51 protein-coding genes (2 of these 51 only partly in view) are annotated in these 56,088 nt (G+C 69.6%); 27 read left to right on the top strand and 24 right to left on the bottom strand.

The genetic code is table 11. The features are described 5' to 3' along the window. The 8 genes in view from phnH to phnN are tightly spaced (at most 3 nt apart) and all read left to right on the top strand, a layout consistent with a single transcriptional unit that may run on beyond the window. Positions 1-360, top strand: partial view of a phosphonate C-P lyase system protein PhnH gene (gene phnH, locus GGQ63_RS09920; protein WP_183855206.1) — the 3' portion only. Its footprint begins 237 nt before the window's first position; only the last 360 of its 597 coding nucleotides appear in the window; the start codon falls outside the window, past its left edge; the stop codon is at positions 358-360. 3 nt (positions 361-363) lie between these two features. Next, the gene (locus tag GGQ63_RS09915; protein ID WP_183855204.1) at positions 364-1,470 is read left to right on the top strand and encodes a carbon-phosphorus lyase complex subunit; all 1,107 of its coding nucleotides are present in this window, start codon (positions 364-366) and stop codon (positions 1,468-1,470) included. Continuing rightward, entirely contained in the window at positions 1,467-2,369 is a 903-nt protein-coding gene (locus GGQ63_RS09910) for an alpha-D-ribose 1-methylphosphonate 5-phosphate C-P-lyase PhnJ (protein WP_183855202.1), read from the top strand. The genes GGQ63_RS09915 and GGQ63_RS09910 overlap by 4 nt, the downstream gene beginning before the upstream one ends. Further along, positions 2,362-2,832, top strand: coding sequence for a GNAT family N-acetyltransferase (locus GGQ63_RS09905; RefSeq protein ID WP_183855200.1), 471 nt, complete (start codon positions 2,362-2,364; stop codon positions 2,830-2,832). Before GGQ63_RS09910 ends, GGQ63_RS09905 begins: the two co-directional genes overlap by 8 nt. Continuing rightward, positions 2,829-3,605 carry a phosphonate C-P lyase system protein PhnK gene (gene phnK / locus GGQ63_RS09900; protein ID WP_183855198.1) on the top strand — a complete coding sequence of 259 codons (777 nt, stop codon included), beginning with the start codon at positions 2,829-2,831 and terminating at the stop codon, positions 3,603-3,605. The genes GGQ63_RS09905 and phnK overlap by 4 nt, the downstream gene beginning before the upstream one ends. Then, on the top strand, positions 3,602-4,324 hold the full coding sequence (gene phnL / locus GGQ63_RS09895; protein WP_183855196.1) for a phosphonate C-P lyase system protein PhnL: 723 nt from the start codon (positions 3,602-3,604) through the stop codon (positions 4,322-4,324). The genes phnK and phnL overlap by 4 nt, the downstream gene beginning before the upstream one ends. After that, a complete protein-coding gene (locus GGQ63_RS09890) occupies positions 4,321-5,493 on the top strand; it encodes an alpha-D-ribose 1-methylphosphonate 5-triphosphate diphosphatase (RefSeq protein ID WP_183855194.1) in 1,173 nt (390 codons plus the stop codon). Before phnL ends, GGQ63_RS09890 begins: the two co-directional genes overlap by 4 nt. Continuing rightward, positions 5,490-6,056, top strand: coding sequence for a phosphonate metabolism protein/1,5-bisphosphokinase (PRPP-forming) PhnN (gene phnN, locus GGQ63_RS09885; RefSeq protein WP_183855192.1), 567 nt, complete (start codon positions 5,490-5,492; stop codon positions 6,054-6,056). Before GGQ63_RS09890 ends, phnN begins: the two co-directional genes overlap by 4 nt. Before the next feature lie 7 nt (positions 6,057-6,063). On the opposite strand, the gene GGQ63_RS09880 is transcribed toward phnN, so the two are convergent. From GGQ63_RS09880 to GGQ63_RS09840, 9 genes are all read right to left on the bottom strand, one after another. Then, complete coding sequence (locus GGQ63_RS09880; RefSeq protein WP_183855190.1) at positions 6,064-7,263, bottom strand: amidohydrolase family protein; 1,200 nt, start codon at positions 7,261-7,263, stop codon at positions 6,064-6,066. A gap of 19 nt (positions 7,264-7,282) precedes the next feature. Continuing rightward, the gene (locus tag GGQ63_RS09875; RefSeq protein ID WP_343061123.1) at positions 7,283-7,846 is read right to left on the bottom strand and encodes a MarR family winged helix-turn-helix transcriptional regulator; all 564 of its coding nucleotides are present in this window, start codon (positions 7,844-7,846) and stop codon (positions 7,283-7,285) included. Further along, complete coding sequence (locus GGQ63_RS09870) at positions 7,843-8,487, bottom strand: cysteine hydrolase family protein (RefSeq protein ID WP_183855188.1); 645 nt, start codon at positions 8,485-8,487, stop codon at positions 7,843-7,845. The genes GGQ63_RS09875 and GGQ63_RS09870 overlap by 4 nt, the downstream gene beginning before the upstream one ends. 11 nt (positions 8,488-8,498) lie before the next feature. Further along, positions 8,499-9,431: a nucleoside hydrolase gene (locus GGQ63_RS09865; protein ID WP_183855186.1), complete on the bottom strand. Its 933-nt coding sequence runs from the start codon at positions 9,429-9,431 to the stop codon at positions 8,499-8,501. Positions 9,432-9,441: 10 nt separating this feature from the next. Further along, complete coding sequence (locus tag GGQ63_RS09860) at positions 9,442-10,455, bottom strand: nucleoside hydrolase (protein ID WP_183855184.1); 1,014 nt, start codon at positions 10,453-10,455, stop codon at positions 9,442-9,444. A gap of 26 nt (positions 10,456-10,481) precedes the next feature. Next, positions 10,482-11,453 (bottom strand): ABC transporter permease, encoded by a 972-nt coding sequence (locus tag GGQ63_RS09855; protein ID WP_183855182.1) that lies wholly within the window; start codon positions 11,451-11,453, stop codon positions 10,482-10,484. Beyond that, positions 11,441-12,481, bottom strand: a complete 1,041-nt coding sequence (locus GGQ63_RS09850) for an ABC transporter permease (RefSeq protein ID WP_183855180.1) — start codon at positions 12,479-12,481, stop codon at positions 11,441-11,443. Before GGQ63_RS09850 ends, GGQ63_RS09855 begins: the two co-directional genes overlap by 13 nt. Continuing rightward, positions 12,478-14,013: an ATP-binding cassette domain-containing protein gene (locus GGQ63_RS09845; protein ID WP_183855178.1), complete on the bottom strand. Its 1,536-nt coding sequence runs from the start codon at positions 14,011-14,013 to the stop codon at positions 12,478-12,480. Before GGQ63_RS09845 ends, GGQ63_RS09850 begins: the two co-directional genes overlap by 4 nt. A gap of 78 nt (positions 14,014-14,091) precedes the next feature. Beyond that, positions 14,092-15,096 (bottom strand): BMP family lipoprotein, encoded by a 1,005-nt coding sequence (locus tag GGQ63_RS09840; protein WP_183855176.1) that lies wholly within the window; start codon positions 15,094-15,096, stop codon positions 14,092-14,094. Positions 15,097-15,368: 272 nt separating this feature from the next. On the opposite strand from GGQ63_RS09840, the gene GGQ63_RS09835 reads away from it, so the two are divergent. The 7 genes from GGQ63_RS09835 (at position 15,369) to GGQ63_RS09805 (ending at position 22,300) form a co-directional block, all read left to right on the top strand. After that, positions 15,369-16,703 (top strand): ABC transporter substrate-binding protein, encoded by a 1,335-nt coding sequence (locus tag GGQ63_RS09835; RefSeq protein WP_183855174.1) that lies wholly within the window; start codon positions 15,369-15,371, stop codon positions 16,701-16,703. Between the two features lie 76 nt (positions 16,704-16,779). Then, the gene (locus GGQ63_RS09830) at positions 16,780-17,715 is read left to right on the top strand and encodes a sugar phosphate isomerase/epimerase family protein (protein WP_183855172.1); all 936 of its coding nucleotides are present in this window, start codon (positions 16,780-16,782) and stop codon (positions 17,713-17,715) included. Continuing rightward, entirely contained in the window at positions 17,712-18,659 is a 948-nt protein-coding gene (locus GGQ63_RS09825; protein WP_343061122.1) for a carbohydrate ABC transporter permease, read from the top strand. The genes GGQ63_RS09830 and GGQ63_RS09825 overlap by 4 nt, the downstream gene beginning before the upstream one ends. Beyond that, positions 18,659-19,540, top strand: coding sequence for a carbohydrate ABC transporter permease (locus GGQ63_RS09820; protein WP_183855170.1), 882 nt, complete (start codon positions 18,659-18,661; stop codon positions 19,538-19,540). Before GGQ63_RS09825 ends, GGQ63_RS09820 begins: the two co-directional genes overlap by 1 nt. A 1-nt stretch (position 19,541) precedes the next feature. Further along, positions 19,542-20,621, top strand: a complete 1,080-nt coding sequence (locus GGQ63_RS09815) for a Gfo/Idh/MocA family protein (protein WP_183855168.1) — start codon at positions 19,542-19,544, stop codon at positions 20,619-20,621. After that, complete coding sequence (locus GGQ63_RS09810; protein ID WP_183855166.1) at positions 20,618-21,457, top strand: NAD-dependent epimerase/dehydratase family protein; 840 nt, start codon at positions 20,618-20,620, stop codon at positions 21,455-21,457. The genes GGQ63_RS09815 and GGQ63_RS09810 overlap by 4 nt, the downstream gene beginning before the upstream one ends. 27 nt (positions 21,458-21,484) lie before the next feature. Then, positions 21,485-22,300 (top strand): SDR family NAD(P)-dependent oxidoreductase, encoded by an 816-nt coding sequence (locus tag GGQ63_RS09805; RefSeq protein WP_183855163.1) that lies wholly within the window; start codon positions 21,485-21,487, stop codon positions 22,298-22,300. An 81-nt stretch (positions 22,301-22,381) separates the two neighbouring features. On the opposite strand, the gene GGQ63_RS09800 is transcribed toward GGQ63_RS09805, so the two are convergent. Beyond that, positions 22,382-23,062 carry a helix-turn-helix domain-containing protein gene (locus GGQ63_RS09800; RefSeq protein ID WP_183855161.1) on the bottom strand — a complete coding sequence of 227 codons (681 nt, stop codon included), beginning with the start codon at positions 23,060-23,062 and terminating at the stop codon, positions 22,382-22,384. Positions 23,063-23,251: 189 nt separating this feature from the next. Between GGQ63_RS09800 and GGQ63_RS09795 the strand changes: the two genes are divergently transcribed. The 3 genes from GGQ63_RS09795 to GGQ63_RS09785 are packed head-to-tail and all read left to right on the top strand — an operon-like array spanning position 23,252 to position 27,634. After that, entirely contained in the window at positions 23,252-25,048 is a 1,797-nt protein-coding gene (locus tag GGQ63_RS09795) for a PHA/PHB synthase family protein (RefSeq protein ID WP_183855159.1), read from the top strand. Positions 25,049-25,055: 7 nt separating this feature from the next. Next, a complete protein-coding gene (locus GGQ63_RS09790; RefSeq protein WP_183855157.1) occupies positions 25,056-26,453 on the top strand; it encodes a bifunctional enoyl-CoA hydratase/phosphate acetyltransferase in 1,398 nt (465 codons plus the stop codon). Continuing rightward, complete coding sequence (locus GGQ63_RS09785; RefSeq protein ID WP_183855155.1) at positions 26,450-27,634, top strand: acetate/propionate family kinase; 1,185 nt, start codon at positions 26,450-26,452, stop codon at positions 27,632-27,634. Before GGQ63_RS09790 ends, GGQ63_RS09785 begins: the two co-directional genes overlap by 4 nt. A 99-nt stretch (positions 27,635-27,733) precedes the next feature. Here the strand turns inward: GGQ63_RS09785 and GGQ63_RS09780 are convergent, their stop codons facing one another. The 6 genes from GGQ63_RS09780 to GGQ63_RS09755 all read right to left on the bottom strand — a co-directional run bounded on the left by GGQ63_RS09780 (position 27,734) and on the right by GGQ63_RS09755 (position 36,926). After that, positions 27,734-28,855, bottom strand: coding sequence for an ABC transporter permease (locus GGQ63_RS09780; protein WP_183855153.1), 1,122 nt, complete (start codon positions 28,853-28,855; stop codon positions 27,734-27,736). A 3-nt stretch (positions 28,856-28,858) separates the two neighbouring features. Then, positions 28,859-31,585: a ribosome-associated ATPase/putative transporter RbbA gene (gene rbbA, locus GGQ63_RS09775; protein WP_183855151.1), complete on the bottom strand. Its 2,727-nt coding sequence runs from the start codon at positions 31,583-31,585 to the stop codon at positions 28,859-28,861. After that, positions 31,582-32,595 carry an HlyD family secretion protein gene (locus tag GGQ63_RS09770; RefSeq protein ID WP_183855436.1) on the bottom strand — a complete coding sequence of 338 codons (1,014 nt, stop codon included), beginning with the start codon at positions 32,593-32,595 and terminating at the stop codon, positions 31,582-31,584. The genes rbbA and GGQ63_RS09770 overlap by 4 nt, the downstream gene beginning before the upstream one ends. Before the next feature lie 41 nt (positions 32,596-32,636). After that, entirely contained in the window at positions 32,637-33,233 is a 597-nt protein-coding gene (locus GGQ63_RS09765) for a hypothetical protein (protein WP_183855149.1), read from the bottom strand. Between the two features lie 67 nt (positions 33,234-33,300). After that, entirely contained in the window at positions 33,301-35,841 is a 2,541-nt protein-coding gene (gene mgtA, locus GGQ63_RS09760) for a magnesium-translocating P-type ATPase (RefSeq protein WP_183855147.1), read from the bottom strand. Positions 35,842-35,996: 155 nt separating this feature from the next. Then, a complete protein-coding gene (locus GGQ63_RS09755; protein WP_183855145.1) occupies positions 35,997-36,926 on the bottom strand; it encodes a LysR family transcriptional regulator in 930 nt (309 codons plus the stop codon). Between the two features lie 172 nt (positions 36,927-37,098). Between GGQ63_RS09755 and GGQ63_RS09750 the strand changes: the two genes are divergently transcribed. Together GGQ63_RS09750 and GGQ63_RS09745 are read left to right on the top strand one after the other, a co-directional pair. Continuing rightward, a complete protein-coding gene (locus GGQ63_RS09750; protein ID WP_183855142.1) occupies positions 37,099-38,076 on the top strand; it encodes an ABC transporter substrate-binding protein in 978 nt (325 codons plus the stop codon). Between the two features lie 20 nt (positions 38,077-38,096). Beyond that, entirely contained in the window at positions 38,097-39,062 is a 966-nt protein-coding gene (locus tag GGQ63_RS09745; protein ID WP_183855434.1) for an isopenicillin N synthase family dioxygenase, read from the top strand. Between the two features lie 35 nt (positions 39,063-39,097). Here the strand turns inward: GGQ63_RS09745 and GGQ63_RS09740 are convergent, their stop codons facing one another. Then, a complete protein-coding gene (locus tag GGQ63_RS09740) occupies positions 39,098-40,003 on the bottom strand; it encodes a S1C family serine protease (protein WP_183855140.1) in 906 nt (301 codons plus the stop codon). Between the two features lie 251 nt (positions 40,004-40,254). On the opposite strand from GGQ63_RS09740, the gene GGQ63_RS09735 reads away from it, so the two are divergent. Further along, entirely contained in the window at positions 40,255-41,973 is a 1,719-nt protein-coding gene (locus GGQ63_RS09735) for a hypothetical protein (RefSeq protein ID WP_183855138.1), read from the top strand. A gap of 24 nt (positions 41,974-41,997) precedes the next feature. On the opposite strand, the gene GGQ63_RS09730 is transcribed toward GGQ63_RS09735, so the two are convergent. From GGQ63_RS09730 to GGQ63_RS09700, 7 genes are all read right to left on the bottom strand, one after another. Further along, positions 41,998-42,405: a GtrA family protein gene (locus tag GGQ63_RS09730; protein WP_183855136.1), complete on the bottom strand. Its 408-nt coding sequence runs from the start codon at positions 42,403-42,405 to the stop codon at positions 41,998-42,000. Beyond that, positions 42,405-43,715, bottom strand: coding sequence for an NAD(P)/FAD-dependent oxidoreductase (locus GGQ63_RS09725; protein ID WP_183855134.1), 1,311 nt, complete (start codon positions 43,713-43,715; stop codon positions 42,405-42,407). The genes GGQ63_RS09730 and GGQ63_RS09725 overlap by 1 nt, the downstream gene beginning before the upstream one ends. A gap of 2 nt (positions 43,716-43,717) precedes the next feature. Continuing rightward, positions 43,718-44,644 carry an NAD-dependent epimerase/dehydratase family protein gene (locus GGQ63_RS09720; protein ID WP_183855132.1) on the bottom strand — a complete coding sequence of 309 codons (927 nt, stop codon included), beginning with the start codon at positions 44,642-44,644 and terminating at the stop codon, positions 43,718-43,720. A 6-nt stretch (positions 44,645-44,650) separates the two neighbouring features. After that, a complete protein-coding gene (locus tag GGQ63_RS09715; RefSeq protein WP_183855130.1) occupies positions 44,651-45,403 on the bottom strand; it encodes an SDR family oxidoreductase in 753 nt (250 codons plus the stop codon). After that, positions 45,400-46,755 (bottom strand): FAD-binding protein, encoded by a 1,356-nt coding sequence (locus GGQ63_RS09710; protein ID WP_210308441.1) that lies wholly within the window; start codon positions 46,753-46,755, stop codon positions 45,400-45,402. Before GGQ63_RS09710 ends, GGQ63_RS09715 begins: the two co-directional genes overlap by 4 nt. Continuing rightward, entirely contained in the window at positions 46,752-48,188 is a 1,437-nt protein-coding gene (locus GGQ63_RS09705) for a UbiA family prenyltransferase (RefSeq protein WP_183855128.1), read from the bottom strand. Before GGQ63_RS09705 ends, GGQ63_RS09710 begins: the two co-directional genes overlap by 4 nt. A gap of 98 nt (positions 48,189-48,286) precedes the next feature. Continuing rightward, positions 48,287-49,330: a LacI family DNA-binding transcriptional regulator gene (locus GGQ63_RS09700; RefSeq protein WP_183855126.1), complete on the bottom strand. Its 1,044-nt coding sequence runs from the start codon at positions 49,328-49,330 to the stop codon at positions 48,287-48,289. Positions 49,331-49,569: 239 nt separating this feature from the next. Here GGQ63_RS09700 and GGQ63_RS09695 point away from each other — a divergent pair, with 239 nt between their 5' ends. The 6 genes from GGQ63_RS09695 to melA form a co-directional block, all read left to right on the top strand. Beyond that, complete coding sequence (locus tag GGQ63_RS09695) at positions 49,570-50,844, top strand: ABC transporter substrate-binding protein (RefSeq protein WP_183855124.1); 1,275 nt, start codon at positions 49,570-49,572, stop codon at positions 50,842-50,844. A 150-nt stretch (positions 50,845-50,994) separates the two neighbouring features. Next, positions 50,995-51,903, top strand: a complete 909-nt coding sequence (locus GGQ63_RS09690) for a carbohydrate ABC transporter permease (RefSeq protein WP_183855122.1) — start codon at positions 50,995-50,997, stop codon at positions 51,901-51,903. Next, a complete protein-coding gene (locus GGQ63_RS09685; RefSeq protein WP_183855120.1) occupies positions 51,900-52,715 on the top strand; it encodes a carbohydrate ABC transporter permease in 816 nt (271 codons plus the stop codon). Before GGQ63_RS09690 ends, GGQ63_RS09685 begins: the two co-directional genes overlap by 4 nt. Positions 52,716-52,724: 9 nt before the next feature. Then, positions 52,725-54,968, top strand: coding sequence for a glycoside hydrolase family 2 protein (locus GGQ63_RS09680; RefSeq protein ID WP_183855118.1), 2,244 nt, complete (start codon positions 52,725-52,727; stop codon positions 54,966-54,968). A 4-nt stretch (positions 54,969-54,972) separates the two neighbouring features. Further along, entirely contained in the window at positions 54,973-56,058 is a 1,086-nt protein-coding gene (locus tag GGQ63_RS09675; protein WP_183855116.1) for an ABC transporter ATP-binding protein, read from the top strand. 18 nt (positions 56,059-56,076) lie between these two features. Then, positions 56,077-56,088: the beginning of an alpha-glucosidase/alpha-galactosidase gene (gene melA / locus GGQ63_RS09670; RefSeq protein ID WP_183855114.1), read on the top strand. Its footprint extends 1,338 nt past the window's final position; only the first 12 of its 1,350 coding nucleotides appear in the window; it begins with the start codon at positions 56,077-56,079; its stop codon lies beyond the right edge, outside the window.

Raw genomic sequence — 56,088 nt, 5'->3', positions numbered from 1 at the left:
CGCTTCCACACCGGCGCGAAGATCGTCGGGAGGCCGGACGAGGCGGCCTTCGCGCTCGTTTCGAATCCGCTCGCCTGCCCTTATCTCGACCGCTTCGCGCAAGGGCTCGACGCCTATCCCGACCGCTCGACCACCGTCGTTCTGGCGCTCGCGACGCTCGACGCCGGCTCGGCCTTGCGCTTCCGCGGCCCCGGCATCGACGGCGTGGCCGGGCTCGATGCGGCACCCCTGCCGCGCGCCTTCGCCGCCGAGCTCGATTCGAACCATGCGCTCTTCCCGCGCGGCGTCGATCTCGTTCTCCTCGCCCCCGGCCGCCTCGCGGCGCTGCCGCGGAGCGCACGCCGGATCGAAGGAGCCTGAGCGATGTATGTGGCCGTCAAGGGCGGCGAGCAGGCGATCGACAATGCGCACCGCCTGCTCGCCGCGAAGCGCCGCGGCGACCCCGCTCTGCCCGATCTCGACGTCGCGCAGATCGACGGGCAGCTCGCCCTCGCCGTCGCCCGCGTCATGGCCGAAGGCTCGCTCTACGACCGCAGCCTCGCCGCGCTCGCCATCAAGCAGGCACGGGGCGATCTGATCGAAGCGATTTTTCTCGTCCGCGCCTTCCGCACCACCCTGCCCCGCTTCGGCGCCTGCGAGCCGGTCGACACGGGCGCGATGGCGGTCGAGCGCCGCGTCTCGGCGACCTTCAAGGACCTGCCGGGCGGCCAGGTGCTCGGGCCGACCTTCGACTACACGCACCGCCTGATCGATTTCGCGCTCGCCGCCGGCTTCGCGCCGCCCCCGCCCGCGGAGGCCGAGCCGGAGGCGGACGGCGCCATGCCGCGTGTTACCGACCTGCTCGGCGAGGAAGACCTGATCGAGCGCGAGACGGCGGACGACCGGCCGCCGGCCGATCTGACGCGCGAGCCGCTCTCCTTCCCGGCCGAGCGCGACATCCGTCTGCAGAATCTCGCCCGCGGCGACGAAGGATTCCTGCTCGGCCTCGGCTATTCGACGCAGCGCGGCTTCGGCCGCACCCATCCCTTCGTCGGCGAGGTGCGCTTCGGCGCGGTCGAGCTCGACTTCGTGCCGGAGGAGCTCGGCTTCCCGGTGCCGCTCGGCACGATCGAGGTGACCGAGTGCCAGATGGTCAACCAGTTCGCCGGCTCGGCCGAGCGGCCGCCGCAATTCACCCGCGGCTACGGGCTCGTTTTCGGCCAGAGCGAGCGGAAGGCGATGTCGATGGCGCTGGTCGACCGGGCGCTCAGGGCGCGCGAATTCGGCGAGGACGTCGTCGCCCCGGCGCAGGACGAGGAGTTCGTCTTGAGCCATTCCGACAATGTCCAGGCGACCGGCTTCGTCGAGCATCTGAAGCTGCCGCACTATGTCGACTTCCAGGCCGAACTCGAGCTCGTCCGCCGGCTGCGCGCCGAACACGCCGCGCGCGAAGCCGATGGCCGGCCCCACTATGAGGAGGCCGCCGAATGACCCCCGTGCAGGATGGCTACAACTTCGCCTATCTCGACGAGCAGACGAAGCGCATGATCCGCCGGGCGATCCTGAAGGCGATCGCCATTCCCGGCTATCAGGTGCCCTTCGCCAGCCGCGAGATGCCGATGCCCTATGGCTGGGGCACCGGCGGCGTGCAGGTGACGGCCTCGATCCTCGGCCCGGACGACGTGCTCAAGGTCATCGACCAGGGTTCCGACGACACCACCAATGCGGTCTCGATCCGCAAGTTCTTCAAGAAGACCGCCGGCGTCGCGACGACGACCCATACGGCCGAGGCGACCATCGTCCAGACCCGCCACCGCATCCCGGAGGAGCCGCTCGGCGCCGGGCAGGTGCTCGTCTATCAGGTGCCGATCCCCGAGCCGCTCCGCTTCCTCGAGCCGCGCGAGACCGAGACCCGCACGCTGCACGCGCTCGCCGAATACGGGCTGATGCACGTCAAGCTCTATGAGGACATCGCCCGCCACGGCCATGTCGCGACCACCTATGCCTATCCTGTGGAGGTCGCCGGCCGTTATGTGATGGACCCCTCGCCGACGCCGAAATTCGACAATCCGAAGATGCACATGTCGGCGGCCCTGCAGCTCTTCGGCGCCGGCCGCGAGCAGCGCATCTATGCCGTGCCCCCCTATACCCCCGTGAAGAGCCTCGATTTCGAGGACCATCCCTTCCGCATCCAGACCTTCAAGGACCCTTGCGCGCTCTGCGCCGCGGAGGGTGTCTATCTCGACGAGGTCGTGCTCGACGATCGCGGCGGCCGGATGATGGTCTGCTCCGACACCGATTTCTGCGAGACGCGGCGCGCCGCCGGCCATCGCGGCGCGATGCTCGGCACGGCGCCGGCCGAGATCGCCGGGGAGGCATCGCATGGCTGATCTCGCCGTCCGTCTCGCCCGCAAGGCCGACCTGCCCGCCGTGCTCGCGCTCTATGCGCAGCCGGACTTCAACGACGGCCGCGTCGTTTCGCTCGAGGAGGCCGAGGCGATCCTCGCCCGCTTCGCCGCCTATCCCGATTACGGCCTCTATGTCGCCGAGGCGGAGGGCACGGTCGTCGGCACCTTCTGCCTGCTCGTCCTCGACAACATCGCTCACTGGGGGACGCCAGCCGGGCTCGTCGAGAGCGTCGTGGTCTCCACGGCACACCAGGGGCGAGGCGTCGGACGCGCGATGATGCGCGCCGCCTTCCGCATCGCGGAGCAGAAGGGCTGCTACAAGGTGGCGCTGTCTTCCGGTCTCCGCGCGACGAGGGCGCACGGGTTCTACGAGGGCCTCGGCTTCGAGCGCTATGGCTACAGCTTCCGGCTCGATCCCCCCTTCGACAAGGAGGTCGCGGCATGACCGACACCCCGCTGATCGAGGCGAAGGGCCTCACCCGGCATTATGGCAGCCGGATCGGCTGCACCGACGTCTCCTTCGACCTCTTCGAGGGCGAGGTGCTGGCGATCGTCGGCGAATCGGGCTCCGGCAAGTCGACGCTCCTGAAGCTGCTCGCCAACGAGATCGAGCCGACCCGCGGCACGGTGCTCTATCGGCTGCGCGACGGCGCGGTGCGCGATCTCGCCCGGCTTTCCGAGCCGGAGCGGCGGTTGCTCGCCCGCACCGACTGGGGCTTCGTCCGCCAGGACGCGCGGGACGGGCTGCGCATGGGCGTCTCGGCCGGCGCCAATGTCGGCGAGCGGCTGATGGCGCTCGGCGGCCGCCATTACGGCCGCATCCGCGGCACGGCGGCCGATTGGCTCGGCAGGGTCGAGATCGACGGCGGCCGCATCGACGACACGCCGAAGACGTTTTCGGGCGGCATGCGGCAGCGGCTGCAGATCGCCCGCAACCTCGTCACCCATCCGCGCCTCGTCTTCATGGACGAGCCGACCTCGGGCCTCGACGTCTCGGTTCAGGCGCGCCTGCTCGATCTCATCCGCGGCCTCGTCGCCGATCTCGGCCTCGCCGTCGTGATCGTCACGCACGATCTCGCCGTCGCCCGCCTCCTGTCGCACCGTATCATGGTGATGAAGGACGGCCGTGTCGTCGAGGCGGGCCTGACCGACCAGGTGCTCGACGATCCGGCCGACGCCTATACCCAGCTCCTCGTCTCCTCGGTGCTCGCCGCATGACCAAGAGCCTCATCACCCCGCGTCCGGCGACCCAAAGCCTCGTCCTCGAGAATCTCGGCAAGAGCTTCACGCTGCATCTGCGCGGCGGCACCCGCATCGACGCGGTGGCGGGAATCTCCTTCGCCGCCCAGCCCGGCGACTGCATCGTGCTCGGCGGCCCCTCCGGCGCCGGCAAGTCGTCGATCCTGAAGATGATCTATGGCAATTACCGCGCCGATCGCGGCCGCATCCTGGTCGCCCATGAGGGCGCAATGGTCGACGTCGCGGCCGCCGACCCGCGCACCGTGCTCGGGCTGCGGGCGCGCACGCTCGGCTATGTGAGCCAGTTCCTGCGCGTCATCCCGCGCGTCTCGGCGCTCGACATCGTCGCTGCGGCGGCGGAGGGCGACCGTGCCGAGGCGCGCGACACCGCCGCCCGCCATCTTGCGCTCCTCAATGTGCCGGAACGGCTGTGGTCGCTGCCGCCCGCCACCTTCTCCGGCGGCGAGCAGCAGCGCGTCAACATCGCCCGCGGTCTCGTCGCCGACCGGCCGATCCTGCTGCTCGACGAGCCGACCGCCTCGCTCGATGCTGCCAATCGCGACATCGTCGTCCGGCTGATCGAAGAAAAGAAGCGCGCCGGCGTGACTATGGTCGGCATCTTCCACGACGCCGACGTCCGCGACGCCGTCGCCACCCGCATTCTCGACATCACCCCGCTCGACAGGATCGCCGCATGAGCGCCGCCCTCGCCCAAGCGCCATCGCCCGAGGCGACCGTGCTCGCCCATGCCCGCCTCGTTCTCGCCGACCGGGTGATCGAGGACGGCTGGCTCGCCATCGAGGACGGCCGCATCGCCGAGATCGGCGAAGGCCGGCCGCCGGAAGCCGGCCGCGACCTCGGCGGCGACTTCCTGATCCCCGGCCTCGTCGAACTGCACACGGATCATCTCGAGACGCATTACGTGCCGCGCCCGAAGGTGCAATGGCACGCGCTCGGCGCGGTGCTCGCCTATGACGCGCAGATCGCCGCTTCGGGGATCACCACCGTGTTCGATTCGCTGCGTGTGGGGGCGGAGAGCGATTCCGCCGCGGTCGGCGTCCAGGTCCGCACGCTCGCCGCCGCGATCGAGGTGGCGCGCACCGCCGGCTTCCTGCGCGCCGAGCACAGGACGCATCTGCGCTGCGAACTCCCGGCCGGGGACATGCTCGCTCAGCTCGCGGCCTTCCGCGAACGGTTTCCCGTTCACATGGCCTCGCTGATGGATCACACCCCGGGCGAGCGACAATATCGCGATGTCGAGGTCTGGAAGCGGCATTCGAAACGCCGGGCGGAGTTCGGCGATCACGGCCTCGACGAATATCTGGCACGGCGCCGGCAGGACCATCTGACCCATGCCGCGCCGCACCGGCGCGCGCTCGTCGCTCAAGCCCGCGAGGCGGGCATCGCGCTCGCGAGCCATGACGACGCGACGCTCGATCAGGTCGCCGAATCGGCCGCCGACGGCGTCTCGATCGCCGAATTCCCGGTGACTATCGAGGCGGCGCGCGCGTCGCACGCCGCCGGCATCAAGGTGATGATGGGAGCGCCGAATCTGGTGCGCGGCGGCTCACACAACGGCAACATCGCGGCCGAAGCGCTCGCCCGCGAGGGCCTGCTCGACATCCTGTCCTCGGACTATGTGCCGGCGAGCCTGATGATGGCGGCGTTCGAGCTGCCCGTCCGCGTGCCCTCCCTCGACCTCGCCGCTGCGATCCGCACCGTCACGGCGACGCCGGCCGAAGCCGTCGGCCTCACCGACCGCGGCACGCTCGCGCCGGCTAAGCGCGCCGATCTCGTCCGGGTGCACCTCTCGGCCGGCGTGCCGGTGGTGCGGCAGGTCTGGCGCGAAGGGCGCGTCGTCGCATGAACGAGCGGGTTTCCCCGGCGCAGGTCGGAACCGGCGCCTTCGTCGCCGTGGTCGGTCCGAGCGGCGCCGGCAAGGACACGCTGATCGAGCTCGCCCGCCGCGGCCTCGCCGGCGAGCCGCGCTTCGTCTTCCCGCGCCGCATCGTCACCCGCCCCTCGAGCGGGGCGGAAGACCACGACACGCTGACGCCGGAGGCTTTCGAGCTTGCCGCGGCGGACGGCCGCTTCCCGCTCCACTGGCGGGCGCACGGGCTCGGCTATGCGCTGCCCGGAAGCGTCGAGACGGCGCTCGGTGCGGGCGGGGTGGTCGTCTGCAATCTGTCGCGCGCCGTCGTGCCGCTCGCCCGCGCCCGCTTCGAGCGGGTGTGCGCCGTGCTCGTCACCGCGCCGGCCGATGTGCTCGCCGCTCGTATCGCGGCGCGCGGCCGGCCCGAGGACGGGCCGGTCGGCGAACGGCTCGCCCGCACCGTGCCGACCGAGCCGCCGGACCTCACGATCGAGAATGTCGGCCGTCCGGAAGCGGGCGCCGAAAGGCTGATCGCGTTCCTGCGCGCCCTCGGCTGAGGCCGGCTCAGCCGGCGACCACCTCCGGCACCCGCTCGGCCGGCGGCGTATTGCGGCTGCGTCCGCTCGTCACCCGGCCGTCGATCACCGTCATGCCGATGCCCGGAATGTCGCCGAGCCGGATGCTCTCGAGCAGATCCCGCCCGGCGGAATGCTGCGCCTTGTCGAGGAAGACGAAATCGGCCGACTTGCCGGCTTCGATCAAACCCACGTCGAGATCGCGCATCCGCGCCGTATTGCCGGTCGCGAAGCAGAGCGCGATCTCGGCCGACACCTCGCCGAGCGCCGCGAGGAAGGCGACGGTACGGATGATGCCGAGCGGCTGCACGCCGGAGCCCGCCGGCGCGTCGGTACCGAGGATGACCCGCTCGAGCTGGCCCAGTTCCCGCGCGGTGCGCAGCGCGAAGAGCGCCGCCCGCTCATTGCCGTTGTGGACGATCTCGAGGCCGCGGCTGCAGCCCTCGCAGATGCAGCGGATCTCGCTGTCGGGCAGCGCCGTGTGGCCGCCATTGATGTGGCCGACGACATCGGTATCGGCGGCGAGCACGACATCGGCGCCGATCAGGCCGGAGCCCGGGATCGACGGCCCGCCGGTATGGATGGTCGACTGGATGCCGTATTTCCTGGCCCAGGCAACCATCTGCTTCGCCGTCTCACCATCCTTGACGGAGCCGAGGCCGACCTCGCCGAGGAGCGTGACGCCGGCGGCGGCGAGTTCCCGGAAATCCTCCTCCACCATGCCGTGCTCGACGATCGGCGCACCGGCATGGACCTTCACGCCCGATGGCCGGTAGGCCGAGAACTGGCGCTGGGCCGAGATGGCGAGCGCCTTGAGGCCGATAATGTCGCGCGGCCGGCCGGGCGTGTGCACCTCGCCGGCCGAGATCATCGTCGTCACGCCGCCGTGCAGGCAGGAATCGATCCAGCCGATCTGGTTCTGCCGCGGCGTCCAGTCGCCGGCGACCGGGTGGACGTGGCTGTCGATGAGACCGGGGGCGAGCGCGCTGCCGTGCGCGTCGATCACGGTCGTCGCGCCTTCGGTGTCGAGGTCCTTCAGCCGGCCGATCGCCGTGATGCGGCCGTTCTCGGCGACGAGCGCATCCGCATCGAGGATCGGCGCCTCGAGCGCGCCGGAGAGCATCAGGCCGACATTGCGGATGACGAGCTTGCTCGGTCCTTCGGGCTTCAGCGGGCTGTCGTGGGCCATTCTCGTCTCGCTTCTCGGGTTATTCGTCGGCCGCGGTCTCGTCGCCGGCGGCGACGCGCTTGAGCAGCGAGAGAAAGATCTCCTGCTCCTCGGCCGTGAGCGGGGACAGCACGCGGCGGCCGACTTCGGCGCTCTGGTCGAGCAGCGGCAGCGTGGTGCGCACGCCCTTCGGCGTCATGCGGATGAGCGACAGGCGCTGGTCGGTCTCGGAGGCGACGCCGACGACGAGCCCGAGCTTCAGGAGCTTGCGCACGACGATCGAGATCGTCGACGGATCCATCGCGGTGAGCCGGCCGAGCTGATTCTGCGACACCTCGCCATAGCGCAGCACCGTGGCGAGCGCGGCCATCTGGGTCGGCGTCAGCCCGTGCCGCCCCATCAGCTCCTGGAAGCGCTGGGTGGCGCGCTGATGCGCCCGGCGGATCAGGTGGGCGGGGTGGCTCGGCAGGTCGTAGCCGGTCGCGGCATAGAGCCGGGCGATGTCCTCCGGCGACAACGGTCCGTCCGACACGTCCGCCCCTGGAACCGCCTCCTTCCGCTTCCTGCCGCGCCGCTCCGCCATGCCCGCCCTGCCCTCGCTCACGCCGCGATGTCTTCGTTCTCGATCGCGGCGCCGCCGGCCAGCGCGGCGGCGACCGCCCGCGAGTCCGCGACGATCCCGAAATGGGTGGCGATGTCGTAGAGCGTGCTCTCCTGCTCGCGCGGCCCGGTCGCGGCGCAGCAATCGCGCGGCACCACCACCTCATAGCCGTTGAAGAAGGCATCGTGCACCGTCGAGCGGACGCAGATGTTCGTCACGACGCCGAATACCACGAGCTGGTCGCACTGCATGTCCTTCAGAACCAGATCGAGATCGGTCTGGAAGAAGGACGAATAGCGGTGCTTGATCACATGGATCTCGTCGGGCCGCGCGCCGAGATCGTCGATGATCTCGGTGGCCCAGCTCCCTTCCTCGCCGTGCGGGGTCCGCTTCAGGAATTCGCGCTCGCGCCGCATGCCCTTGCGGTGGCTGTCGTGCACCCAGATCACCGGTGCCCCGGCGGCGCGCGCCGCCTCGATGACCCGCAATTGCGGCTCGACCAACACCTCATAGCCCGGCAGCACCATCTTGCCGCCCGGCTTGCAGAACTCGTTGATCATGTCGACGACGATGACCGCCGTCCGGGCCGGGTCGAGCGCGATGCGCTCGACATGGCGATGGGCTGAGAAGACGTCGATCGACATGGCCTTTCCTTTCAGTCCCTGAGCAGCGCATAGAGCAGATCGAAGAAGCGGTCGGCATCGACCTCATAGGCGATTTCGGCGTTCGGCGCCTCGCCCCGCTCGTTCCAGAAATCGGCGACCGTGGCGCCGAAGGTGTAGCTGCCGCGCAGGTCGACACCGATATGGGCCGGGCGGAAGCGGACGAGCGTCGGATCGATGACGAGGGCGAGCGCGAGCGGATCGTGCAACGCGCCGCCGACGCCCATGCTGTTGCGGTGGAGCTTCTCGTAGAAGAGCAGCCAGTCGACCACCACCTTGCCGAGCTGCGTATCGATCTTGCGGAACTCGGCGTATTGCGGCTCCTCGACGAGCACCTGCATGGTCACGTCGAGCCCGACCATCTTCAGCTTCACCCCGCTGTCGAGCACGATCTTCAGCGCTTCCGGATCGCAGAAGGCGTTGAACTCGGTCGGCGTGATGATCTCGCTCTTGCGATAGAAGACGCCGCCCATCCAGATGATCTCCTTGATCTTCGGCAGCACGGCGCGGTGCTTGAGGATCAGGAGGCCGAGATTGGAGAGCGGACCCGTCGCGACGATGGTGATCGGCCCGGCTTCCGCCGCGAGCGCGTCGGCGAGGAAGTCGACGGCGTGCCGGCCGACCGTGGTGATCGTCGCCTGCGGCAGATAGGGCGAACCCTCGAGACCGCTCGGGCCGTCGGCCGTGCCGAGCACCAGCGGCCGGGCGAGCGGACGGTGGCAACCCTCGGCCACCGGCACGTCGCCGGCACCGATGAATTCGAGGATGCGCAGCGCGTTCGAGGTCGTCTTCTCGATCTCGGCATTGCCGCAGGTCGTCGTCACGCCGATCATCTCGACGGCGGGCGAGCGGTGCGCCATGACGAGGGCGATCGCGTCGTCGTGGCCGGGATCGCAGTCGTAGAGGATGCGGGTCGCGTCTGTCATCGGTCCGTCCTCACGCCGCGCGCTCGTAGCGGGCCATCGCGGCCTTGAAGAGATTGAGGAAGCGCTTGCCGTCGATCGTTTCGGCGATCCGCGTCGTCTTCGCCCCGCCGCCCTTGAGAATCTGCCGGCCGCGCCAGGCGACCGTCTGGCCGCGCGTCAGCCAGCCCTCGAGCGCCACTTCGCAATAGAGCGGCTCGGAATAGGTGCAGAGGTCCGGCTGGAAGGCGAGCGCCACCGTGATCACGTCGTCCATCGGGAAGCCGACCAGATCGAAGAAGTCGCGCCAGATGTCGATATAGATCGGGAAGGTGTCGGCGATCATGCCGACGACGGGATTGTCGCGCGCCTCGAACAGCATGTCCGAGATGTCGTCACGGGTCATCATGCCGGTCGCGGCGCGATTGTCCTCGCAGACGTCGAGCGGCACCAGGATCTTCTCGACCTCCTGGGTGAGCACGATGCGCGCCGCCTCGGGGTCCGCCCAGATGTTGTATTCGGAGGCCGGCGTCATGTTGCCGGGCGTCGTGAAGCAGCCGCCGAGCAGCATCAAGCGCTTCACCGCCTCGGCGAGCTTCGGCTCCTGCAGGAAGGCCATGGCGAGATTGGTGAGCGGCCCGGTCGCGACGAGGGTGATCTCGCCCGGATTGGCGAGCACCGTCTCGATGATGAAATCGACGGCGTGCTTGTCGATCGCCGCATGGTCGGGCGGCGGCGCCTTCTGGTTGAACTTCTTCAGCCTGTCGCCGAAGCGGGCGACGAGGTTCTTCTCGACGTCGACCGGCGCCTGCATGTCGGCCTTCGAATTGCCGACGATCGGCCGCCAGGCGCCCATCGCGACGGGAATGTCGCGCCGGTTCGCGAGCGCGAGCGTATTGAGGACGACGTCGGTTACCTGTTCGATCGGGCCGGCGGCGCCGGTGCAGGTGGTCACGCCCTCGAGCCGGATTTGCGGCGAGGCGGCGGCGAAGAGCACGGCGAGGATGTCGTCGCCGGCCGAGTCCACGTCGAGGATGATGCGTTCCATGCGGGGTCTTTCCGGGGATCGTCGGCTCACCGCTCGGGGCTCGCCGGGCGGATGGAGAGGAGGCGCCTCATCGAATCCGCCGTCTCGCGGACCAGCTTCGGCCGCGTCTTCCAGGCGAGCAGGAAGAGCGCGACGAGCGCGACGACGTAAGGCACGGTGAGGACGAGATAGGACGGGAAACCGAAGGTCTGCAGCCGCAGCGACAGCGCATCGGCAAAGCCGAACAGCAGGCAGCCGAGGAGCAGCCGCACCGGGTCGCCGTTCGAGAAGATCAGGATCGCCACCGCCATGAAGCCGCGGCCGGACGACATGTTCTCGGTGAACATGGTGATGTAGCCGAGCGACATGTGCGCCCCCGCGAGGCCGGCGAGCAGCCCGCAGAGCAGCGAGGCGGTGTAGCGGATGCGCGTCACGGAGAGGCCCTGCGCCTCCGCGGCATCCGGCTTCTCGCCGACGACGCCGATATGGAGCCCGAGCCGGGTGCGCCGATAGAAGAGGACGAGCAGCGGCACCAGCAGGAAGGCGACATAGACGAGCGGGGTGAAGCCCGAGACGAGCGGGGCATAGGAGCCGAGCAGGTCGCGGGCGCCCGGCACGGTGAGCTTCGGCAGGCCGACGATGCCGTGGCCGACGATCGAGCCGCGCGTGCCGAAGATCGCCTTCATGAGCGAGATCGTCATGCCGCCGGCGAGGATGTTGAGGGCGAGCCCCACCACCACCTCGTTCGCCCGGAAGGTGACGACGAGAAGGGCGAAGACGAGCGCGAAGACGAGCGCAGCGGCGACGCCGCAGGCGACGCCGATAAGCGCCGAGCCCGTCCAGATCGAGCCGATCACCGCGAAGAAGGCGCCGACCAGCATCTGGCCCTCGAGGCCGATATTGAAGATGCCGGCCCTGGTGGTGAACGAGCCGCCGAGCGCGACGAGCAGGATCGGCGCCGTGGTGCGGATCGTCGCGACGACGAGGGCGACATTGAACAGTTTCTCTAGAACTTCCATCGCCGCTCCCCGGCCGTGCTGTCGGCCCTGCGGCGCATCAGGATCTGCGCCGAGACGGCGAGGATGATGAGGGCCTGGATGACGGTGATGATCTCGCGCGAGGCGTTGGTGTCGACCTCGAGCAGCAGCGAGCCGTTCCGGAGCGCGCCGAAGAACAGCGCCGTGACGATGGTGCCGAGCGGATGGCCATTGGCGAGCAGCGCCGCGATGACGCCGTCGAAGCCGAAGCCGGGCGCGAAGCCCTCCATGAAGCGCCGGTGCACGCCGAGCGCCTCGATGCCGCCGGCGAGCCCGCCGACCGCGCCGGAGACGAGCAGGACGGCGAAGCCCTGGCGGCGGATGTCGATGCCGCCATATTCGGCGAATTTCGGGTTCGACCCCATCGTCGTGATCGCGTAGCCGCGCGGCGTGGCGCGGAAATAGAACCAGACGCCGACGGCGAGCGCGAGGCCGATCACGATGCCCCAGTTGAGCCGCGAGAAATCGAAGATCGCCGGCAGATAGGCGCTCTCATGGATCGGCGGCGTCTCCGACCAGCCGCCCGGCCGCTTGAACAGGAAGATGGTGAGATAGGAGGTCAGGAGCACCGCCACATAGTTCGACAGGATGGTCGAGACCACCTCATTGGCGCCGTAGCGGGCGCGGAAGAAGGCCGGGATGGCGATCCAGGCGAGGCCGGCGAGCGCGGCGACGGCAAGGCCGAGGAGGACGTGGAAGACCGGCGGCAGCGAGAAGCCGAAGCCGATCCACGCGGCCGCGAAGCCGCCCATGAAGAGCTGGCCTTCGACGCCGATGTTGAAGAGGCCGGCGCGCAGCGAGATGCAGGCGGCGATGCCGCAGACGAGGATCGGCGTCGTCTGCAGGAGCGTGCCGGCGATCTTGGTGGCGTCGCCGAAGGCGCCGAGGAAGAGCACGCGGAAGACGCGGACCGGGCTTTCGCCGACCGCCAGGATGACGAGGGCGCCGAGCGCGATGGCGATCGCCACCGCGAGAACCTGGCCGAGGACGGCCCGCACGGGGTCGCTCATGCCGCGGCCTCCCTCGAAACGGCTTCGGGCGCGATGCCGGCCATCAGGAGGCCGAGCGCGTCCTCGCTCACCCCTTCGGCGTCGAGCGCGCCCATGATGCGGCCGTTGAACATCACGAGGATCCGGTCGGCGAGCGCGATCAGCTCGTCGAGCTGCACCGAGATCAGGAGGATCGCCCTGCCCTCGGCGCGCTGGCGCATGATCTCGTCGTGGATCGCTTCCTGCGCCCCGATGTCGACGCCGCGGGTCGGCTGGTCGACGAGCAGGAAGCGGGCATCGCCGGAGAATTCGCGCGCCACGACGACCTTCTGGATGTTTCCGCCCGACAGGCTCTTCACCGGCGCGTCCGGCCCCTGGGTGCGGATGTCGAACCGCCCGATCAGCTCTTCGGCCCGATGCCGGACATAGCTCCAGTCGATCAGGCCGCGGCGCGACCAGGGCGCCCGGTCCTGACGCGTCATGAGAATATTGGCGGCGACCGATGCGTGCCGGTCGACGCCGCGCACCATGCGGTCGCCGGGCACATGGGCGAGGCCGGCGGCGCGGATCGCGGCGGGGCTGCGGCCGGTCAGATCGACGTCGCCGAGGCGGAAGCGGCCGTGGCTTTCGGGCCGCAGGCCGGCGAGCACCTCGGCGAGTTCGGTCTGGCCATTGCCGGCGACGCCGGCGATGCCGACGACCTCGCCGGCCCGCACTTCGAAGGAGACGTCGCGGACCGCCGGCAGGCCACGCTCGTCGCGCGCCCAGAGCCGCTCGACGGCGAGCACCGGAGCGCCGGCGGATTTCTCGCGCGGCCGACGGTCGAAGCTGACCGCGCGGCCGACCATCATCTGGACCAGTTCGGCCTTGGTGAGGTCGGCGGTCGGACGGGTGGCGATCTTCTTGCCGAGCCGCAGCACGGTGACGGTATCCGACACCTCCATCACCTCCTCGAGATGATGCGAGATGAAGATCACCGTCATGCCCTTGGCGACGAAGCCGCGCAGCGTCTCGAACAGTTCGCGGCTCTCCTGCGGCGTCAGCACCGCGGTCGGCTCGTCGAGGATGATGATGCGCGCCCCGCGGGCGAGCACCTTCAGGATCTCGATCCGCTGCTCGATGCCGACCGAGAGGAGGCCGACGCGCTCGCCCGGATCGACCTTGAGGCCGAAGGTGCGCGACAGTTCGGCCGTCCTCGCGCGCTGTGCGCGATGATCGATCAGACCGCCCTTGGTGATCTCCATGCCGAGGAACACGTTCTCGGCGACGGTGAGCGAGGGCACGAGCTTGAAGTGCTGGTGCACCATGCCGATCCCGGCGGCGATCGCCGCGGTCGGCCCGGGCAGCACGGTCGGCTTGCCGTCGATCAGGATCTCGCCCTCGTCCGGCTGCAGCAGCCCGAACAGCACGTTCATCAGCGTCGTCTTGCCGGCGCCGTTCTCGCCGACGACGGCATGGATCTCGCCCGGGCGGACGGCGAGGTCGACCGACTCGTTCGCGGTGAAGGATCCGAAGCGCTTGGTGATCCGCTTCAGCTCGACGGCATAGTCCACGGAGAGACCCGGCTCTGGCGACAGAAGGAACAGGCGGCGCCCCGGGAGGGAGGGCGCCGCCCGGTGGATCGGCGGCTCTTACTGAGCTTCGCCGATCTTGACCGTGCCGTCGATCACGGCCTTGCGGGCCGCCTCGACCTTGTCCTTGATCTCGGCCGGGATGTTCGCCGCCACGTCGTCGCACATCTTCAGCTCGACGCCGCCCGAGGCGAGATCGAAGGTGCGCACGCCCGGCGTCACCTTCTTGCCCTCGACCTCTTCCTTGACGAGCGTATAGACGGCGACGTCGCCGCGCTTCAGCATCGAGGCGACCACATTGCCGGGCGCCGTGGCGCACATGTCGATGTCGACGCCGATCGAATATTTGTCGGCCGCCGCGCTCGCCTGCATGACGCCCTCGCCGGTCGGGCCGGCGACGTTGAAGACCACGTCGGCGCCCTGCTCGTAGAGGGCGAGCGTCAGCTCGCTGCCCTTCGCCGGATCGTCGAAGGTGCCGGCGAAGACGGCGTCGACGCGCACGTCGGGCGCCGCATCCTTGGAGCCCGCCTCATAGCCCTTCAGGAAGTTGCGGATCACCGGGATGTCGCGGCCGCCGACGAAGCCGATCGCCTTGCCGTCGCCCATCTTGGCGATCGCGCTGCCCTTCTCGGCCATCAGCCCGGCGAGCGTGCCGGCGAGATAGGAGCCCTGTTCCTCGGAGAAGTTCGCGTAGATGATCTTGTCGCTGTCGAGCACGCCGTCGATGAAGACGAAGCGCTGGTTCGGATAGGCGGCGGCCGCCTTCTGCAGCGCGTCGGCGAGCTCCCAGCCCATCACGAAGATCAGGTCGTACTGACCATCCTTCGCGGCATTGGCGAACTGTTCCTCATAGTCGAGCGCGCGATTGCCGGTATCGATCAGCTTGAGATCGATGCCGAAATCGTCCTTCGCCTTGTTGAGGCCGTTGACGATCGAGACGCCGAACCCTTGCGCGAAATAGCCGGAGATGGCGGCGACCGAAACCTTGTCCTGCGCGGCGGCGCTGCCGAGCATCATCAGCGATGCGCCGCAAAGCGCTGCGAAACGACGAGTCCAAGCGGACATGATGACCCACCCTGCGTTGAAGAAATGACCCTCGCGACCATCGCCGCCGCGTGCTTGTCGGCGATGTCGCCGCGCCGAGATCGTTGATGGTCAAACAAGTTTGATCGCGATCGCCGAACCTGTCAACGGCCGTTCGCCGCGTTGCGCTGCTCAAGTCCGAGGCATGCCAATCCGATTGACAAGCGGCCCGCGCCGCGCTTTCGATTGTATGACCATCAACGATCTGGTCCGGGACGGCGACGTCCCGTCAACTTCCAGACAGGGGAATCCGCATGCTCATGACAAGGGAAAGGCTGACGGCGCGCCTCCGGATCGCGTCGTGCCTGGCCGGCCTCGTATTCTTCGCCGGGGCGAGTTCCGGCGCCGCCGAAGGGATCACCCTCGAGGTGTTCGGCGGCTCGTCGCTCGACCAGCTGGCGCCACGCCAGGCGCCGGACGAGCAGAAGGCCATCCAGACGGCCGTCATCGACGGCTTCCTGAAGGCCAATCCGGACGTCGCCGCCGTCGACTGGGACGCCCAGGGCCCGCAGGGCGAGGGTGTCCAGCGGCTGATGACCGCGCGCCTCGGCGGCCAGGAGATCGACCTCGTCGCCTGCTCGGCTTTCCACACCAACGGCACCTATGTCCGCCGCAACCTCTTGATGCCGATCACCGACAAGCTCGGCGCCTTCAAGGACCGGATCGACGCCGCCGCGCTCGGCGCCTTCACGATCTCCGGCGAAGTCTACGGCGTGCCGATCTCGACGCTGTCGACCTCGACGATCTTCTACAACATCGACATGTTCGAGAAGCTCGGCATCGCATTGCCGAAGACCTACGAAGATCTGGTCGCCGCCGTGCCGAAGTTCCAGGCGGCCGGCGTCATTCCGCTGCTGCACCAGGGTGCGAACGCCCCGATGTGGCCGATGTGGTATTTCGAGACCTTCTCCCAGGCCTCGGGCGACCCGATCGGCAAGACCCAGAGCAATCTCGCCGGCACGACCAAGTTCACCGACGCGCCGGACGTCGAAGCGTTCGCGCTGATCAAGAAATGGGTCGACGACGGCGTGCTGTCGAAGGATTCGCTCGCCGTCGACATGGACGGCATGCGGTCCGCCTTCGCGACCGGCAAGAGCGCGATGTATTACGGCGGCACATGGGAGATCCCCTCGCTGCAGACCAGCGTGAAGGACTTCAAGTGGGGCGTCTTCGCGTTCCCCAAGATGGCCGGAACGCCGGGTGCGCCGAAGCACGGCGGCGGCGCCGACAACGGTATCTGCCTGTCCTCGTCGATCCCGCCGGAAAAGGTCGACGCGGCGATGCGCTTCGTCGAATACCTCACCCGGCCGGAAGTGGCGACGCTCTATCTCGCGCCCGAACAGCCGATCGCCGCTTCGATCGCCGGCGTGCCGCAGGTCGAGGAGGGTTACGCCAAGGATCTGCGCGCCGACGCCTTCCCGAACACGGTCAAGTTCCTCGACTGGATCTGGCCGTCCGAGATCGCGGTGGCGACCTCCTCGGCGATCGCCGGCATCGTCGGCGGCACGACCACCCCGGAAGAGGCCGCCGCCTCCCTCCAGTCCGTCTATGACGATCTGGTCGCCCAGGGCCAGTGGCCGCCGAAGTAGCCGAGGCCTCGCGGGACCCGGCACCACATCGGGCCGGGTCCCACCGATCATCCCCCGCACGTCCCGGAGACGGACCATGACCTCGCGCGCCGCACGGCAGCGTTTTTCGATCGGCTATCACCTGAACAGCTGGGATCTCGCCGGCCTGCCGCTCCGCCCGGCGCTCGACTTCCTGGCCGGCCAGGGTTTCGGCTGGTTCGAGATCCTCGCCTTCACCAGCCTGTCGGACCAGTATGCCCGCAAATACATGCAGATCGGCGATCAGGCGCCGATGGGCGTAACGACCGACACCGACATCCTGCGGCGCTATGCGATCCTCTCGGAGGCGCAGTCGGAGGTCGGGATCCGGCTCTCCTCGCTCTACTGCAACGCAATCTTCACCAATCCGGTCGCCTGGCCCTATGAACGCGACGTGCTCGTCAGCCTCGCCCGGCTGCTGAAGGGCTTCGGCGCGCCGGTGCTCGTTCTCGGCGGCGGCCCGTCGGAGCGCGTCGCCGGTCCGCACACGGCGGAAGACTACAAGACCTTCTGCCGCGCGCTCGAAGACATCGGCCGCCGGACCAGGGATCTCGGCATCGAGACGGTCTACCACCCGCATCTCGACACCTTCGTCGAGCGGCGCGACCAGCTCGACCGGATGATGGACGAGCTCGACACCCGCGTCGCCGGCCTGTGCATCGATCCGGCCCATCTCGCCCACACCAATTCGGACCCGGTCGACGCGCTGAAGACCTATGTCTCGGCGGTGCGCTACATGCACCTCAAGGATACCCGGGTCGACCCCGCCCTCGTCGGTTTCGACCGCTACAAGGCGTTCTGCGAACTCGGCGCCGGCGTCGTCGATCTGCCGGCGCTGGTCGATGTGCTGCTCGATGCCGAGTATGACGGGCTCGCCATCATCGAACTCGACATGTCGGAGAAGACCGCCGAAGCGAGTGCGATCGAGAGCATCGCCTATGTCCGCGACACGCTCGGCCTCGCGCTCACCCCGGCGGCGGAGGCCTCGGCGTGAGCCCGCGGCCGCAGGGCGTTCCGGCCGGCGGCCGCCATTTCGTGCGGGGCGGCGCGCTGCGCCGTCTCGCCGCCCGCGACGGAACGGCGGCGGCGGTGATGATCGCGCCGGCCGCCGTCCTCTTCGCGCTGTTCTTCGCCTGGCCCTTCGTGCAGGGCTTCTGGCTCAGCCTCCACCACTGGGACGGCTTCTCGCCGCCCCGGTTCGCCGGTGCCGCCAACTATCTGCGGCTCCTCAAGGATCGCGTCTTCCTCGGCGCGCTCGAGAACAATGTGATCTTCGTCGTCGCGGTCGTCGTGCTGAAGAACGTGCTCGGCCTCGCCGTCGCCCTGCTGCTCGACAAGGCGGTGTTCGGGCGCGCCTTCTTCCGGGCGGCCGCCTTCATCCCCGTCACCATGTCCTTCGTCGCGGTGGGCCTGCTCTGGTCGTGGATCTACAATCCGGTCTTCGGCCTCTTGAACGCCGCGCTCGATCTCTTCGGATTGTCGGCGCTCAAGATGTCCTGGCTCGGCGACGCCGACATCGCGCTCTATTCGGTGATCGCCGTCGATGTCTGGAAGTGGCTCGGCTTCCACGCCGTGATCTATCTCGCCGGGCTCAGGACCATCCCGGCCGAGCTCTATGAGAGCGCCACCATGGACGGCGCCGGCCCGCTCGGGCGGCTTTGGCACGTCACCCTGCCGCTTCTCACCCCCGTCGTCTTCATCAACACGCTGCTCGCCTTTTCCGGCGCCTTCGTGCGCAATTTCGACATCGTCTATGTGCTCACCAAGGGCGGCCCGAACCACGCCACGGAAGTGGTGCTCACCGACATGATGACGCGCGCTTTCGGCAACGGCCAGATGGGCTACGCGGCCGCGATGGGCTATCTGCTCTTCCTGATCGTCGGCCTGCTGAGCGTCGCGCTGCTCGCCCTGATGCGGAGCCGGAGGCTCGACGTCTGATGGCCGCATCCCGAGACGATGTCCCCGCCCGGATCGATCCCGCCACCCTGCTCCGCCCGCGCCGGCTCGCCGGTCTCGCCGGCGTCTATCTCGCCCTCACCGTCGTCGTCGTCCAGACCCTCTATCCCTTGCTCTGGGTGCTCTCCGGCTCGCTGAAGTCGAAACAGGACCTGATCAACAACGTCTGGGGGCCGCCGGCCTCCTTCGTCCTGTCGAATTATGCAGACGCGTGGCGGATCGCCGGCATGGGAAGCCGCGTCGCCAACAGCGCGATGGTCACCGCGCTCGCCCTCGCCGTCCTCGTCGCGGCGGCGACGCCCTGCGCCTATGCCGTGTCCCGGCTCCGCTTCCGCGGCCGCGGGCTCGTCGTCGCGGTGACCGTCGCGGCGATGCTGGTCCCCCCGCAGGTGATGGCGATCCCGCTCTTCATGGTCGCCCGCGATCTCGGCATCATCAACAGCCGGGTCGGCGTCGCCTTCATCTATGCCGCGACCTCGCTGCCGCTGTCGGTCTTCATCCTGCGGAGCTTCTTCCTGTCGCTGCCGATGGACCTCGAGGACGCGGCGCGCATCGACGGTGCCTCGCGGCTGACGATCCTCACAAGGATCATGCTGCCGCTCGTCCGGCCCGGCGTGGCGCTCATCGTGATCTTCGGCTTCATCGAGATCTGGAACGACTTCTTCCTCGCCTTCCTGCTCCTGCGCGAGCCCTCGGTGCAGACCATCCCGCTCGGGCTGGTCGCCTTCTTCCAGCAATACGACTCGCTCTGGAACCAGTATTTCGCGGCACTGACGATCACGACCCTGCCGGTGATCGTCGTCTTCGTGCTGATGCAGCGGCAGTTCATCGCCGGCCTGACCGCCGGCGCGGTGAAGGGTTGACATGAGCGAGCGTCCGATCGGCGTCGGGGTGATCGGCTGCGGCGAGATCGCCCAGCTGATGCACCTGCCCTACCTGCACGAACTGCCGGAGTTCCGGATCGCGGCGCTGTGCGACATCTCGCCGACGCTGGTCGAGACGCTCGGTGATCACTACGGCGTCGCCCGCCGCACCACCGATCACCGCGAACTGCTCGCCGACCCGAAGGTCGACGCCGTCGTCATCTGCACCTACGACCATGGTCCGATCGTCGCCGATACGATCGCGGCGGGGAAGCACTTCATCGTCGAGAAGCCGCTCGCCTTCACGCCCGAAGAGGCGCGGCCGCTGGTCGAGCGGGCCCGCGAGGCCGGGCTCGTCGCGATGGTCGGCTACATGAAACTGTTCGATCCCGGCTACGAATACGGACGCGCACGGATCGCCGCGATCGGCAAGCCCGCCTCGATCCGCGTCCATGATTTCGCCGGCCGCTTCGACCGCTACGGCGCGCTCTACAGCCAGATCCGGCCCGCCGACGTTCCGGCCGACCGGGTCGCCGCCGGCCGTGCCGCCGTCGAGGCGCGGATCGACGCGATGCTCGGCCCCGATCATGCCGGCTACCGCGACCTCTACTTCACCATCCTGATGCTCGGCAGCCACGATCTCGCCGTGTTGCGCGCCGCCTTCGGCGCGCCGGAAGGCGTGGCCTATGCGCGCGCCATCGGGCCGAATCACGTGATGGCGGTGCTCGACTATCCGGGCGGCGTTCCCGCCCTGCTCGAGATCGCCTTCGGGGCGCAATACGAATGGTGGGACGAGGGCATCGAGGTGCGCGGCCGCGACGAGACCGTGCGCATCGCGTTCCAGAACCCCTATTGGCGGAACGCCTCGGCCATCGTCCATATCCAGGAGGCGGCGGGCGACGGCCCCTCGGAGCGGATCGTTCCCGGGGTGCCGGACACGTCCTTCCGGCGCGAATGGAAGCATTTCGCGGCGGCGATCCGCTCCGACGAGCCGGTTCGCTCGACGCTCGAAGGCGGCCTCGACGACCTCGAACTGGCGCTCGCCATCGTTCGCGCCCTGCCGCCCAAGGGACGGGCATGAGGATCGTCGTCACGGGTTCGAGCGGCCTGCTCGGCCGCCATGTCGCGGCGGCGCTCGTCGCCGCGGGGCACGATGTGGTCGGCATGGACCGGCTGCCGCCGCGCCCCGAGGCCCGCTGGCTCCACGTCACGGCCGACGCCACCGACTTCGCCGCGGCGCTGCAGATCGTGCGGCGCTGCGACGCCGTCGCCCACATCGCGGCGATCCCGCGCCCGACGGGCCGCGCGGCGGAAGAGGTGTTCCGCACCAACACCGCCGCGGCCTACAACGTCGTCGAGGCGGCCGTGCTCAACGGTGTGAAGCGGATCGTCTACGCCTCATCGATGAGCGTGCTCGGCTATCCCTTCTTCGAGCGGCCCGTCGTGCCGCACTATCTGCCCTTCGATTCGGCTCACCCGCCGGCGCCGCAGGATGCCTATGCGCTGTCGAAATGGCTCGGCGAGGAGATCGTCGACGCCGCGGTGCGCCGCGCCGGCCTCGAGGCGGTCAGCCTGCGCATGCCGTGGATCCAGACCGCGGAGAGTTTTGTCCGCGATGTGCGGCCGCGGCGGGTCCATGCCGACCTCGTCGCCCGCGACCTGTGGGGCTATCTCGACGCGGAGGACGCGGCGGAGGCCTTCCTCGCCGCCGTCGAGCGGCCGATCGAGGGCCATCGGCGCCTCTTCATCTCGGCCGCCGACACCTTCATGGAAGAGGACACGGCGGCGCTGGTGGCGGCCGCCTATCCCGGCGTGCCGCTGCGCCGGCCGCCGGTCGGGCGGGAGACGGTGTTCGACCTCGCCGAGGCGGCGGCAGCGCTCGGCTGGGCACCGCGCCGGTCCTGGCGCGATTACTGACCGGCGCGACGAACGGGAGGAACGGGGATGAAGCGTTTCGAGGACAGGGTCGTCGTCGTCACCGGCGGCGGCGGTGCGATCGGCGCCGCGGCGGCCCGACGTTTCGCGAGCGAAGGCGCGAAGCTCGCCATCGTCGACCGCGATCGCGCCAGAGCGCAGGCGGTCGCCGATGAACTCGTCGCGGCCGGCGGCGCGGCGCTCGCCATCGAGGCGGATGTCGGCTCGGAACTCGATGCCGAGGACGCCATCTGCGAGACGGTCGGGGTGCTCGGCGGGCTCGACGTTCTGTTCAACAATGCCGGCATTCCGGGCAAGGTCGCGCCGGTGCACGATCTCGCGGTCGAGGACTGGGACGAGATCGTGCGGATCAATCTGCGCGGCATCTTCCTCGTGCAGCGCTTCGCGCTGCGGGCGATGATCGCCGCGAAGACGAAGGGCAGCGTCGTCAACATGGCCTCGTCGATGGCCGGCTTCGACGTGCTCGCCGGCGGCGCCGGCTATGCCGCGACCAAGCACGCCGTGCTCGGCCTCACCCGCATCGCCGCGCTCGACGCCGCGGCCTACGGCATTCGCGTCAACGCGGTGTGCCCGGGGGTGATCGAGACGCGGCTCGGCGTTCCGGCCGGCGACGAGGCGGAATACCGCGCCGGCATCGCCCGTTTCGCCGACCGCATCCCGCTGCGGCGGATCGGCCAGCCGGAGGATGTCGCGGCCGTCGTCGCCTTCCTCGCCTCCGACGAGGCGGCCCACGTCACCGGCGCAGGCTGGCTCATCGATGGCGGCCAGACCATGCAGAGCTGGGCGAACGCGCCCGATGCCGAGGCCTATCCGCGCTTCGTATGAAAAAGTGCGGCGCATGTCGCCCACATGCGCCGCGAAGGTTCGGAAACGGCCCTGTTGCAGGGAGAGGCCGCCCGGGGAGGATCAGCTGTCGAGCGCGGCGAGCGGCCGGCGGTCGCGGATGACGATGTGGCGCGCGCTCGGCATGTCGATCAGCTTCTGATCCTCGAGCTGCGTCATGGTGCGCGACACGGTCTCGATCGTCAGACCGAGGAAATCGGCGATGTCCTGGCGGCTCATCGGCAGCTCGATCGCATTGCCGCCATGGGTCCGCTCGTTCATCTGGATGAGGAAGGAGGCGACACGCTCGAGCGCGCTCTTGCGGCCGAGCAGAACGCAATGCGCCTGCGCCCGTTCGAGCTCGAAGGCGGTCAGCCGCCACAGATCGCCGATCAGCGAGGGCTGGCTCGCCATGCGGTGCTTCAGCGCCTCGCGGCGGACGACGAGCAACTGGGTGGCGGTGATCGCCTCGGCGCAGAAGTGATAGCTCTCGCCCGCTTCGAGGCCGAACATCTCGCCGGCGAGATAGAAGGCGTTGACCTGGCGGCGGCCGTCCTCGAGCAACTGGAAGGTGCGCACCGCCCCCGACACCACCTTGAACATCCGGTCGGCGCGATCGCCCTCGCTGTAGATCGCGCGGTTGGCGGCAACGGTCTGGCGGGTGGCGGCGGACCACAGCGTCTCCGCCTCGTCCTCGACCTTGGCGTCCACATCGAAGGGGAAGGGCCGCACGGCGCGGCTGCCGATCGTCGTCTGCTGCAACATGGGACTGATCTCTCCGCTCGAATTTCGTGAGATCATCCGTAGCGATCGGCAGCCCCCGACATAATTCGGTTTGCTCCTTAAGGGATATTACGTACGGAGCCGGCGCCCGTCTTGATCGCGGTCAATGCCGTCCTCCGGTCCGCCGCTAGCCTCGCCGCGCCCACCCCCCGGTCCGACGGAGCCATCACCATGGATGCCCGAGCCCCCGCGCCGCCGCCGGCGACCCGCCCCCCGCCCCCGCCGGGCGATCCGGCCGACGACCGGTTGTCGAGCGAGGGCTTCCGCGCCATCGACCGGATGACGAGCGCGAGCCTCGCCCGGCTGACCGGCGGCCTGTCGCCCGCCGCGCTCGGCCTCGCCTTCGCCGACTGGGCGATCCATCTCGCCGGTGCGCCCGGCAAGCGCGCCGAGCTGGCCGCGAAGGCGATGGAGAAGACGGCGCGGCTCGCCGCGCATGCCGCCCGCGCGGCGGTCGATCCGCAGGCGACGCCGGCGATCGCGCCCCTCCCGGGCGACGAGCGCTTCGCCGATCCGGCCTGGCGCAACCCGCCCTTCAATCTCTCATATCAGGCCTTCCTGCTCGCCCAGCAATGGTGGCACAACGCCACTCAAGAGGTGCCCGGGGTGTCGCGCCACCACGAGGCGGTGGTCTCCTTCGCGATCCGGCAGTGGCTCGACATGATGGCGCCGGCCAATCTCCCCTTCGCCAATCCGGAAGTGATCGCCCGCACGGCCGAGACGGGCGGCGCCAATCTGCTCGAGGGCGCGCGCAATTTCATCGAGGACTGGACGCGCCAGATCACCGGTGCGCCGCCGGTCGGGACGGAGGCCTTCGAGGTCGGCCGCGACGTTGCGGTGACGCGGGGTAAGGTGGTCTTCCGCAACCACCTGATCGAGCTGATCCAGTATGCGCCGGCGACGGAGACGGTACTGGCCGAGCCGGTGCTGATCGTCCCGGCCTGGATCATGAAATACTACATCCTCGACCTGTCGCCGGAGAACTCCCTCGTCCGCTATCTCGTCGGGAAGGGCCACACCGTCTTCTGCATCTCCTGGCGCAATGTGACGAGCGACGACCGCGACCTGTCGCTCGAGGATTACCGGCGCCAGGGCGTGATGGCGGCGCTCGATGCGGTCGGCGCGATCGTGCCGGGCGCGAAGGTCCATGCGGCGGGTTATTGCCTCGGCGGCACGCTGCTCGCTCTCGCCGCCGCGGCGATGGCCGAGTTCGGCGACGACCGGCTCGCCTCGGTCACGCTCCTCGCCGCGCAGACCGACTTCACCGAGCCCGGCGAATTGCAGCTCTTCATCGACGAGAGCGAGGTCGCCTTCCTCGAAGGCATGATGTGGGACCGCGGCACGCTCGGCGCCGGACAGATGGCGGGCGCCTTCCAGATGCTGCGCTCCAACGATCTCGTCTGGTCGCGCCTCGTGCACGACTATCTGATGGGCGAGCGCACGCCGATGATCGACCTGATGGCCTGGAACGCCGATGCGACGCGTATGCCCTACCGCATGCATTCCGACTATCTGCGCAGGCTCTTCCTCGACAACGACCTCGCCTCGGGCCGTGTCATGGTCGACGGCCGGCCGATCGCCATCCAGAACATCCGCGCGCCGATTTTCGCCGTCGGCACCGAGCGCGATCACGTCGCGCCGTGGCGCTCGGTCTACAAGATCCACTATCTCTCCGACACCGACGTCACCTTCGCGCTGACGAGCGGCGGCCATAATGCCGGCATCGTCAGCGAGCCCGGCCACAGGCACCGCTCGTTCCGGATCCGGACGAAGAAGGCGGACGATCTCTGCCACAGCCCGGACGAATGGCTCGCCGAGGCGGCGCGCACGGAGGGCTCCTGGTGGACCGCCTGGGAAGCCTGGCTGACGGCGCATTCGAGCCCGGACCGGATTGCCCCGCCGGCGCTCGGCGGCCCGGGCCATCCGCCGCTCGCCGACGCGCCCGGCACCTATGTCTTCCAGAGGTGAGGTCCCGATGGACGCCCCGCTCCTCCTGCGCAACCGCCCGTTCGACGCGCTCGTCATCGGCGACAGCGCCACGCTCAGCCGCACGGTCACGGAGGCGGACATCAAGCTCTTCGCCGCCGTCACCGGCGACGTCAATCCGGCCCATCTCGATGCCGCCTTCGCCGCCACCGATCCGTTCGGCCATGTCGTCATCCACGGCATGTGGACCGGCAGCCTGATCTCGGCGCTGCTCGGCACGCAGCTTCCGGGCCCCGGCACGATCTATCTCGACCAGACGCTCCGCTTCCGCCGCCCGGTCGCGCCCGGCGACACGGTGACGGCCCGCGTCACGGTGAAGGAGAAGCGCGCCGAGCGGCGCATCGTCGTGCTCGACACGATCTGCGCCAATGCGAGCGGCGAAACCGTGCTCTCCGGCGAGGCGACGGTGATCGCGCCGGCGGAATCGATCGCCCTGCCGCCGATGGTGGTGCCGGAGGTGCGGCTCAACGGGCACGACCGCTATGCCCGCTTCATCGGCGAGGCGCGGCAGGGCGCGCCGCTCGCCACGGCGGTCGTGCATCCCTGCAATGCCGAGGCGCTCGGCGCCGCGCTCGAGGCGCGCGACGAGGGGCTGATCGCACCGCTCCTCGTCGGACCCGAGGCGAAGATCCGCGCCGCGGCGGAGGCGGCCGGCCTGTCGCTCGCCGGGCTGCGCATCGAGCCGGCGGAGCACAGCCACGAGGCCGCGGAGCGCGCCGTGGCGCTCGCCGCCGCCGGCACGGTCGACGCGCTGATGAAGGGCAGCCTGCACAGCGACGAACTGCTCGGCGCGGTGGTCGCGCCCGGCTCCGGTCTCAGGACGGAGCGGCGCATCAGCCATGTCTATGTGCTCGACGTGCCGACTTATCCGAAACCCCTCATCGTCACCGATGCGGCGGTCAACATCGCGCCCACCCTCGCCCACAAGCGCGACATCGTCCAGAACGCCATCGATCTGATGCACCGGCTCGGCGTCGAGGAACCGCTGGTCGCCGCGCTCGCCGCCGTCGAGACGGTCGACCCGGCAATGCCCGCGACGCTCGATGCGGCCGCACTCACCGTGATGGCGGCGCGCGGCCAGATCACCGGGGCCAAGGTCGACGGGCCGCTCGCCTTCGACAACGCGATCAGCCTCGCCGCAGCGCGGATCAAGGAGATCGTCTCGCCCGTCGCGGGTCGCGCCGACATCCTCCTCGCACCCGACCTCGAGGCCGGCAACATGCTGGCGAAGCAGCTGATCTATCTCGGCGGGGCGGATGCCGCCGGGCTGGTGCTCGGCGCGCGGGTGCCGATCATCCTGACGAGCCGGGCCGACAGCCTGAAGGTGCGGCTCGCCTCGGCCGCGCTGGCGAAGCTCGCCGGCGTCAAGCGTCCGGTGGCGGCATGACCGGGCGGATCCTGCTCACCTTCAATCCCGGCTCCTCGACGATCAAGCTCGGCCTCTTCGCCCTGCCACAAGCCGGTCCGCCGCGCCGCATCGGCCGCGGCATGATCGACCTCAAGCGGGCGCCGCTCGTCCTTCACATCACCGAGGGGCCGCAGACGGTCGACATCCCGCTGTCCGCGGCGCCCGCCGAGGACGACCTTCACGACGTGATCCGCGAGACGCTCGACTGGCTGGCGCATCATTTCGGCACCGCCGAGATCGCCGCCGCGGGCCATCGCGTCGTGCATGGCGGCGACCGCTTCGCCGGTCCGGTGCGGATCACGCCCGAGGTGCTCGCGGCGATCGCGGCGCTCACCCCGCTCGCGCCGCTGCACCAGCCGCACAGCCTCCGGCTGATCCGGGCGATCGGCCGGATCTGGCCGGACCGGCCGCAGACCGCCTCCTTCGACACCGCCTTCCACCGGTCGCAGAGCGATCTCGTCCGCCGCTTCGCCCTGCCCCGGGTCCTCTTCGACGAAGGGATCAAGCGCTACGGCTTCCACGGCCTCTCCTATCGCTCGATCGCCGGCCAGCTCGCGGCGCGCGACCCGGCGCTCGCTGCCGGCCGCGTGGTGGTCGCCCATCTCGGCAGCGGCGCCAGCCTCTGCGCGCTCGAAGGCGGGGTGAGCCGCGACACCTCGATGAGCTTCTCGACCCTCGACGGCATTCCGATGGCGACCCGCTGCGGCGCGCTCGACCCGGGCGTGCTCCTTCATCTGCTCCAGAGGAACGATCTCGGCGCGCCGGAGGTGGAAGACATGCTCTACCACCGCTCCGGCCTCCTCGGCGTGTCCGGAACGAGCGGCGACAGCCGTGATCTCCTCGCGAGCGACCGGCCCGAGGCGCGCGAGGCGCTCGCCCTCTTCGCCTTCCGCATCGCCCGCGAGATCGCCGCGCAGGCGACGACGATCGGCGGGCTCGACGGGCTCGTCTTCACCGCCGGCATCGGCGAGCACCAGCCGGCGGTCCGGGCCGCGATCGGGCAGCATCTCGCCTGGCTCGGCGTCGCCCTCGACGGGACGGCGAACGGTGCGAACGCGTTCCGGATCGAGGCGGCGGCGAGCCGCGTCGCGGTGCGGGTGATGGCGACCGACGAGGAACAGGTGATCGCGGAAGAAGCGGCGGGGCTGCTCGCGGCCTGACGGTTCCACTCCCCAGGCCCCTCGCCTGCCTTGGGGGGCGGTCCTTGCTCCCTTCTTGAGCGATGTCGGCGCGTAGCCGGGCGGACCCGGGCGGGCGCCCTACCCGGCGGCCAGCAGGGCCTTGCGGAAGCGCAGCGCCGCGAGGGCGAAGAAGGCGGCGCCGATCGCCGTCAGCGCCCCGAGCTGCGGCCAGATGATCGAGAGCCCGGCGCCGCGATAGAGGATCGCCTGCGCGAGCGCGACGAAATGGGTCGACGGCGAGAGCTGCATCACCATGCGCAGCCAGTCCGGCATGCTTTCGAGCGGCGTGGTGCTGCCCGACAGGAGATACATGACGACGATCACCGGGATGACGATCAGGCCGAACTGACCCATGGTCGTCGCGACCGTGGCGATCAGGATGCCGAGGGCGGTCACCGAGAAGAGATAGAGCACGGTCGCGCCGACGAAGAGCGGCACCGAACCGGCGATCGGCACGGCGAGCAGCCGTTCGACGACGAGGGTCAGCGACAGCGTCGCGGCAACGACGATGACGAGGCCGTTCGCCCAGATCTTTGCCGCCATGATCTCCATCGGCGTCACCGGCATGACGAGGAGATGCTCGATCGTGCCGTGCTCGCGCTCGCGGATCAGCGCCGCGCCCGTCAGAATGATCGCGAGCAGCGTGATGTTGTTGACCACCTGCATCACGGCGGTGAACCAGGCCGAGTTGAGGTTGGGGTTGAAGAGCGCGCGAACGACCAGTTGGACCGGCGCGGTCGAGGCCTGATCGGGCAGCGCTGTGGCGACCTCCTGCCCGATGATGCTCTGAATGTAGCCGGCGCCGTTGCCGGCCTGCGACATCGCGGTGGCGTCGACGTCGATCTGGATCGTCGGATGCCGGCCGGCGATCGCGTCCTCCTCGAAGCGGGGTGGGATCTCGACCACGAAGACGAAGCGGCCGGCATTCATCGCCCTATCGATCTCCGCCGCGTCGATCAGTTCGGGCGGCTTGAAGAAGGGAGCGAGCAGTGCATCGCGGATGCGCGCCGAGAGCATCGAACGATCCTCGTCGACGATGCCGACGGCAGCGTTCTCGACCTCGAACTTGGCGCCCGTCGACACCGAATAGACCGCGATCGTGAAGGTGTAGACGATCAGGATGACGAGCACCGGGTCGGCACGCAGGCTGTAGAGCTCCTTGATGCCGAGCCGCAGGATGCGAAACAACCGGGCCTTCATCGCTCAGGCGCTCCGTTTGCGCAGCGCCAGCCAGGCGGCGGCGATGAAGCCGAGCCCGAACAGTCCGAGCATTGCGAGGTTGGGGACGAGGTCGGCGAGGCCGAGCCCCTTCGCGAAGACGCCGACGCTGACCGGCTGGTACCACGCCGCCGGGAAGGAGAGGCCGATCAGCCGGCCGGCGCCCGACAGCGAGGAGACCGGCACGAGCAGACCCGAGAAATTGACGGACGGGATGATCGAGATGATCGCCGCAGCGAAGATCGCCGCCACCTGGGTGCGCACGAAGCTCGACACGAAGAGGCCGAAGCCCGTCGTCGCGAGCACATAGAGCAGCGAGCCGAGCGCGAGGGTGGCGAGCGAGCCGGTGATCGGCACACCGAACAGGAAGCGGGCGATGCCGATGAGCGACAGGAAGCTTGCGAAGGCGATCGCCACATAGGGCGCCTGCTTGCCGAGCAGGAACTCGATCTTCGTCACCGGCGTCGCCTGGAAGTTGGCGATCGAGCCGGTCTCCTTCTCGCGCACGATGCCGAGCGCCGTCATGATCGCCGGGATGAGCACGAGGAGGAGGACGATCACGCTCGGCACGATCGCATTGGCGCTGCGAAACGCCTGATTGTAGCGATAGCGCGTCTCGATCCCGACCGGGGAGAGCGCCGTCTCGATCCCCGTCTGGCGGCGCGCGGCATCCGCGAGATAGCCGGCCGCCAGACCCTCGACATAGCCGCGCGTCGTCTCGGCGCGGAACGGCATGGCACCATCGAGCGTCACGGCAACCGAAGGCCGCCGGTCGCGCAGGAGGTCGCGACCGAAGTCGGGCGGCACCTCCACCGCAACCGACAGTTCGCCGGATTTCAGCCGTCGCTCGATCTCCGCGGCGGAGGCGATCGGCGCCCGCTCCTCGAAATAGCGCGAGCCCGCGAAGCTCTCGAGCAATTGCCGGCTCTCGACCGTCTGGTCCTGATCAAAAGCGGCATAAGGCAGGTTCTCGACGTCGAAGGAGATGCCGTAACCGAAGGTGACGAGGAGCAGTGCCGGCCCGGCGAGCGCAAAGACGAGCCGCGCCGGATCGCGCAGGATCTCGAGCGTCTCGCGCCAGGCATAGGCGAGGATACGGCCGGGATCGAAGCGCCGCAGCCGCCGGGCGCCCGCCGCGGGAACGGCAGGCGGCGGCGCGGTGTCCTCCCCCGCCGCCCGGCCCATGCCCGCCTCTTCGAGCACGGCGATGAAGACGTCCTCGAGCGGCGCATCGTTCCGCGCGGCGCGCAGCGCCGCCGGGGCGCCGACGGCGAGCACCTTGCCCTCGTGCATCAGCGAGATGCGGTCGCAACGCTCCGCCTCGTTCATGAAATGGGTGGAGAGGAAGATCGTCACCCCCTCCTGCCGCGACAGGCCGATCAGGAGGCGCCAGAAGCCGTCGCGCGCCACCGGATCCACGCCCGAGGTCGGCTCGTCGAGGATCAGGATCTCCGGCCGGTGGATCACTGCGACGGCGAGCTGCAGGCGCTGGCGGATGCCGAGCGGCAGGCTCTCCGGCCGCGCCTCGGCGTGCTCGGCGAGATCGAACCGCTCGAGCATCTCGGCGACGCGGGCCGGGATCTCCTCCATCGGCAGCTGGAAGAGCTGGGCGTGCAGGGTGAGATTGTGCCGGACGGTCAGCTCGCCATAGAGCGAGAAGGACTGCGACATGTAGCCGACCCGGCGGCGGGTCGCCATGTCGGAGGGGTCGAGCGGCTGGCCGAACAGGGCAGCGCGGCCCTCGCTCGCCGGCAACAGACCGGTGAGCATCTTCATCGTCGTGCTCTTGCCGCTGCCGTTCGAGCCGAGAAAGCCGAAGATCTCGCCCTTCTCGATCCGGAAGCTGACATGGTCGACGGCCGTGAAGCTGCCGAAGCGGCGCGTCAGCCCCTCCGCCTCGATCGCCGGCGCACCGTCGATCGGCGGCCGCGGCGGTACGACGAGCGGTGTATCGTCGCCGCGCGCGGACGCGGGGAGGAGCGCGACGAAGGCCCGCTCGAGCGTCGCGGCACCGGCCCCTTCCCGCACCGCCGCCGGCGTGCCGGAGGCGATGACCCGCCCGTCATGGAGCGCGGCGAGCCAGTCGAACCGCTCCGCCTCCTCCATATAGGCGGTGGCGACCAGCACGCTCATCTGCGGCCGCCGGCCGCGCATCCGGTCGATGAGCTCCCAGAACTGCCGCCGCGACAAGGGGTCGATGCCGGTGGTCGGCTCGTCGAGGATGACGAGGTCGGGATCGTGGATCAGCGCCGCGCAGATGCCGAGCTTCTGCTTCATGCCACCGGAGAGCTTTCCGGCCGGCCGGTCGCGGAACGGCGCAAGGCCGGTGGCGGCGAGGAGCTCGACGATCCGCGCCTCCCGCTCGGCCGCGCCCTGATCGAACAGGCGCGCGAAGAAGGCGAGGTTTTCCGCCACGCTCAGCGTCGGATAGAGGTTGCGGCCAAGCCCCTGCGGCATGAAGGCGACGCGCGCGCCCGTCGCCCGCCGCTCGCCGGCATGGCGCATGTCGCGGCCGAGAACGGAGACGGCACCGCTCTGGATCCGGGTGACGCCGGCGGCGAGCGAAAGGAGCGTCGACTTGCCGACGCCATCCGGGCCGATCAGCCCGGCCATGCAGCCGGCGGGGACAGCGAGATCGACGGCGTCGAGCGCAATCGTCCGGCCATAGCGATGGCTGACGCCGGACAGCCGGACGACCGGATCGTCCGTCATTGCGGCAGCTTCACCGCCAGCCGGTCCGGCCAGGGCGTCGCCGGGTCGGTGCGGACATAGGCGACGCCGCGCACGCCGGTCTTCACCCGCGCCTCGTATTGCCGCAGCAGATCGGGCGCGATGCGGAGCTTGACACGGAACATCAGCTTCTCGCGCTCGTCCGCGGTCTCGACCGTCTTCGGCGTGAACTGCGCCGCGCCGGCGACGAAGGAGACAGCGGCCGGGACGACATAGTCGGGCGCGGGATCGAGCACGATGCGCGCCTCGTCGCCGATCGAAAGCAGGCCGGCGACACGGGCGGGCAGGAACACCGTCATGGTGACGTCGGAGAGATCGAGCAGGGTCGCAACCGGCGCGCCGGCGGCCACCACCTCGCCCGACTGGACGAGCTTGTATTCGATCCGGCCGCGACGCGGCGCGGTGAGCACGGTGTCGTCGAGCTGCGCCCGGATGCGGGCGACGTCGGCCCGCGCCACATCGGCAGCGGCCTTCGCCTCGGCGAGGCTCGCCTGTGCGGCGCGACCGGCGGCCTGCGCCACCGAGAGCTGGCTGCGCCGCTGATCGAGCGCCTGCACCGTGCCGAAGCCGCGATCGTTGAGGGCGGCGGCGCGGTCGTATTCCTGCTGCGCGAGGTCGCGCTCGCTGTCGCGCTGGACGATCAGCGCCTCGGCCTCGTCGATGGCGGTGTCGGCGCGGCGGACCTGCGCCTCGGCGCCGGCGAGTTCCGCTCGGAGGTCGGTCGCATCGAGCCGGGCAATCACCGCCCCCGCCTCGACCGTCTGTCCCTCCTCCACCGACACCTCGGAGACGCGGCCGGCGAGTTTCGCCGCGACGAGAATCTGCTCCGCCTCGATCCGGCCGTTGGAGGCGTCGATGCCCGCGGGAAGGCCGGTGCCGCCGATCCGGTCCCACAGCGCGTGCAGCCGCTCGGTGAGGCTCGGCTCCGCGGCGAAGGCCGCCGGCGCGAACGCGAGCGTGAGAACGAGCGCGGCGGACCGCAGGGCGATCATGGGCAAGTCTGCCTCCCGAGGCAGTGAGGACGGCGCGCGGCTCAGGCGGACGGGCCGGCGAAGCCGGGCGGCAGGCCACCATCGAAATGCGAGGCCGCCGGCATGGTCGGCGAGCGGACCGGGAATGCGGCATCCGGCGCCGCGGTGTTCCCGGTCGCCCCGGAAACGAGACGCCGCCACAGCGCACCGATGCTGGTGCGGGTCTGGGTCGGCACGAGACAGTAGCCCCGCCGGTCGAGCAGGACAAGCGCGGCGTGATCGTCGCCCGAGATCCGGCGGAGCGCCGTGGTGAGCGCATCGAGCGCGGCGAGCAGCGCCTCGACGCTGTCGAGCCGGGCATGCCGGGCGAGATCGGCGAGGCGGAAAGCGACGAGCGCGCCATCGGCCGTCGGCAGCCCCTCGCCGCCGAGATCGAAGAAGACGGTGGCGAGCGGCAGCGCCGCACCGATCGATTCATAGAGCGCCGCCGCGGCGGCCGGATCGAGCGCGACGAGATGGTCGCGCGCCGCCTCCGGCGGCGCGGCGGGCGCCTGCGCCGGCGCGAGGCCGAGCGTCGCCGCGATCTCGTGCTCCAGCCACTGCCGCACGTCGGGCGGTGCGGCGCGGATCTGTTCCGGGCTCAGGGTGATGCCGACCATGGCCTCTCTCCGGTACAAGGGACGACGCCAGAAGACGGCAACACCCGGCACCCCGCCTTGATCTTCGTCAACGGCCGGCCGGCGCCGGCCGGATCGCCAGCCGCTTCAGCGCTTCGGCGAGGATGAGATAGAGACAGCAGATCGCGGCGATCGTCGCGAGAATGGCGGGGGGCAGCGGCACGAACCCCGCGAAGCCGCCGAGCGGCGACAGGGCGAAGAGAAGCGCGACGGCGAGCGCGCCGAGCGAGGTCGCCGCGAGCACCGGATGCGGCCGCGCGGACCAGGCCGGACGGGCCGTGCGGATGATGAAGATGACGAGAATCTGGGTGGCGATCGATTCGACGAACCAGGCGGTGCGGAACACGGCGACGTCCGCCGCGAAGCCGAAATGGAGCAGCGCGAAGGTCGCCGCGTCGAAGAGCGAGGAGAGCGGCCCCATCACCAGCGTGAAACGCAGCACGTCCCGCATCTCGAAGCGCGCCGGCCGCTCGACTTCGGACGGGTCGGCCGCGTCGAACGGGATGCCGATCTCCGAGAGATCGTAGAGCAGATTGTTGAGCAGGATCTGCAGCGGCGCGAGCGGCAGGAAAGGCAGGACGAGCGAGGCGAGCGCCATCGACAGCATGTTGCCGAAATTCGAGCTCGTCACCATGCGCACATATTTCATGATGTTGGCGCAGGTCCGCCGCCCTTCGGCGACCCCGTCGGCGAGCACGCCGAGATCGGGCGCGAGCAGGATCACGTCCGCCGCCTGGCGAGCGACGTCCGAGCCGCCCGAGACCGAAAGCCCGACATCGGCGGCATGGATCGCCGGAGCGTCGTTGATGCCGTCGCCGAGAAAGCCGGTGACGCGGCCGCGCCGGCGGAGCGCCCGGACGATACGGGCCTTCTGGTCGGGCGAGACGCGGACGAAGAGATCGACCACCTCGGCCCGAGCGGCGAGCGCGGCATCGCTCGTTGCAGCGATCTCGGCGCCCGACAGCACCGCGCTGCCACTCGGTAGGCCCAGCGCGTCGACGATATGGCGGACCACCGGCTCGGCATCGCCCGAGACGATCTTGACCCGCACCCCCGCCGCGGCGAGCCGGCCGATCGCGGCGGCGGCCGATGCCTTGGGCGGATCGAGGAAGGCGACGAAGCCGGCGAGCACCAGATCGGCCTCGTCCTCCGCGGCGAGCCGCCCGGTCGCCTCCGGCATCGCGCGCCAGCCGATGCCGAGCAGGCGGAAGCCGGCCGCGCCCTGCGCCGTGATCCAGGCCGCCGCTGTGGCACGCGCTGTCTCGTCGAGCGGGACGACGGCGCCATCGGGGCGTTCGAGCCGGGTCGCCAGAGACAGAAGGTCCTCCGGTGCGCCCTTCGTCACCATCAGCCGCTCGGCGCCGTCCGCGAGCAGCACCGAGGCGCGCCGGCGGGTGAAGTCGAAGGGACGGTCGTCGCACCGCGCCCAGGCGCGGGGGTCTGCCGGCACGGCGGCGAGGATGGCCGCATCGAGATTGCTGCCGAGGCCGGTGGCGAAGCGGCTGTTGAGGCCGGCGAGCGCGGCGGCCCGCCGGCTCGGCGCGCCGTCCGGGCCGAAGCCGCCGACCAGCGCGATCCGCGCCTCGGTCAGCGTCCCGGTCTTGTCGGTGCACAAGACGTCCATCGCGCCGAGATCGTCGATCGCCGACAGCCGCTTCACCACCACCTTCCGCGCCGCCATGCGCAGCGCGCCGCGCGACAGCGTGACGGTCAGCACCATCGGCAGCAGTTCGGGGGTGAGGCCGACGGCGAGCGCGACGGCGAAGAGGAAGGTGTCGAGCGACAGGCCTGCGGCGGCGAGCCGGGCGAGCAGGACGACGAGGACGAGGAAGCCGGTCAGCCGCAGGATCAGAAGGCCGAGCGCATGCAGGCCACGCTCGAATGCGCTCGGCGCCGCCCGTTCGGCGAGCGCCGCGGCGATGGCGCCGAAGCGCGTCCCCCCGCCGGTCGCGACGGCGAGCATCACCGCCTCGCCGGCGACGAGGCTCGTTCCCGCGAACACGGCGTTGAACGCCTCGGCGGGTCCGGTCGCCTCCGACCGGCCGGGCCGCTTCTCGACCGGATAGGGCTCGCCGGTCAGGAGCGCCTCGTCGGCGAGCGCGCCGCGGCTTTCGAGGAGCACCCCGTCGGCCGGCACGAGATCACCCGCGGCGAGCCGGATCACGTCGCCGGGCACGATGTCGCGCACCGGCAGAGCGAGGAGGCGACCGTCGCGCCGCACCCGCGCGGTGACCGCGACCGAGCGCTGCAGCGCTTCGACGGCGTTTTCGGCCTTTTCTTCCTGGATCACGTCGAGGGCGGTCGAAACGAGCACGATGCCCAGGATGACGACGAAGCTGCGCCAGTCCCCCATCGCGCCCGAAACCGCGGCGGCGATCAGCAGGATGGCGATCAGCGGCTCGACCAGCCGGCGCGCGATCTTGCCGACCACGCTGCGGCGGCGCGCGGCGACGGCCCGGTTCGGCCCGAGCCGGCTCAGCCGCTCGGCCGCCTCCGCCGATGTCAGCCCCTCGGGTCGGGTCTGCAATTCGGCGCAGGCCGCCGCAGCATCGCGGCTCCAGAACGGCACTTCGGACGCGGTTTGCGGCATGCCGCGCTCCTTGCGGGCCGGGCTCTTCCAACGCACGCGCCCGACCGGCCGGCCCCGCGCGACGCTCGCACGCTAGCCGCGCCGGCCGCGCGTGCCTTGATCCAGGGCAAGAGGCACCGGCAAGGGGCGTCCGGGAGAAAGGCGCGCTTGACCCCTCAGGCCGGCGGCGCGAGGCCGAAATCCTCGTCCTCCAGCCGGCGGAGCGAGACGCGGATGTCTTCCTCGAGCAGGGCGACGGCCGGATCGGTAGCGCCTCGCTCCCGCCGCGCGAGGGTGAGTTCCTGGCGCCGGATATATTGACCCTGCAGCGGCACGAAGACGAGCATGCCCTCGCGCTGGTCCTCGGCGACGTCGAGCCGGGAGAGGAAGGTGACCGCCTCGCCCGAGCGCGCCATGGCCTTCATGAACTCGACGGAGTTCGACAGGAAATCGGGCTGGAAGCGCAGGCCGGCGCGCTGGAAGCCGTCGAGGATCAGCCTGTTGATCGTCATCGTCTCGTCGGCGAGCACGACCGGATAGTCGAGACAGTCCGACAGCCGCGCGCTCGCCCGCAGCGCCAGCGGATGGCCCGGCGCGACGACCGCCCCCATCCGCGTCGGGAAGCGCGCCGTCGGCACGAGGCTCGGCGTGTCGGGCATCCGGTAGGCGAGGCCGAGATCGGCCTCACCCGAGAGGAGCGCCGCGACGATGCCGTCGACGACATGCGCGCTGATCGTCACCGTGACGCCCGGATGGGTGCGGCGGAAACGGGCGATGACCGGCCGCAACACGCCGCCGGCTATGCCGTGCATGGCGGCGATGCGCACCAGCCCGCCGCGGATGCCGCGCAACTCCTCGATCCGCATCTGCACCCGGTCATAGTGTTTCAGCGTCTCGCGCACATGGGCGATCAGGATCTCGCCCGCCGCGGTCAGCCGCAGCCGGCGCGGCAGCCGGTCGAAAATCGGCGTGCCGAGCGTCTCCTCGAGCGCGATGATCTGCCGGTTGATCGACGAGGCCGAGACGTGCAGCCGCTCCGCCGCCTGGCGGATCGAGCCCGCGCGGACCACCTCGTCGAGATAGCGCAGCATGCGCGCGTGCAGCATGGCGAGCCTCCTCGCGCCGCCCCCGACCTGCCACGCCCGGCGGCAGGCCGCCCAGAAGAGCGGCATCGTTCTCTTTTAGAGTTCAGTCTAGGCGAAAAAAGGCGCTGGCGCGCAACGATCGCCCGCAGTCTCATGGCGCATCGCAACAGCTGCGCCGACCCCGAGGATCGCCATGGCCTTCCGCTCTCTCGCCCTTCCGGCTCTCGCGCTCGCGGCGGGCCTTGCCCTCGGACCCGGCGCCGCGATGGCGGAGACGATCCGCTACGGGCTCAACTGGCTGCCGCAGGCGGAGCATTGCGGTTTCTACGAAGCGCAGGAGAAGGGCCTCTACAAGGCCGCCGGGCTCGACGTGACGATCGAACCCGGTGGGCCGGACCGCAACGTGCCGCTGATGGTCTCGGCCGGCCAGCTCGATCTCGGCATGGGCTCGAGCTTCACGACGCTCAACCTGCTCAAGGAAGGCATCGCCGCTCAGACGGTCGCCGCCTTCTTCCAGAAGGATCCGCAGACCCTGGTCGCCCACGCGGGCGAGGGCGTCGAGACGCTCGAAGACGCCAAGGGCAAGGCGGTCATGATCGCCAAGTTCTCGCAATACGAGTTCTGGCAGTTCCTGAAGACGAAATACGGCTTCCGCGACGAGGACCTTCGTCCCTACACCTATTCCGCCGCGCCGTTCCTCGCCGATCCGAAGGCGATCCAGCAGGGCTATGTGACGGAAGACGCGCTTCTGCTCGGCAAGGAGCTGCCGCAGCCGCCGGTCGTCATCCTGCTCGCCGATTACGGCTACCAGAACTATGCGACGACGGTGTTCGGCACCAAGGCCTATCTCGAGAGCCATGCCGACGCGGTGAAGGCCTTCCTCAGGGCGACCGCCGAGGGCTATGCGGCCTGTATCGCCGGCGACTACCAGGCGGCGATGAAGGCGGTGCTCGCCGCCAATCCGGACCATTCGGAGGAGCTCTTCCACTTCAAGATGAAGCAGATGATCGAGCGCGGCCTCGTTCTGAGCGGCGATGCGGAGAGCGGCGGCCTCGGCGCGATGTCGGATGCACGCTGGAAGGACTTCTTCGACACCATGGTGGCCTCGGGCGTCTACGATGCCTCGCTCGACTACAAGGCCGCCTATTCGCTCGACTATCTGCCGAAGTGAGGAGCCTGCCCGTGGCCGCGATGAAGCTCGCCATCGTCGATCTCGAGCCCTTCCGCCTCGGCGACGAGGCGGCGCGGAAGCGGGTCGCCCGCGCCTTCGGCGAGGCCTTCGAGACGACCGGCTTCGCGGTGATCGTCGGCCACGGCGTGCCGGAGACGCTCGCCGGCGGGCTCTACGAGGCGGTGACGGACTTCTTCCTCGAACCCTACGACACCAAGGCCGCGTATACCCCGCCGGAGCAGACCAAGGGCCGTGGCTACCTGCCGGTCGGCATCGAGAGCGTGGCGAAGACGCTGTCGGGCGAGACGCCGCCCGATCTCTGCGAGGCGCTCGTCTTCACCGCGCCGCATCGCGAGAACGCGGCTGGCGCCCGGCCCAACATCTGGCCGGCGGAGCCGGCCCGCCTCGCCGGGCTGATCCGCGACTGGACGCGCGAGATGGTGGCGCTGACCGGCCATCTGATGCAGCTCTCGGCGCTCGCGCTCGACCTGCCGGAGGACCATTTCGCGCAGGCCTATCGTGACCCCTCGCTGGTGCTGCGCTTCGTCAACTATCCCGATCAGGAGACGCCGCCGCGCCCCGGGCAGATGCGCTATGGCGAGCATCACGACTATGGCGCGCTGACCATTCTGCGCCAGGATTCGGCGCCCGGCGGGCTCGAGATCAAGGACCGCGACGGCGTGTGGAAGGAAGCGGGCGTGGTGCCCGACTCCTTCGTCATCAATGTCGGCGACCTGATGGCGCGCTGGACCAACAATCGCTGGCGCTCGACGCTGCACCGCGTCTCGAACCCCGACCGCGGCCTCACCGGCTCGACCCGTCGGCTCTCGCTCGTCGCCTTCACCGGCCCGAACGAGCATGCGGAGGTCGCCTGCCTGCCGAGCTGCGCCGACGCTGAGCACCCCGCACTTTTCGAGCCGGTCAAGGCCGGCGACTATATCCGCGCCAAGCTCGACGCCTCGATGCAACTGAGCACCGGCCGATAGCCCGCGCCGCCCGAGCAAGCCTCCCTCGGGCCGCCCTATTGCAGCTGAGGCTTGCGCAGGAAGTCGCCGCGGTCGGCCGAGCGTACCCGCAGCCATGCCTCTCGGCCGCCGCGCAGGACGCGGAGCGGCACCTCGGTGCCCGCCGGGCCGCTCGTCCAGACCTTGCGATAGAAGTCGGCGAGGCTCTCGACCTCGCCGTCGCGCACGTCTGAGATCACGTCGCCCTCGCGCAGGCCCGCCGTCGCCGCCGGGCCGCCCTCCGCGACGCTCATCACGATCACCTTTCCATTCTGCTCCGCAGAAAAGACGCCGAGCCAGGGGCGAGCCGGCCGCCGCGTCTGGCCGAGCGCCAGCAGATCGTCGAGGATCGGACCGAGCAGGTCGATCGGCACGCTCATATTGATGTCGGCGGTTTCGCCGCCACCGCTCATCTGCAGATGCAGCGAGCCGATGCCGACCAGCCGCCCGTCGGCATCGAGAAGTGCCGCGCCGCCCCAGGAGGGATGCGCCGGCACGGTGAAGATCGCCTCGTCGAGCAGATATTCCCAGTAACCGGCGAATTCCTGTTTGGCGACGACGCTCGCCCGCACATAGGAGCCGCCGCCATCGGCGACGAAGACCGGATCGCCGATCCTCACCCGGCCCGATTGGCCGAGCGGAACCGGCGGCAGGTCGAGCGCGCCGAGGGCCTGGACGAGGCCGAAGCCGGTTTCCTGATCATAGGCGAGCGCATGGCCGGCGACGACCCGGCCGCCCTGCGTCGTCAGCCAGACCTCTTCCGCCTCGGTGATCAGATAGCCGATGGTCAGGACGAGGCCGCCCTCGCGGATGACGACGCCGCTGCCCTCGCGGCGTGTGCCGAGCGCGTCGGCAGTGAAGGCGTCGTCGGGAACGGAGGCGTTGACGGCCACGACGGACCGCATGAAGGGACCGATGTCCATGATGTCGTCCTGGAGGGGGGAGTACGGGGAGCGCCCGCCGCCCGCGTGTTTGGTGTCGCCCTGTGAACTATGAACGCGGACGCCGCACGGCAAGGGGTGGCGCGCATGGGACGCCACGCCCGCCGCGGATCGTCCTTGCGGCGGCGCAGCGCGGCGGGTGCGCCACCGCCCTCCTGCACGGTTCGCCTCCTGCACGGTTCTCTTGCAAGCCCGCGATCTTTCCGGCACGTCTCGTTCCGAAAGACGGAGGCATGCGGCAGACCATGGTTTCCACGGCAAAAGCGTCCCGTCCGGCCGACGGCTGGATCGTCATGGCGCTCGCCGCGGCCTCGGCCGCCGCGCTTACCAACATCCTGCTGACGCTCACGGCGATCACGACCGCCTATGTGCCGATACCCTTCTGGGACGGCTGGGAGGAAGTCTCGACCGAGCGGCTCTGGTACTCGCTTTTTGCACCGCACGGTCCGCACCGGCTCGTCGTCTACCGCTTGGTCGCCCTTCTTGATCAGGCGGTCACGCAGGGCCGGTATCTGATCAATTTCGCGACCAGCCTGGCGCTCCAGGCCCTTCAGGCGGGGCTTCTGATCGTGCTGGCTGTGTCCGCGGCCAAACTGAACGGCCGGGAAGGTGCGCTCGCAGCCGCCCTCACGATCGGCTTCCTGTTCTGGGGGGTCCAGCACGAAAACTTCATCTGGGCCTTTCAGACCCAGTTCTTCGCCGTGACCACCTTCGGCACGTTGAGCTTTTTCCTGCTCGCCACGATGCCCGGTCCGTGGGGCGCCGCCGCGGCGGTCGTTGCATCCACGCTGGCGGTGGGGTCTATGGCGGGCGGTGTGGTCGTGCCGCCTCTCCTGATCGGCTTGTCGGCCGCCCTCCGACGCCCCGTGGCGCAGACCGTGGCGATCGCCCTGACCGCCGCCATCCTGCTCGGTCTCTATTTCGGCGTGGGCTACGAGACGCCGGACCGCGGCTCGCCAGACCGCCTGTGGACGGACCCCTTCGGTCTAGCGTTCTTTTTCGCCGCCTATCTGGGCGGACCGTTCGCATGGCTCGGAGCCTCGATGTTCGGCGTGACGCCGAGCGCCGCGGCGGCCTCAGCCGGTCTGCTCGCACTGATCGCGGTTGCCGGCGTCGGTCTTCAGCTCCTGGTGCGCCCGCAGCACGCCACGGCGCCCCGCCTCGCCCTTCTATGTACTGCTCTCTACGGGCTCGGAACGGGCCTGATGATCTCCGTCGGACGGATTCATCTCGGAATCGATCAGGCCCTCGTTCACCGCTATACGACGCCCGCGCTGGTGTTCTGGCTCGCGTTGCTGTTTCTCGCCTGGTCGCTGGGCGGACGGGCGGGACGACGAATCCTGCCGCTCGGAGCGACGCTGCTGCTGCTTCTCACGCTCCCCGATGCGAGATCGACCGATGCGGCGGCGCGGTCACGACGGGATATCGCCGACACGGTCGCCACCGCCGCGCTTACCCGTGTCAACGACACCGCCGCCGCCTCGAGGGTGTATCCGGGCGCCGAGCGTGTCACCACCCAGACGCAGGTGATGCGCGAGAACCGGACCGGCATCTTCGCCTGGCCCGCCGCGCAATGGCTCGGCACCCCGCTCTCCGCCCATGTCGCGGTCGACGGTGCCGAGCGCTGCCGCGGCGCCTTCGACGTGGCGACTCCGCTCCCCGCCGACTCGGGCGAGGGGGCGTTCCGCGTGCAAGGCTGGGCGTGGCAGGCGGATGGAGCGGGTCCGCCCCGCATGCTCCTGCTCACCGACGGCGCAGGCACCGTCATCGGCTACGCGCTCACCGATGTGGCGCGTCCGGACGTGCCGGCCGCCATACCCGAGCTGCGCGCTGCCCTGTTCAGCGGCTGGCGCGGCCATGTCCGGATCGGAGCACCCGGCCCCGTCACCGCCTTCGCGCTTTCGCCGGACGACGCGCGGGCCTGCCCGGTCGGCACCAGGATGATCCCCTGAGCGCCCTTTCGGCCGCGTCCCCTCTCAGCCGGCGGAAGGGACGCGCCGGAAGCTGAAATGCTTGTGACCGAAATAGCTCGTGAACACCGGGCTCGCCACGCCGATCACATGCGCGACCGTCTCGGCGTGCCAGGCGAAACCGAGACGGGGAAAGACGAGGTGGAGCAGCCCGAGGCTGACCGCCCAGACCTGCGCGAGCGCCACGAGGTTGACGAGGGTGAAGCGGAGAAGCTGTACGCCGCGCCCGTCGCCCGTATTGGGGAACACGTGGCGACGGTTGAGCAGGAAAGCGACCGCCAGCCCCGTCGCATAGGCGAGGACGATGGCGATCTCATAGGGCATCAGCCAGTCGAACGCGATCCGCGCGACGATGTTGACGAGCGCCGCGACGCCGCCGACGGCGAGGAAGAGCGCGAACTGTCGGCTGATCATCACGCTGCCTCACCCGGGCCCTTCGGCATCACGATCGCCCGCGCCATGGTGTCGCCGAGCCGGATGCTCTCCGCTATGCCCCGATCCTCGGGATAATAGAAGCACGTGTCGGCGATCTGAAGTCCGGTGACCGGCGTCTGCACCGGCGGGATCATCGCGGCGAAGCCGGGCGGGCAGACGGGCTGGGCGTGGCGGAGCCGGCCGACATGAGAGGCGACCAGATCGCCCTCGGCGACCTGCGGATTGATGCGCCGGATCGCGGCGAAGGCCTCGGCGAGGAAAGCGGCGTCGGACCGGGTCCAGAGCGGATTCTCCGCCGGCATGTAATAGGGGACATAGACGACGCTCTCCCCCCCGACCGGCCGCAGATTGGAGAATTCGATGATGCCGGGTATCGGCAGGTCGGGCTCGGCGACATTGACCCAGAAATGCCGCGTCACCGGCCGCGCAAGCTTCAGGACGACGCAGACGACGCCGATGTTGCGGATCGCCTCATAGGCCGCCCGGCTCGCCGCCGGCAGGCTCGGCACGAGCCGGGAAACGAACGGCGTCGGCACGGTCGAGATCACCGCATCCGCCGGGTGGAAGGCTGAAGCCGTGCGCACGCCGGTCACCCGGCCGTCCTCCACCACCACCTCGAGCGCCGGCTCGGCGAGACGCACCGCGCCGCCGGCGGCACGGATCGCCGCCATCAGCGCGTCGACGAGCGTCTGCGAGCCGCCTTCGATGTAACCGAGCTCCTCCTGCATCAGCGAGCGGCGCGACCGGCCGATGCGGCGGATCCGGGTCCAGATCCAGGCGGCGGAGATGTGGTCGGCGTGCTCGTAGAATTTGAGATCGAAGAGCGGCCGCCAGAGCCGCTCGTAGACGGACCGGCCGCACCAGCGCTCGATCCAGTCGCGGGCCGAGATATTCTCGAGCGCATCCCAGCGGTCGCGGCGGACCGAAACGTAGGCGAACAGGCCGTAGCGCAGCTTCTCGATCCAGGAGAGATAGGGAAAGCGCAGCAGCGCGAGCGGATTGCCCCAGTCGAACAACCGGCCAGCTGTGAAGCAGCCCATCGAGGTCGGCCGCCAGCGCATCGTGTCGCCGATGCCGAGTTCTTCCATCAGCTCGAAGGTCGGATGATCGGACCTGCAGACGAAATGGTAGAAGCGCTCGATCGACAGCCCGCCGAGATCGAAATGGGCCGCCATGCCGCCCGGCTCGGGCGCCGCCTCGAGAAGCGTGACGGCGTGGCCGAGCGCGAGCGCGCGATGCGCTGCGGCGAGCCCCATCGCACCGGCACCCAACACCACCACGCGCGCCATGATCAGAACTCCAGAGCGATCGCGGCGTAGCGCGGGTCGGTGAAGGTCTCTTCGAGCGCGGCGCGGAGCGGCGTCGGACTGACACCGAAAAGGCCCGGCCAGTCGATCACCTCGAAAACATCCGGCGTGACGAGCGCCTCGAGCTGCTTGACCGTGAAGGGCGGGTCGCGATCGAGGAGGGCGTAGAGCCGCAGCAGAAGCGCAAAGAGCGGCACCGGGATCGGCAGGATCGCGGTGCGGGCGCCCGTAACCGCCCGGATCAGCCGGATCAGATCGATGTAGTCGATCCGTTCGAGCCCGCTGATGTTGTAGGCGGCGCCGGAGAAATCGCGCTCGACGCAGGCGCGCACGATCTCGCAGAAATCGCCTTCATAGAGCGGCTGGCGCAGATAGCGGCCGTCCCCCGGAACGGGGAAGACCGGCGTGCGCCGCATGAAGCGGGCGAGCCAGCCGAGATGTTTGCGGTCGAACCAGCCGAACATCAGCGTCGGCCGCAGGATCACCGCCGGCAGGCCGCTGTCGCGCACGAGTTGCTCCTGCGCTTTCTTCGATTCGGTGTACCAATCGACGGCGGCCGAATTGACCACCGAGGACGAGATATGGACGAGCCGCACGCCGGCTCGACCCCGCAGTGCCGCGAGCAGGCGCTCCGTCGCCTCGATATTGTTGCGCCGGAAGGGCGTCTCCGAGAGGCCGCCGATCTGGGCGTGGGCGATCACCACCACGTCGGCGCCCTCGAGCGCCGCCTGCCATGGACCGGGCTCGGCGAGATCGGCCGCGACGACGGCGACCCCGGGATGCAGGCCGGCGAGGATGCGCAGATTGGCGGCGTGCTTGTCGATCGCGACGACGTCGTGGCCGCCGACGACGAGGCGCGGCACGAGGTTCTGCCCGACGAGGCCGGCTGCACCGGTGACGACGACCTTCATGCGACCTCAGAACCGGGTACGGTGGAAGAGCGGCCGCGGCAGGGCGCGGACGATCATCATGATGAAGCCCCAGAACCAGGGCGTGTAGAGCACCGCCTTCCGCCGGGCGACCGCGCGGGCGATGTCGGCGGCGACCCGGTCGGGCGTCGCCCAGAGCGGACCGCCCCGTGGCAGATGCGCCGTCATCTTGGTCGCCACGAAGCCCGGACGGATGTCGAGCACGGTGACGCCGGCGGCGGCGAGCCGGTGGCGCAGGCCCTCGAGAAAGCGCTGGCAGCCGCCCTTCGCGGCGCCATAACCGTAATTGCTGCGCCGGCCGCGATCGCCGGCGACCGAGGTGATCACCGCGATCGTGCCGGCGCGGGCCGCCTCGAAGCGGGCGGCGAGGCGGTCGGCGAGCACGGCCGGGCTGACGAAATTGAGCTCGAGCGTTTCGGCGAGCGCGGCCGGATCCGCTTCGAGCGTCGCCTGGTCGGGCAGCGCGCCATAGGCGACGAGCGCCAGATCGAGCCCGCCGAACGCCGCCCAGGCCGCTTCCGCGACGGCCGGAAGGCCCGCGAGATCGGCGAAATCGGCGTGCAGGATCTCGACGGCCGCCGCGCCGCGGACCCGCAGGTCATCGGCCGATGCGACGAGCCCGGCAGGGTCGCGGCCGACGAGCACGAGCCGCGCCCCCGCTTCCGCACAGCGCCGGCCATAGGCGACGGCGATGTCGGAGGTCGCGCCGAAGAGCGCGACGCGCGACGGACCGGCGCTCAACGGACCGTATCCCCGAGGAGTCCGACGCGGCGGGCGAAGGCAGAGGAGAAGGCCGGGTCAATATGGGCGCGGAAGGCCGCATGGGCGGGATAGCCGGCCTCGAAGCTCGCACGCGCCATGGTCTCGTCCTTTGCCGGGTAGAGCCGCCCGCCCGCCGCCATCACGATCGCCTCGAGGCGGGCCAACAGCGCCCGCGTCGACGCGCCGCGATCGGGAAAGTCGAGCGCGAGGCTGGTACCCGGCATCGGGAAAGAGAGCAAGCCTTCCGAGGCGATGGCGCCGAAGCGCTTCAGCACGACGAGCATCGAGCCCTGCCCCGAGGCGGCGATCGCGGCGAAGAGCTCGGCGGTGGCGGCTTCGGCGGCTTGCGGGGGCACCACGGCCTGAAACTGAAAAAAGCCCTTCGGCCCGTAGAGGCGGTTCCAGCGGCCGAGCGCATCGAGCGGGAAGAGCACCGGCCCATAGGGCCGGACCGCGCGCCGGCTGCGGCGGGACCCGAGCCGACGCAGATAGAGCGCGTTGAAGGCGGAGAGGCTCGCGCCGTTGACGGCGGAGACCGGCGGCGTGACGGGCACGGAGAACCGCGGCGCGCGCGCCGGCGGGGGCGCGGCGACGCCCGCGGCGTGGCGGGCGCGGGAATAGAGGCCGCGGCCGAGCCGGGGGCCGCGGGCGAGGCAGTCCACCCAGGCGGCCGTGTATTCCCAACCGTCCGCGCTTTCCGCGTCGAGGCGGAAGAAATCGGCGAGCGTGTCGAAGCGGATGTCCTCGGTCTCGAGCGCGAGGCCGGCGACCCGGCGCAGCCGGAGCGTCGCCGAAAGGATCAGCCCGGTGAGGCCGAGGCCGCCGAGCGTCGCGGCAAAGAGACCGGCATTCTCCGTCCGGGTGCAGACGAGCCGTCCCGCGTCGCTGCGGGCGAGTTCGATCGCCTCGACATGACGGCCGAAACTGCCCTCGCGATGCGCGTTCTTGCCGTGTACATCGTTGGCGATCGCCCCGCCGACCGTGACGAAGCGCGTGCCGGGCATCACCGGCAGGAGCCAGCCCGACCCGTCCGCCGCCGGCCGGGCGAGCACGGCGAGGATCTCGGCGAGAGTGACGCCCGCCTCGCAGGTGAGGAGCCCGGTTTCGGGATCGAAGGCGATGAAGCGGTCGAGCCGGCGCATCGCGATGAGCGCCCCGCCCGGATTGAGCGCCACGTCGCCATAGGACCGGCCATTACCGTGCGCGAGCAGGCCGCCCGGAGGGCCGCCCGCGACCATCGCGGCGGCGCCGTCGCGGGTCGCCGGGCGGAGGACGGGATGTGCGATGCGGAGCCGGTTGCCCCAGGAGGCGAAGACGGCGCTGCCCGTCACAGCCAGGCCATCAGGAGGAGAACGCCGCAGACGACGCCGAGCCAGCGGGAGAAGCCGTCCTTCAGGGCGAAGAGCACCGGATCCTCGTTCATCCGGCCGTGCACGGTGAGATGCCAGACCCGCAGGCTCCACAAGAGAATCACCGGCATCAGCCCCCAGAGCATTTCCGGCCGGCGGTAGAGGGCGCTCGGATACTGCTCCTCGACCAGGTAGAGGAAGAAGATGATGATCGCCGAGAAGCTCGAGGCGACGCCCGCGGCGAGCAGGAGCGGCAGGTCTCGCGCCGTATAGCCGCGGGCCGCGACCCCGGTGCCACCGGCCGCCACGACCCGCGCCAGCTCGACATGGCGCTTGACGATGGCGAGCCCGAGAAAGAACAGCAGCGAGAAGGAGAGCAGCCAGGCGGAAACGCCGGCCGGCAACAGCAATCCGCCGGCGAGCACGCGCAGCGTGAAGAGGCTCGCCAGCACGAAGGTGTCGACGATCGGCATCCGCTTCAGCCAGAACGAATAGCAGAGCGTGATCGCGAGATAGGCGACGAGCGCGAGGCCGGCCGACAAAGGCAGGGCGAGCGCGATGAGCGCCGCGCCGCCGAGCAGCGCCGCCGCCATGCCGACCGCAGCGCCGGGCGGGATCAGGCCCGCCGCGATCGGCCGATGGCGTTTCTCGGGATGCTGCCGGTCGGCGGCGATGTCGAGCAGATCGTTGACGAGATAGGTCGCCGAGGCGAGCAGCCCGAAGGCGAGGAAGAGCAGCAGCGCCGCGCCGAGCGGCGCAAGGCCGGCTTCCTTGAGGGCGAGCACCGGTGCGACGAAGACGAGCACGTTCTTCGTCCAGTGCCGCAGCCGCATCGCCCGCAGCCAGACGGCGAGACCCGGACGCGGCGGATCGAACCGCCGCTCGACGCTCTGGCCCGGTCGAAGGCGCCGCTCTCGCCTCGTACCCGCACCGACGAGCACGACTTGCTCCGCCGCACGGAAGGCGGGTGTGTCGACCGTCTCGCCGCCGAGGAACGCGAAGCGATCGCCGATCAGGGAGCGGATCAGGCCGAGCCGCCGTTCGCCGGACGGATCGGCGTCCGCCCCCGTGCCGCAGGCGGCATCGAACACGCCGAGCTCCGCCGCCACGGCCTCGACCTCCGCCTGATCGGCGGCGCCGACGAGCACGATGCGCCGGCCGCGGGCGCGCTCGTCCTTCAGCCAGGCGACGATGTCGGGATCATAGGCGAGCGGTGCGGGATCGGCGGCCGTCGCGCCGGCGATCCGGCGCTTGACCTCGGCCTTTGCGGAGCGCAGGGGCTCGGAAAGCCCGAGCAGCGCGCTCAATGGCCGACGAAGCGCTGCGAGGGACGCGGCACGCAGCAGATCGGCGCGAACGAGCGCTCCGTCGAGATCGACGGCGAGAGGAAGATCGGCCGCTCGCTCGTTCGCCACGCTGCCCGTTCCACGCTGTACCTGCCCCGATTCTTATTGCCGCTCGGCCGGCGCGTGGCAAGCCGGCAGCGCCACCGGAGCGTCGCGGGGCACGCCGCTCAGCCGGTCACCGCGACAACCGGAGACCGGCAGCTGTCGCGCCAGATCAGTTCGGTCGAGATGACGACCTTCTTGTAATAGTCGCGGCCGCCGATCAACTCGCCGGCCAGATCGACCGCGATCTCGCCGATCCGCTCGGCATGGATGCGGATTGTGGTGAGCGGCGGCGACAGGAATTGCGCGGCCGGAATGTCGTTGAAGCCGACCACCCCGATATCGTCCGGAATACGCAGGCCGCGCTCCTGAATGGCGCGATAGGCGCCGATCGCCATGTTGTCGTTTGCGGCGACGACGACCTCCGGGCGAACACCCTCGTCGAGCATCGTCGCGGTCAGGCCGTAGCCGTCCTCGAACCGGATCTGGCCGACCCGGCAGAGGGCCGGATCGGCGAGGCCGCGGCGTTCCATCCAGGCCCGGTAAGCGGCGCAGCGTCGTTCGGCGAAGGGCTCGAGCCGTCCGGTGCGGGTGTCGGCCCCCCCGATGAAGGCGATCCGGCGATAGCCGAGATCGAAGAGGGCATCGAGGAGCTGGTCGGTGGCGATGCCGAGATCGCTCTCCACCCGGTCGCAGGATTCGATCGGCGGGCAGACATCGGCGAAGACGAGATTGCGCGTCATCCGCTGCAGCCAGGCGACCTCTTCCGGACGGTGCGTGCCGACGGCGATGATGCCGGCGGCGCCGGCGAGAAGCGCCGGATCGGCCATGCCGTCGGCGAGGCAGACCTTCGTACAATCGAGCCGCAGCGCCTGGCTGCGATGTTCGATGCCGAGCCGGACGCCGACATAATAGGGATCGGCGAGTTCCTCGATCGGCTTCAGGGAATGGACGAGGGCGACGCGCGCCGTGCCGTTCGGCGCGACGAAGGTGGCGCTCGCCGTGCGGTTGCGGTTGCGCGGGGTCAGATAGTTGAGCGATTCGGCCGTCTCGATGATCGCCTGTCGCTTCGCGGCGGTGATCGACAGCGTCTGGTCGTAATTGAGCACCCGCGACACGGTCGCCGGCGAGACGCCGACCGCGCGGGCGATTTCCTTGATGGTGACCATGAAGCTCCTCGCCGCTCGTCCCGGCGGCGGTCCGGGCGCGACCGCCGAAGAGCGCACCGCGCCCGGCCCATTCAGCAAAATGCCGAGCGAAATTCTACCCTTTCCTGCACCGCACATCGGTTCTGCAGTGCAGTAAAAATTTACTAAACAATCTTGCGCCGTCTCCGGCTCTGGTCAATACTCGTTCTCGGGACGGTGCGGCCGCTCGAACGCCGCGCCTGCACGTGGGGAGGAAACCGATGCAATCCCGAGACAGAATCCGCCTGAAATCCGCGCTGGGCGCCGCCGCCTTCGGCGCCGCGCTCTTCGCCGCCGGCTTGGCGCAGGCGAAAACCATCACCGTCTGGTGCTGGGATCCGAACTTCAACGTTGCGATCATGAAGGAAGCCGGCGCCCGCTACACCAAGGCGCATCCGGACGTCACCATCGAGATCGTCGACTTCTCGAAACCCGACGTCGAGCAGAAGCTGCAAGCCGGCCTCGCCTCCGGCGTCGCCGAGGCGCTGCCCGACATCGTGCTGATCGAGGATTACGGCGCGCAGAAATATCTGCAGTCCTTCCCGGGCTCGTTCGCTCCGCTGTCCGGCACGGTCGATTATTCCGGCTTCGCGCCCTACAAGGTCGAGCTGATGACGCTCGACGGCGAAGTCTACGGCATGCCGTTCGACTCCGGCGTCACCGGCCTCTTCTACCGCAAGGACTATATCGAGGCGGCCGGCTATACAGCCGCGGACATGCAGAACCTCACCTGGGACAAATTCATCGAGATCGGCAAGGCGGTCGAGGCAAAGACCGGCAAGAAGATGCTCGGCTACGACACCTCGGACGCCGGCCTCACCCGCATCATCATGCAGTCGGCCGGCCAGTGGTATTTCGACAAGGAGGGCGGCCTCGCGATCGAGGGCAACGCCGCGCTGAAGGCCGCGCTCGACGTCCAGAAGAAGATCCAGGAGGCCGGCATCTACAAGCCCGCCACCGGATGGAACGACTGGGTGGCGAAGTTCACCTCGGGTGACGTCGCCGCGGTGGTGACCGGGGTGTGGATCACCGGCACGATCAAGGCGCAGGCCGAACAGTCCGGCAAGTGGGGCGTCGCGCCGATCCCGACCGTCGACGTGCCGGGCGCCGTGGCCGCCTCGAACCTCGGCGGATCGAGCTGGTACGTGCTCGCGAGCTCGGACGTCAAGGACGAGGCGATCGACCTGCTCGACACCGTCTATGCGAAGGATGTCGACTTCTATCAGACCATCCTGCAGGACCGCGGGGCGGTCGGCTCGCTGCTCGCCGCCCGCACCGGGGCGGCCTATGACACGCCGGACGCCTTCTTCGGCGGCGAGAAGATCTGGCAGAGCTTCTCGAAGTGGCTGGGCGAAATTCCGGCGGTCAATTACGGCATCTTCACCAACGAGGTCGACGCCGCCGTCGCGGTCCAGTTGCCGAAGCTCGGCAAGGGCGAGAGTGTCGACGCGGCGATCGAGGCGATCGCTGCCCAGGCGAAGGTCCAGGTGCAGTAAGACTTCCCCCGGGGTTCCTTTCCCGAGCGCCCCGGGGCGGTCGCCTGCCGAGACGGCAGCCGCGACGACTCGCCCCTCCGCCGATCGCGGCGGAGGGGCCTTTTCGAGCCGGCGGAGCGCCGGCGCCCTCGCCGCTTCGGAAGCGCCTCCATGTCCCCACGCCCCGGTCTCAGGCGGTACTACGACATCAACGGCTGGTCCTTCGTCGGGCCTGCCGTCGCGCTGATCCTGCTCTTCATGGCCTATCCGATCGTCTGGTCGCTCTGGATGTCGTTCCAGCAGGGCCGCGGCATGAGGCTGAGCTTCGCCGGCTTCGGCAACATCATCCGCCTGACGCAGGACCCGGTGTTCCAGCTCGCGCTCGGCAACACCGTGCTGTTCTTCGTCGTGCAGGTGCCGATCATGCTGACGCTGGCGCTGTTCATCGCCGTGCTGCTCGACGATCCGCACCTGAAATTCCGCGGCCTCCTGCGCACCCTGATCTTCCTGCCCTGCGTGATGTCGCTCGTCGTCTATTCCGTTCTGTTCAAGAGCATGTTCCTGCTCGACGGCATCGTGAACCAGACCTTGCTCGCGCTCGCCATCGTCTCCGAGCCGATCCCCTGGATGTCGGATCCCTTCTGGGCCCGCGTGCTCCTGATCACGGCGATCACCTGGCGCTGGACCGGCTACAACATGATCTTCTATCTCGCCGCGCTGCAGAACATCGACAAGTCGATCTATGAGGCGTCGCGGATCGACGGCGTTCCGTCCTATGCCCGCTTCTTCCGGCTGACCGTGCCGATGCTGAAGCCGGTCATCCTCTTCACCACGGTGACGTCGACGATCGGCACGCTGCAGCTGTTCGACGAGGCGCGCAACATCGTCGCCTCGGACACCTCCGCGGGCACGGCGGGGCCGGGCGATTCCGTGCTCACCCTGTCGGTCTACATCTACAATCTCACCTTCCGCTTCATGCCGAATTTCGGCTATGCGGCGACGGTCTCCTACGTCATCGTCGTGCTCGTCGCGCTGCTCGCCTTCGTACAGTTCTACGTCGCCCGGGAGCGCGACCGATGAGCCCGTCCCGCCTCGCGACCCGCGCCGGCATCTACGCCTTTCTCGGCCTCTTCGCCTTCCTGTCGGTCTTCCCGTTCCTGTGGATGATCGTCGGGATGACCAACAGGACCGGCGACATCATCCTCGGCCGCTTTACGCTCGGCGACGCCTTCCTCGAGAACGCCCGCAACTTCTTCGAGCAGGCGGATGCGCCGCTCGTCTTCTGGAATTCGGCGAAGATCGCCATTCTCGGCACGATCGCAACGCTCGCCGTCTCTTCGATCGCCGGCTACGGCTTCGAGATCTTCCGCTCGCCGGCGCGCGAGCGGATCTACGGCGTTCTGCTTCTCACCATCATGATCCCCTTTGCTGTGCTGATGATCCCGCTCTTCGTGATCATGGGAAAGCTCGGCCTCATCAACACCCACATCGCGGTGATCCTGCCGACCGTCGCCTCGGGCTTCGTCGTCTTCTACTTCCGCCAGGCGACCAAGGCCTTCCCCTCCGAACTGCGCGACGCGGCGCGGGTCGACGGCCTCAAGGAATGGCAGATCTTCCTCTACATCTACGTGCCGACCATGCGGTCGACCTATGCCGCCGCCTTCGTCATCGTCTTCATGACGGCGTGGAACAATTATCTATGGCCGCTGATCGTTCTGCAGACCAACGACAAGAAGACGATCACCCTCGCCATCTCGTCGCTCGCCTCCGCCTATTACCCCGATTACGGCGTGGTGATGGTCGGCGCGCTGGTCGCGACGCTCCCCACCCTCTTCGTCTTCTTCATCATGCAGCGCCAGTTCGTCCAGGGCATGCTGGGCTCGGTCAAATAGGAACAGATCATGCGTTCGGTCTCCGCCCTCAATGACGGCTGGATCTTTCGGCCCGGCTTCGACCCGGCCGATGCCGGACGGCCGATCGAAGGCACGCCGGTCGGCCTGCCGCACACCGCGGTCGAGCTGCCCTTCTCCTATTTCGACGAGACGCTCTATCAGCGCGCCTTCACCTATCAGCGCACCCTCGCCCACGATCCGGCCTTCGACGATCGCGAGGTGGCGCTGCGCTTCGACGGCGCGATGGCGGATTCCGTCGTCTATCTGAACGGCACCGAGATCGGCCGCCACACCGACGGCTACACCCCCTTCACCCTGCGGCTGACCGAGCATCTGCGCGCGGGCGACAATCTCCTCACCGTCAAGATCGACGGCAGCGAGAACCCGGCCATTCCCCCCTTCGGCGGGCCGATCGACTATCTGACCTATGCCGGCCTTTACCGGGAAGCCTGGCTCGAGGTGACCGCGCCCGTCGCGCTCCACCGCCTGAAGATCGAGACGGCGGAGGAGCTGACCGACGCCAAGGCCCTGACGGTCCGCTGCGAACTCGCCAATCCGCGCGGCCTGGCGCTCGAGGGGCGGCTGGTCGCGGTGCTCGCCGACGCGGACGGACGCGAGATCGCCCGCACCGAGGCCGCCGTTGCCGGGCTCACGACGACGCTCGGCTTTTCCGGGCTCGCCGGCCTCGCACTCTGGGACATCGACAGCCCGACGCTCTACGAAATCGCGGTGACGCTCGAAACGGCCGCGGGCACCGACCGGCTCGCCTCGCGCTTCGGCTTCCGCACCGCCCGCTTCACCGCGGAAGGCTTCGAGCTCAACGGCCGCAAGCTGAAGCTGCGCGGGCTCAACCGGCATCAGGCCTATCCCTATACCGGCTATGCGATGGGCCGTGCGGCGCAGGAGCGCGACGCCGAGATACTCAAGCGCACGCTCAAGGTCAACCTCGTCCGCACCTCGCATTATCCGCAGTCGCCCTGGTTCCTCGACCATTGCGACCGGATCGGCCTGCTCGTCTTCGAGGAGATCCCCGGCTGGCAGCACATCGGCGACGAGGCCTGGCAGGCGCGCTCGGCCGACAATGTCGAGGCGATGATCACCCGCGACTGGAACCACCCCTCGATCATCATCTGGGGGGTGCGGATCAACGAATCCGCCGACAACCACGCCTTCTACGCCGAGACCAACCGGCGCGCCCGGGCGCTCGACCCGACCCGGCAGACCGGCGGCGTGCGTTACATCACCGAGAGCGAGATGCTCGAGGACGTCTATACGATGAACGATTTCGTGCAGGGCAGCGAGGAGATGCCCGGCGCCAACCGGCCGCGCATCGCGCTCCGCGACCAGCGCGAGGTGACCGGGCTCAAGCAGCGCGTGCCCTATATGGTCACCGAGTTCAACGGCCACATGTTCCCGACCAAGCGCGGCGACCAGGAGCAGCGGCAGGCCGAGCACGTCCGCCGCCATCTCGCCGTGCTCGATGCGATGTATGGCGATCCCTCGATCTCCGGCGCGATCGGCTGGTGCATGGCCGACTACAACACGCACAAGGATTTCGGCTCCGGCGACCGGATCTGCCATCACGGCGTGATGGACATGTTCCGCGAGCCGAAATTCGCCGCCTATGCCTATGCCAGCCAGTGCGAGCCGGAAGAGGAGGTGATCCTGAAGCCGGTCACCTACTGGGCGCGCGGCGAGCGCAATATCGGCGGCGTCCTGCCCCTCATCGTGCTGACGAACTGCGACGAGGTGGAGCTGCGCTACGGCGCGATCGAGAAGCGCGTCGGGCCGGACCGCGAGACCTATCCGAACCTGCCGCATCCGCCGGTCGTCATCGACCACCGGCATTTCAGCGGTGCGGAGATGGGGCTGTGGGGCATGCGCTGGCTCGACGGCCTCGTCATCGGCTACCGGAACGGCGTCGAGGTCGCCCGCGTCGCGCTGGTCGCCGATCCGCTGCCCACCACGCTCGAGATCGCGGCCGACCGCACGACGCTCGCGGCGGCGGGGCGGGATTCGACCCGCGTCATCGTGCGGGCGCTCGATCAGGCCGGCCATGTGCTGCCCTTCTTCGACGAGAGCGTCGCGGTGACGGTGACCGGCCCGGCGCGGCGCCTCGGCCCGGCGCAGACGCCGCTGCGCGGCGGCACGACCGGCTTCTGGATCGAGACGACGGGCGAGCCGGGCGCGATCCGGATCGCGGCGACCTGCCCCCAGCTCGGCAGCACGACCATCGACCTCACAGCGGGATGACGCCATGAGCGCGCTGACCCTCACCGACATCCGCAAGTCCTACGGCGCCGTCGAGATCCTGAAAGGGATCGATCTCGACGTGGCGACCGGCGAGTTCGTCGTCTTCGTCGGCCCGTCGGGCTGCGGCAAGTCGACCCTCTTGCGCCTGATCGCCGGGCTCGACGAGATCAGTGCCGGCACGATGGCGATCGGCGGGGTGCGGATGAACGAGGTCGACCCGTCCCGCCGCGGCCTCGCCATGGTGTTCCAGTCCTATGCGCTCTACCCGCACATGACGGTGGAACAGAACATGGGCTTCGCGCTCCGCTTCGCCGGCATGCCGAAGGCGGAAATCCGCAGCCGGGTGCTCGATGCGGCGCGGGTGCTGGACCTCGAGCCGCTCCTGAAGCGCAAGCCCCGGGCGCTCTCCGGCGGCCAGCGCCAGCGCGTCGCGATCGGCCGGGCGATCGTGCGCCAGCCGAAGCTCTTCCTGTTCGACGAGCCGCTCTCCAATCTCGACGCCGAGCTGCGCGTCCATATGCGGATCGAGATCGCCAAGCTGCACCGCCGGCTCGGCGTGACGACGATCTATGTCACGCACGACCAGGTCGAGGCGATGACGCTCGCCGACCGGATCGTCGTGCTGCGCGCCGGCGCGGTCGAACAGATCGGCAGCCCGCTCGCCCTCTATGACGATCCCGACAATCTGTTCGTTGCGGGTTTCATCGGCTCGCCGAAGATGAACCTGCTGCCGGCGGTCGGGGCGGCGACGCCCATGGGCGCTCCGGCGCTCCGCATCGCCGCGCTCGGCGACGCCCTGATCCCCCTGCCGCCCGGCGCGCCGAAGGTGGCCGAGGGTGCACCGGTGACGTCGGGGATCCGGCCGGAACAGTTCGATCCGGCCGGGCCGGTCGGCCTCGATCTCACCGTCGACATCGTCGAGCATCTCGGAGGGACCAACCACGTCCATGCCCGCAAGGGCGATGCGCCGCCGATCGTCGTCGACGTCAGGGAGGGCCGCACGCTCAGGCCGGGCGATCCGATCACCGTCCGTTTCGACCCCGCCGCGCTCCATCTCTTCGGCACCGACGGCAAGCGGCTGCGCGCGTAAATCCCCGAGAGCCTCCCCATGAAAAGCCCC

It is taken from the genome of Prosthecomicrobium pneumaticum, from assembly GCF_014199915.1.
GTDB lineage: Bacteria > Pseudomonadota > Alphaproteobacteria > Rhizobiales > Kaistiaceae > Prosthecomicrobium > Prosthecomicrobium pneumaticum.
The sequence above is the reverse complement of the archived record's forward strand: the minus strand, read 5'-3'. Positions and strand labels throughout refer to the sequence as shown.

Excerpts from the sequence above, each read along its gene's own strand:
- GGQ63_RS09915 (WP_183855204.1), top strand. The coding sequence starts at position 364 with ATGTATGTGGCCGTCAAGGGCGGCGAGCAGGCGATCGACAATGCGCAC.
- mgtA (WP_183855147.1), bottom strand. The coding sequence starts at position 35,841 with ATGCCGCAAACCGCGTCCGAAGTGCCGTTCTGGAGCCGCGATGCTGCG.
- GGQ63_RS09695 (WP_183855124.1), top strand. The coding sequence starts at position 49,570 with ATGCAATCCCGAGACAGAATCCGCCTGAAATCCGCGCTGGGCGCCGCC.
- GGQ63_RS09725 (WP_183855134.1), bottom strand. The coding sequence starts at position 43,715 with ATGGCGCGCGTGGTGGTGTTGGGTGCCGGTGCGATGGGGCTCGCCGCA.
- rbbA (WP_183855151.1), bottom strand. The coding sequence starts at position 31,585 with ATGACGGACGATCCGGTCGTCCGGCTGTCCGGCGTCAGCCATCGCTAT.
- GGQ63_RS09910 (WP_183855202.1), top strand. The coding sequence starts at position 1,467 with ATGACCCCCGTGCAGGATGGCTACAACTTCGCCTATCTCGACGAGCAG.
- GGQ63_RS09805 (WP_183855163.1), top strand. The coding sequence starts at position 21,485 with ATGAAGCGTTTCGAGGACAGGGTCGTCGTCGTCACCGGCGGCGGCGGT.
- GGQ63_RS09780 (WP_183855153.1), bottom strand. The coding sequence starts at position 28,855 with ATGAAGGCCCGGTTGTTTCGCATCCTGCGGCTCGGCATCAAGGAGCTC.
- GGQ63_RS09690 (WP_183855122.1), top strand. The coding sequence starts at position 50,995 with ATGTCCCCACGCCCCGGTCTCAGGCGGTACTACGACATCAACGGCTGG.
- phnN (WP_183855192.1), top strand. The coding sequence starts at position 5,490 with ATGAACGAGCGGGTTTCCCCGGCGCAGGTCGGAACCGGCGCCTTCGTC.
- GGQ63_RS09700 (WP_183855126.1), bottom strand. The coding sequence starts at position 49,330 with ATGGTCACCATCAAGGAAATCGCCCGCGCGGTCGGCGTCTCGCCGGCG.
- GGQ63_RS09870 (WP_183855188.1), bottom strand. The coding sequence starts at position 8,487 with ATGTCGATCGACGTCTTCTCAGCCCATCGCCATGTCGAGCGCATCGCG.
- GGQ63_RS09740 (WP_183855140.1), bottom strand. The coding sequence starts at position 40,003 with ATGGACATCGGTCCCTTCATGCGGTCCGTCGTGGCCGTCAACGCCTCC.
- GGQ63_RS09810 (WP_183855166.1), top strand. The coding sequence starts at position 20,618 with ATGAGGATCGTCGTCACGGGTTCGAGCGGCCTGCTCGGCCGCCATGTC.
- GGQ63_RS09815 (WP_183855168.1), top strand. The coding sequence starts at position 19,542 with ATGAGCGAGCGTCCGATCGGCGTCGGGGTGATCGGCTGCGGCGAGATC.
- GGQ63_RS09850 (WP_183855180.1), bottom strand. The coding sequence starts at position 12,481 with ATGAGCGACCCCGTGCGGGCCGTCCTCGGCCAGGTTCTCGCGGTGGCG.
- GGQ63_RS09720 (WP_183855132.1), bottom strand. The coding sequence starts at position 44,644 with ATGAAGGTCGTCGTCACCGGTGCAGCCGGCCTCGTCGGGCAGAACCTC.
- GGQ63_RS09830 (WP_183855172.1), top strand. The coding sequence starts at position 16,780 with ATGACCTCGCGCGCCGCACGGCAGCGTTTTTCGATCGGCTATCACCTG.
- GGQ63_RS09755 (WP_183855145.1), bottom strand. The coding sequence starts at position 36,926 with ATGCTGCACGCGCGCATGCTGCGCTATCTCGACGAGGTGGTCCGCGCG.
- GGQ63_RS09835 (WP_183855174.1), top strand. The coding sequence starts at position 15,369 with ATGCTCATGACAAGGGAAAGGCTGACGGCGCGCCTCCGGATCGCGTCG.
- GGQ63_RS09880 (WP_183855190.1), bottom strand. The coding sequence starts at position 7,263 with ATGGCCCACGACAGCCCGCTGAAGCCCGAAGGACCGAGCAAGCTCGTC.
- phnK (WP_183855198.1), top strand. The coding sequence starts at position 2,829 with ATGACCGACACCCCGCTGATCGAGGCGAAGGGCCTCACCCGGCATTAT.
- GGQ63_RS09675 (WP_183855116.1), top strand. The coding sequence starts at position 54,973 with ATGAGCGCGCTGACCCTCACCGACATCCGCAAGTCCTACGGCGCCGTC.
- GGQ63_RS09685 (WP_183855120.1), top strand. The coding sequence starts at position 51,900 with ATGAGCCCGTCCCGCCTCGCGACCCGCGCCGGCATCTACGCCTTTCTC.
- GGQ63_RS09765 (WP_183855149.1), bottom strand. The coding sequence starts at position 33,233 with ATGGTCGGCATCACCCTGAGCCCGGAACAGATCCGCGCCGCACCGCCC.
- GGQ63_RS09735 (WP_183855138.1), top strand. The coding sequence starts at position 40,255 with ATGCGGCAGACCATGGTTTCCACGGCAAAAGCGTCCCGTCCGGCCGAC.
- GGQ63_RS09890 (WP_183855194.1), top strand. The coding sequence starts at position 4,321 with ATGAGCGCCGCCCTCGCCCAAGCGCCATCGCCCGAGGCGACCGTGCTC.
- GGQ63_RS09860 (WP_183855184.1), bottom strand. The coding sequence starts at position 10,455 with ATGGAACGCATCATCCTCGACGTGGACTCGGCCGGCGACGACATCCTC.
- GGQ63_RS09770 (WP_183855436.1), bottom strand. The coding sequence starts at position 32,595 with ATGATCGCCCTGCGGTCCGCCGCGCTCGTTCTCACGCTCGCGTTCGCG.
- phnL (WP_183855196.1), top strand. The coding sequence starts at position 3,602 with ATGACCAAGAGCCTCATCACCCCGCGTCCGGCGACCCAAAGCCTCGTC.
- GGQ63_RS09865 (WP_183855186.1), bottom strand. The coding sequence starts at position 9,431 with ATGACAGACGCGACCCGCATCCTCTACGACTGCGATCCCGGCCACGAC.
- GGQ63_RS09785 (WP_183855155.1), top strand. The coding sequence starts at position 26,450 with ATGACCGGGCGGATCCTGCTCACCTTCAATCCCGGCTCCTCGACGATC.
- GGQ63_RS09680 (WP_183855118.1), top strand. The coding sequence starts at position 52,725 with ATGCGTTCGGTCTCCGCCCTCAATGACGGCTGGATCTTTCGGCCCGGC.
- GGQ63_RS09840 (WP_183855176.1), bottom strand. The coding sequence starts at position 15,096 with ATGTCCGCTTGGACTCGTCGTTTCGCAGCGCTTTGCGGCGCATCGCTG.
- GGQ63_RS09905 (WP_183855200.1), top strand. The coding sequence starts at position 2,362 with ATGGCTGATCTCGCCGTCCGTCTCGCCCGCAAGGCCGACCTGCCCGCC.
- GGQ63_RS09750 (WP_183855142.1), top strand. The coding sequence starts at position 37,099 with ATGGCCTTCCGCTCTCTCGCCCTTCCGGCTCTCGCGCTCGCGGCGGGC.
- GGQ63_RS09795 (WP_183855159.1), top strand. The coding sequence starts at position 23,252 with ATGGATGCCCGAGCCCCCGCGCCGCCGCCGGCGACCCGCCCCCCGCCC.
- GGQ63_RS09730 (WP_183855136.1), bottom strand. The coding sequence starts at position 42,405 with ATGATCAGCCGACAGTTCGCGCTCTTCCTCGCCGTCGGCGGCGTCGCG.
- GGQ63_RS09745 (WP_183855434.1), top strand. The coding sequence starts at position 38,097 with ATGAAGCTCGCCATCGTCGATCTCGAGCCCTTCCGCCTCGGCGACGAG.
- GGQ63_RS09800 (WP_183855161.1), bottom strand. The coding sequence starts at position 23,062 with ATGTTGCAGCAGACGACGATCGGCAGCCGCGCCGTGCGGCCCTTCCCC.
- GGQ63_RS09820 (WP_183855170.1), top strand. The coding sequence starts at position 18,659 with ATGGCCGCATCCCGAGACGATGTCCCCGCCCGGATCGATCCCGCCACC.
- GGQ63_RS09790 (WP_183855157.1), top strand. The coding sequence starts at position 25,056 with ATGGACGCCCCGCTCCTCCTGCGCAACCGCCCGTTCGACGCGCTCGTC.
- GGQ63_RS09855 (WP_183855182.1), bottom strand. The coding sequence starts at position 11,453 with ATGGAAGTTCTAGAGAAACTGTTCAATGTCGCCCTCGTCGTCGCGACG.